The organism is Acidithiobacillus ferrivorans (assembly GCF_016250455.1).
Taxonomy (GTDB): Bacteria; Pseudomonadota; Gammaproteobacteria; order Acidithiobacillales; family Acidithiobacillaceae; genus Acidithiobacillus; species Acidithiobacillus ferrivorans.
This window is the reverse complement of the sequence record NZ_CP059488.1, coordinates 2722900-2780570: the sequence shown is the minus strand read 5'-3', so window position 1 is coordinate 2780570 and position 57671 is coordinate 2722900. Positions and strand designations below refer to the sequence as shown.

Genomic DNA, 57671 nt, shown 5'->3' with positions numbered 1-57671 from the left:
GGGGCGCGTCTCCGGCATCTATGGTTTGCGCGGTATGGTAAAGGTTTTTTCTTTTACCGAAGAGCGCGACACCATTCTCGACTACTCGCCCTGGTATCTCGGCCCGGATCGGCGTCTTTGGGTGCTGGAGGACGGGCGTATGCAGGGCGAGGGTGTGGTGGCCAAGCTTAAGCAGGTGGATGACCGTGAGCAGGCGCGTGCCCTTATCGGGCAGGAGATTGCCGTGCTCAGAGCCGAATTGCCTGATCTGGGGGCTGGTGAATTTTACTGGAGCATGCTGATCGGGTTGCGGGTACTGAACCGTGAGGGCGTCGCTTTGGGCACCGTGGCTGCCTTCCTGGAGACCGGAGCGAATGACGTGATGGTGGTCGACGACGGCAAGGGCGGTGAGCTGCTCGTTCCATGGTCGGCCGAAGCCTCTGCGGGTGTGGATCTGACCGCCGGGCAAGTGATCGTGGATTGGCAAGCCGACTGGTGATGCGTTTCGATGTTATCACCATTTTTCCGGGGCTGATCCATGGTTATTTGCAGGAGGGCATTGTCGGACGCGCGCTGACCCGCGGGCTGATTGAGGTGCATACCTGGAACCTGCGGGATTTCAGTGACAACGCCTACCGGCGGGTGGATGACCGCCCTTTCGGGGGGGGGCCGGGAATGCTGATAATGGCGCCGCCTTTGCTGGCGGCCATTGCGGCAGCGCGGCAGGCCAACCCCGGGGCGCCGGTGATTTACTTGTCGCCCCAGGGGCAGCGCTTGCAGCAGCAGGCCGTGCAGAATTTTGCAGCGGTGCCTGGTCTGATTTTGCTGGCTGGCCGCTATGAAGGCATTGATGAGCGGGTGCTGGCGGCGGTGGATGCGGAATGGTCCATCGGTGACTACGTGCTGGCGGGTGGTGAGTTGCCGGCGCTGGTGCTGATGGAGGCAGTGGCGCGCCAGTTGCCGGGCCTGCTGGGGCATGCGGATTCAGCAGTGGAGGACAGTTTTGCGGCATCTGGTTTGTTGGACTGCCCGCATTATACCCGGCCCGAAGTGGTTGCCGGGGAAAGTGTTCCGGAGGTGCTGTTATCTGGAGACCATGGGCGTATCCGCCGCTGGCGTTTGCAACAGTCGCTTGGCCGCACCGCCGAGCGACGCCCGGATTTGCTGGCGCAAAGAGGCTTGCAGGCGGGTGAAAAAGAATTATTGGAAGAGTATCGCCGTCAGGGCGGCGAAACGCAGTAATACTAGGCTAAGGAGTTGGGTATGAACATCATTGACGAAATCAATCAGGAACAAATGAAGTCGGTACTGCCGACTTTTGGTGCGGGCGACACAGTAGCCGTTCACGTAAAGGTGAAGGAAGGCGACCGCGAGCGTATCCAGATTTTTGAGGGCATTTGCATTGCACGCCGTAATCGTGGCCTGCACTCTGCTTTCACGGTCCGCAAAATCTCTAACGGTGAAGGGGTGGAGCGCGTGTTTCCCTCCTATTCGCCGCTGGTGACCAAAGTCGAAGTGAAGCGTCGTGGTGATGTGCGCCGCGCCAAGCTCTACTACCTGCGTGATCTTTCTGGTAAGGCCGCACGCATCAAGGAAAAGCTGGGCTGATGCAATCTGACGCGGCACTCGGCCATGGCCGGGTTCGGGTTGGATGAGAGCATGCTAACGCCGGGTTCGCGGGCGATCCTCGAACACTGGCGTTCTGCTTCCGTATCTGGGCGGGAAATCCTCTGGGCCGATTCCGCTCAGCGCTTGGCCTTGCGCGCTGCTTGGCAACAGAGTTTGTTGCCGCACTGGTGGGCCGCCGCCGCAGATGCGCAGGCCCTGCAGATTATGGCGGACACCCTGGCGCTCCTCGCTGAGGCGGAGTCTTTGCCCCCTGCACTGTTAGCGACTGCCTTGCAGGTGCAGGAGGCATCGCTGGTGCAGCCAGCAGCTATCCTGCCCGCTGCGCTGAGGTCTGAGGCCGCCAACCCCATGCCCTTGGACATGGAGGCGGACACCTTCGCCAAGGCTATTGAAGACGGTGATCTGGAGACGCTGGCGCCGCTGCTGTTCAGTATGGCGGAGGACGAGAACGCCCGGCGAATCGTCCTTACCCGGCTGGCCCAGCGCCTAGCCGATGACAATCATGCCCAAGGCTTGCGCACCATTCTCTATGGACAGTGGCATGATGCCGCCGCCGATCTCCCCGCTCAGCCCTTCTCACTGGGGGCGATGGCGCTTTTGCAGAGTCACTGGCAACTGCCTGCCGGGGTAGCGGTGGTGGTTCCTGAAGGGCGTGCCAGCCGCGCCCCGGCCACGGACAAACCCCTGCTCCATGCCCTGCGAGAACGCGATTTGCCCGCCTTCATGGGGCGTATCCGCGCCCTCGGCGACCAGCCTATGGACGCCATACGCCAGCTTTTCCTGACCGTTACCCTGATGATCATTGAGGGTGGTGGTGGCAAGGACCCTCTGCCACTGATCCGTCTCTATGTCTGGCTCGGCAGTTTGCTGGCCTTACCGCACCGCAGTTTGCGGCAGGCACGAAAAGTGTTGTTCAGCGCTGCAGCGACTACTTTTGGCTTTGCCGGATGGCAGCGTCAGGAAGACTGGCCGGATTTCTGCACGCTGGCCGCTTATCGTGAACGGGCAGCCACGGAGCCAGTACCTGCGCCATGGAGCTGGCAGAGTGCATTATATGCCGCCGCTGCCGATGCTGGCCCGCAGTGGTGGTTGCAGGTGGCAGAGCGTGGTGTGGCACAAGCTTGCCCGGTGGGTTTTTGGTCTTTGTGGCGCACTGCGCAGCGCGCCGGGTCCTTGACGGGAGGCCCATTGGCATGGATTCACCCTCTGGTAGTGATGCGTCTGTATCTGGCATAGACCAGTCAATGAGTACCGCATCTGCTGCCCTGCCAGTCGAACGCCAGCAGATTGATGCCTTTCTCGACGCGCTGTGGCTGGAAAAAAACCTCGGTGAAAATACCCTTGTCGCCTACCGGCAGGATCTTCTGCAGGTGGCCGTCGCGCTCGCGGCGCAGGGTCTGAGTCTGGGTACCGCCGATGAAGGGGCGCTGGCACGCCTGCTGGGGCAGAAGTTACAATCCGGGGCGGCCTTGCGCTCCGTGGCCCGGCTGCTTTCCAGCATGCGCCGCTTCTACGGTCACGCAGAGCGGGAGGGCTGGGTAATCCGTGATCCCAGCCGTAACCTGCAAAGTCCCCGCCTTGGTCGCGCGTTACCCCATGTCCTCAGTGAAACAGAAATAGAGGCATTGCTGCTGGCCCCCGATTGCACACGCCCTTTGGGACTGCGCGATGCAGCCATGCTGGAGTTGATGTACGCCTGCGGTTTGCGGGTGTCGGAGCTGGTGAATCTGGAGATGCGCCAGGTGGACCTCAGTGCCGATCTGGTGGTGGTTTTTGGCAAGGGTCGCAAGGAACGCCTGGTGCCCATGGGGGAAGTGGCCGCCGGACGCATGGCGCAGTATCTGCAAAGTGGTCGTCCGCAGATATTGGGCGAACGCATCAGTGCCGCCATTTTTGTGACGGGACGCGGGGCTGCCATGACGCGGCAGCGTTTCTGGCAAAACATTGAGCATTACGCGCAGTCCGCTGGAATTACTCAGACCGTGTCGCCGCATAGCTTGCGCCACGCCTTCGCTACCCATCTGCTGAATCATGGCGCGGATCTGCGCAGTGTGCAGTTGATGCTTGGCCACGCAAATCTCTCCACCACGGAGATTTATACCCATGTGGCGCAGGCGAGGCTCAAGGAATTACATCAGAAGCATCACCCGCGCGGGTGATGCTTCTGTAATTCCCAGAATCTGAGGTTCTGGGAGGCGGTGAGAGACTAGCCATGCTCCGATCACGAACAAAAAACACCCCGCGACCGATGGTGCGCCACGGGGTGTTTTTCTGCAAAACCAGACTTATTTTTTAGGTAAGGTCACCACCACATAGATGCTCGCCTTGCCCTGCCGCACCAGTAACGGGATGGGTTGGTTCGCAGGCAGACTGGCGACAATGTGCTCCAACTCGGTGGGACTGTTGACGTCTTGCTGATCCATCTGCTGGATGATCATGCCTGGCATAATCCCGGCTTCTGCTGCCGCCCCTTCACTGACCCCGACCACCACGACACCGTGATGCACGTTCAATTGCTTCTCAATGTTGGGGGTCAGAGACTGGACATGGATGCCCATACGGGAGACTTTGCCCACTTGGGCAGGCTGGGCAGGTTCCTGGCTGCCGGAAGGCCCTGCCATGTTTTTGGGTAGGGCAGTAACCAGGACATCTTTGGTTTCCGCCGCACCGCGGTGGAGGATACCGACCTTAGCCTGCGTGCCCGGCAGGGTATTGCCAACCATAGGCGGCAGTTGCCCGACATTGTACACCGGCTTGTTGTCATAAGTGACAATGACGTCACCGGGCTTGATGCCCGCCTTGGCGGCCGGGCTGCCCGGCATGACGGAGGCGACGAGTGCGCCCACCGGTTCCTTGAGATGCAGTGCTTGCGCCATGGGCGGCGTGACATCCTGCACTTCTACGCCCAGATAGCCGAACTGGATCGCTTTGTGGTCCTTGAAGTCCTGCACCACCCGCATCACGGTATTGATGGGAATCGAGAAAGACAGGCCCATGTAGCCGCCGCTGTTGGTATAGATCTGATCATTGATGCCGACCACCTGGCCCTTCATGTTGAAGAGCGGTCCGCCCGAGTTGCCGGGATTGATGGGCACGTCGCTCTGGATGAAGGGGATGTATTCGTCATCGGGCAGTGGGCGGTTCATGGCACTGACCACACCTTGGGTCACGGTGTTGTAAAAGCCGAAAGGCGCGCCGACGGCGAGTAGCCATTGGCCGACCTTCATGTCATCCGAATTGCCGAGGGGCACGGTGGGCAGGTCCTTGGCGTTAATTTTGAGCAGCGCCGTGTCATAACGTACTGAAAGACCGATCAGCTTGGCCGGATAGGCGTGGTGATTGGTGAGGGTGACGACGACATGGTTGGCGCCGCGTACGACGTGGCCGGCGGTGACGATATAGCCATCAGGACTGATGATGAAACCGGAGCCGAGCGATTGGATTTTTTCATGCTGCTGTGGACCTGAGCCGTTTTGTCCGGGAGCCATGAAGTGATGAAAAAACTGATAAAAAGGCGAATTGGGTGGAAAAGGGTTGGCCTGCTGGTGGATGACCTTATTCGTGGTGCTGCTGATATTCACTACCGCTGGGCCGTAGCGGTCGATAATCGGGGTGAAATCCGGCAGAGCGACCAGTGCTTGTTGGGGCGCTGTGTTTGTCGAGATAGACAAAGCTGGTGCCGTCGGCGCATCGGCTTGTGCCCACTCCGTTGCACCCAGGGCAAAACCAAAACACGCCGCTACCACGGCAGTAACTACTAGTTTACGGCGCTTTAACATGGAATTCGGGCGATCATTCGCCATATGATTCTCCTTCGGGTTTTTGTCTTGCAGCTTTCGGTATGACCCGGGTTGGACTCCGGGAGTAGGCCGGGAGTTCCAGCCAATCCACACAACATAACACATAACTCGCAATGGGAGACGATAGCTGGCAGCAATGTCCTCAGTGCAAAGCGCGGGACAGGCGGGTCCGGTAAAGCTCTACCAGTGGTCCCTGATTACCTTGCAACGCAAATATTTTAAGTACGGTTTTGCGGGCCAGGCCGTCCTGATAGTTTTTGTGGCGCTCGACCATCCCGATGAGCTGATCCAGGGCCGCTTCCTCTTGCCCCTGCAAGAGCAGAAGTAAGGATCGCTGATACATGGCCTGGGCACGGGAGTCGCCATTTGCGCTGGCGATGGTGGCTTCCAGTTCGGTCATGGGTGGTATGCTGCGGGCTGCCGCAGTGAATTCCAGCAGGGCTTTCAGGCCTTCGACCTCAGTTTCCATTTGAAAGGTGGGGGACATGGCGTCGATCTGGGCCTGGGCGTCGGCATGGCGGCCCTGCTGGATGGCTAAGTGCGCCAGTGCCAGGCGTGCCGAATCGTTCCTGGGGTTGAGGCTGATGGCCTGTTTCAGCAATGCTTCGGCCTCTGCGGCTTTGCCCTGGGCAATGGCGTCAAGGGCCTGCACGCGCAGGTCGTCACCTGGCAGCGGCAGGTTTTTCTTGATGAACTGACGCACGGCGGATTCGGGCAGCGCCCCGGTAAATTCATCGACGACTTTGCCATCCTTGAAGGCCTTGACGGCCGGGATGCCGCGTACCTGATACTGGCGCGACAGGTCGGCGTTTTCGTCAGAGTTGACCTTGGCGAGCACGAAGGCGCCGTCCATTTCTGCCGCCAGTTTTTCGAGGACCGGACCCAGGGTTCGGCAGGGTGCGCACCATGGTGCCCAGAAATCGACCAGTACCAGCACCTTCCGGGATAGCCCGACGACAGCTTCCTGAAAATTAACGAGATTCACTTCGAGAACGTGTTCACTGACTGCCATACGAAACTCCTGAGAAGAAGAGGATAGACTGTAACGCCTTTATTTATCGTTTCAGGTATGGTCAAAAAGGGGTCTTTTCAAGGTGCGGCCGATTTCCGGGGCGCTTACTGCTGTTCAGCTTTAGCCAGAGCGTCCAGCACGGACTGGAGCAGACTACGCCCGAGGGGTCCCATGCCGCGCTCCAGTTTAAGGCGGTCGTACTGGTTCCGGGAGAGGGGGCCAAGGGCCGCGCCCATGCGCGCCATATCGCCGCCGGCCCGCTGCATCTGACTGGCCATATCGCCCAGCCAGGCCAAGGCTCCCGGCTCACCGCGGCGGGCGGCGAGGATAACGCTGGCCAGACCGGGCGCGGCGAGGGTGGGATCAGCCGGGTCTCCGGCTTTGGGCAAGGTCTCTGGATTTTGCAGGCCCATGAGGATGGATTCGATAATGATGCCGTCTTCTTCGTCCAGTCCCTGCAGCAAACCCGGCTCCCGCCGTCCGGCCAGTATGTGGCGGATGACGGCAACCAGATCGCCCCAGCCATTGGCGGCGGCGACGCGCAGATTTTCTTCCAGCGGCGCCCGGAGATGGGTATTCTGGCAGGCGGCGACGACCTGCAGGATGATTGCTGCGTGGGCGCTACGGATCTGCTCTCGACGTTCGGGGAGGACGGACATGCGGTGAATTCCAGTTATATGGTTGCCGCTTATTTTGCGGCATTGGCTGCGGGCGTGCAAAAAAGCTCAACGATTGAGATGTCGCGCCAGATAATGCCCGGTATGGGACAGGGGATTGTGCGCCACCTCGTCCGGCGTGCCGGTAGCGATGATTTGGCCGCCACCGGACCCCCCCTCGGGGCCGAGGTCGATGAGCCAGTCCGCCGTCTTGATGACGTCCAGATTGTGTTCGATAACGACGATGGTGTTGCCCGCGTCGGCCAGCTTCTGCAGTACATCGAGGAGCAGGGCGATGTCATGGAAGTGCAGGCCGGTGGTGGGCTCGTCGAGGATGTAGAGGGTTCGCCCGGTATCGCGGCGGGACAGTTCGCGGGAGAGCTTGACGCGCTGTGCTTCGCCACCGGAGAGAGTCGTCGCCGACTGTCCCAGACGCAAATAACCGAGGCCCACATCCAGCAGGGTCTGCAGCTTGCGGGCGACGGAGGGGACGGGGTCAAAAAAGGTCCGCGCGTCCTCTACCGCCATCTCCAGGATATCATGGATACTTTTGCCCTTGTAGTGAACATCCAGGGTCTCGCGTTTGTAGCGCTTGCCGCCGCAGATATCGCAGGGGACATAAATGTCCGGCAGAAAGTGCATTTCCACCCGGATGACGCCGTCGCCTTCGCAGGCTTCGCAGCGCCCCCCCTTGACGTTGAAACTGAAGCGGCCGGGATTGTAACCGCGGGTGCGGGCCTCGCTGGTGGCGGCGAAGAGTTCGCGGATAGGAGTAAACAGCCCGGTATAGGTAGCCGGATTGCTGCGCGGGGTGCGGCCGATGGGGCTCTGGTCGATGGCGATGACCTTGTCCAGCTCCTCCAGTCCACGAATTTGCTTGTGCGGCGCCGGGCTCTGGCTGCTGCCCATGAGCACGCGGGCGCAAGCGGGGTAGAGGGTGTCATTGATGAGGGTGGATTTGCCGGAACCGCTGACCCCGGTGATACAGGTGAAGAGGCCGATGGGGATACGCGCATCCACCGACTTCAGGTTATTACCGGTGGCGCCTTGCACCTCCAGCCAGCGCTGGCTGGCATTGCTACGCCGCTGCTCGGGGACGGCGATGCAGAGGTCTCCGGTCAGATAGCGTCCGGTCAGCGAGTCCGGGTTGGCGCGGATTTCTTCCGGCGTGCCCTGGGCGATGACTTCACCGCCGTGGGTGCCAGCGCCCGGCCCCATGTCCACCACATAATCGGCGGCGCGGATGGCGTCTTCATCATGCTCGACGACGATGACGGTGTTGCCGAGATCGCGCAGATGCTTGAGCGTGCCAATGAGGCGGTCGTTGTCGCGTTGGTGCAGGCCGATGGAGGGCTCGTCGAGGACGTACATCACCCCCACCAGACCGGCGCCAATCTGCGAGGCGAGACGGATACGCTGCGCTTCCCCACCCGACAGGGTTTCGGCGGAGCGGTCGAGGCTGAGGTAGTCGAGGCCGACATCCACCAGAAACTTCAGACGACTGCCGATTTCCTTGAGGATGCGCTCGGCGATGAGGGCTGCCTGCCCTTCCAGTTGCAGATGGGTGAAGTGTTGCAATGACTCGCGGATGGACAGCACCGAGGCTTCCTGAATGGCCAGCGAGCCAACCCTGACCATGCGCGCTTCTTCACGCAGGCGGCTGCCATTGCAGGCCGGACAGCGCAGGCGGCCCATATAGCGCATGATTTCTTCGCGGACGAGGTTGGACTGGGTTTCACGCAGGCGCCGTTCCAGACCGGCAACGACGCCCTCGAAGTTCAGCTGGTGACTGTGCGTCCCTTGCTGGACGGTGATGCGTTCAGGACTGCCGTGGAGAATCTGCTCGCGAATATCGAAAGGCAGATCCCGCCATGGGGTATCCAGGGAAAAATGAAAGTGTGCGGCCAGCGCCGTGAGCAGGGGTGCGTAGTGCTCCTGATGGCGCTTGGTCCAGGTGGCGATGGCCCCATCACGCAGGCTCAGTTCCGGATTGGGGACGATCAGATCGGGGTCAAAAAAGGTGATCTCGCCGAGGCCGTCACAGCGCGGGCAGGCCCCGGCGGGATTGTTGAAGGAGAAGAGGCGCGGCTCCAAAGGCGGGAAGGAGCGCCCGCAACTGGGGCAGGCATGGTGCGCGGAAAATAGCCGCTCTTCCGCATGCTGTGGTCCCATGAGGACGGCGATGGCCTGATCCTCGGCGAGGCTGAGGGCGGTTTCCAGAGACTCGGCCAAGCGCGGCCCGCTGTCGGCGCGCAGTACCAGTCGGTCGATGACGGCCTCGATGCGATGCTTGCGCTTCTTGTCGAGTGCAGGGATTTCGTCCAGTTCGAGGAGTTGACCATCCACCCGGGCGCGAATCAGGCCGCGGGCACGCAGGCTGCCGATGATGTCCTCGTGACTGCCTTTGCGGTCACGCAGCACCGGTGCCAGGATCATGAGCTTTTCGCCTTCGGGCAGGGCCAGGAGCTGATCGACCATTTGGCTGATGGTCTGACTCTGAATGGGCGCGCCGCAGCACCATGGGGTGCCGGCACGGGCATAGAGCAGGCGCAAATAGTCGTGAATCTCGGTGATGGTGCCGACGGTGGAACGGGGATTGTGGGAGGTGGACTTCTGCTCTATGGCGATGGCCGGGGAGAGCCCTTCAATCGCGTCCACATCCGGCTTGCCCATGAGGGAAAGAAACTGGCGGGCATAGGCCGAGAGGCTTTCCACATAGCGGCGCTGACCTTCGGCGTAGAGGGTGTCGAAGGCCAGCGACGACTTGCCCGATCCGGACAGCCCGGTGATGACGATGAGGCGGTCGCGCGGTAAGGTAAGAGAAATATTCTTGAGGTTGTGGGTGCGGGCGCCCCGGATATGGATGTGTTCCATGCAGCCGACATGCTCTTTTTGGGGACAATGGGTTAGTATAAAGCTTTCGGGGACACCCGTCCCCTTGACCATAAGGAGATCAGACGATGGCGGGAGTGAATAAGGTCATATTGTTGGGGCATCTGGGACGGGACCCGGAGATGCGCTATCAGCCCAGTGGTGGCGCCATCGCGAACTTCAGCGTCGCGACTTCTGAGACCTTCAAGGACAAGGAAGGCAACAAGCAGGAGCGCACCGAATGGCATCGCGTCGTGCTCTTCGGACGCACCGCAGAAATCGCCGGCGAATACCTGCGCAAGGGTAGCATGGCTTATGTGGAAGGCCGCCTGCAGACGCGCAAGTGGACCGACAAGGAAGGGCAGGAGCGCTACACCACGGAGATCGTCGGCGATCGTCTGCAACTGGTGGGCGCGCGTGGGGGCGGCGGCGGTGCGGCGAGCTTTGATGAGGAAGATCAGTCCCGGCCGAGTGGCGGCAGCAGCAGTGCGGGGAGTTCGCGGAAGAGTGAGATGCCGCCCGCGCCGGCGGAGGATTTTGATGATGATATTCCGTTCTAGTTCCCACCTCCACAATCGGTTAGTTGGTGGAGTAGCGATGGCATACGTGTGGATGGTGACTGAAGCACGGGAGCGATGCCGGACAAACGTGGCCCCAGACCCAGACCGTGGGTGCGCGCGAGCATACAGCCCGTAACGAAAGTGAACCTGAACAAGCCTCGTAAATGTCAGCCATACAGTTATGCTGGGAGAGTATGGTGTAGGATGGTTCCGTCGAGCCTCTAGAATGGGGGCGAAGACCAGTGAGTCTGAGTGGATTACTAACCATGTAAAATTCAGACAGGAACTCGGGGTATTGAGGATGGGATGTATGTAAAGGATCGAGTGGAACAGTCGAGACCTCTACCCGCCGTGGATTAACCCCCGTAAATAGGGACAGACCAAGAGATAACTAACCATGCACTGGATCGCCCCCTCCGAAAAAGATACCGCCAGCGCCACGCTGGAGAAGCGCCTGTGGGATACCGCCGACCAGTTTCGCGCCAACTCGGGCCTGAAGGCGCAGGAATACTCCGGTCCCATCCTTGGCCTCATCTTCCTGCGTTTTGCCGAAGTGCGCTTTGCCCTCCAGCGCACCAGGCTTGAAGCCGCCGGCGCTTCTTCGCGGCGCGGCAGCCGCGTCGATGAGCCCGCCGCCTACCACGCCGAAGGCATCCTCTACCTGAGCCCCGAGGCACGCTTCGACACCCTGCTCACGCTTCCCGAGGCCGCAGACATCGGTGCCAAGTTGAACGCGGCGATGCGCGAGATTGAGAAGCACAACCCGCAGCTCGCCGGGGTTCTACCCAAAACCTACAACCTCTTCACCAGCACCTTGCTCAAGGAGCTGCTGAAGAAGGTTTCCGAAATTCCGGCGAGCGTCGATTACGACGCCTTCGGCCGCATCTACGAATACTTCCTCGGCGAGTTCGCCCGCACGGAGGGCCAGAAGGGCGGCGAGTTCTACACGCCAAGCGCCATCGTCAAGCTGCTCACCGAAGTCATCGAGCCCTTCCACGGCCGCATCCTCGACCCCGCCTGCGGCTCCGGTGGCATGTTCGTGCAATCGGCGCGCTTCGTCGCCGAGCACCAGAAGAATCCCGCTGCCGAGCTCGCCATCTGCGGCGTCGAAAAGACCGACGAAACCGGCCGCCTGTGCCGCCTCAACCTCGCCGTCCATGGTCTGGAAGGCGACATCCGCCACGGCGGCAACGTCAACAGCTACTACGACGACCCGCACAACGCCACCGGCCAGTTCGACTTCGTCCTCGCCAATCCGCCCTTCAACGTCAATGCGGTGGACAAGGAACGGCTCAAGGACATGGTCGGCACCGGCCGACGTTTCCCGTTTGGCTTGCCGCGCACGGACAACGCCAACTATTTGTGGATTCAGCTTTTCTACTCGTCGCTCAATGCCAAGGGCCGCGCCGGATTCGTTATGGCCAACTCGGCCTCCGACGCGCGTTCGTCTGAGCAGGAAATCCGCCAAAAGCTGATCGAAGCGCGGGCGGTAGATGTCATGGTCGCCGTTGGCCCCAATATGTTCTACACCGTCACTCTGCCCTGCACCCTGTGGTTCTTCGACAAGGGCAAGGCCAAGACAAAACGCGCCGAAACCGTTCTCTTCATTGACGCCCGCCACATCTACCGCCAGATGGATCGCGCCCACCGCGACTGGACGCCCGCACAGATCGGCTTCATCGCCAATCTCGTCCGCCTCTATCGCAGCGAGGCGCTTGACCTCACACTCGGCGGCAGTGACGCCGAAGCCAAGCTCAAGGAAGTTTTCGGCAAGAAGCCCGCCTATGCCGACGTGCCCGGCCTGTGCAAAGCGGCGACGCTGGCCGAGATCGAAGCCCAGGGCTGGTCGCTCAACCCCGGCCGCTATGTCGGCGTCGCGCCGGGCGAAGCCGTCAGCGACGAGGACTTCAAGGAACAACTCGAAACGCTGAACGAGGAACTGGAATCGCTGAACGCGCAGGCACGGGAACTGGAACAGACCATCGCGGCCAACGTATCTGAGCTCCTCGAATAATGGGCTATGAAAAGGTTAAGGTTGGTGAGGTCGCCAGCATTCGCGGGGGGAAAAGGCTGCCGGCAGGTAAAGCTTTCACCACGTCAGTGACCGCCCATCCGTATATCAGAGCTCGCGACATCGGTGGTGGAAAGGTGGTAATTGTTGACCCCATTTTTATTGACGAAGTCACCGCGCAAAAGCTGGCCCGATATACGGTAAAAAATGGCGACGTATGTCTAACGATTGTTGGCGCAAATGTTGGCGCAATGGGCGCTGTGCCGCCAGACCTCGATGGTGCAAACCTTACGGAGAATGCCGTCAAAATAGTTAGCAACGGTAGGGTTGACCAAGCATTTCTGAAATATGCTCTTCTAAGCGAAGATGCTATGGCTCAAATGAAGGTGCTTGCTGGTGGCGCTGCTCAACCGAAACTCGGAATCTATAAAGTTGAGACCATTGAGTTTCCTCTTCCCCCGCTCCCCATCCAGCAACGCATCGCGGGCATCCTGTCGGCCTACGACGAACTTATCGAGAACAGCCAGCGGCGCATCAAGATTCTGGAGTCGATGGCCCGCGCCCTCTATCGCGAGTGGTTCGTCCACTTCCGCTTCCCCGGCCATAAAAACCACCCCCGCGTCGCTTCTCCCCTCGGCGAGATTCCGCAGGGGTGGGAGGTGAAAAGGCTGGAAGTAATTATTGCGGCGCACATAGGCGGCGGTTGGGGCAAAGAGACGCCAGATGATGACTACACCGAGCCTGCCTGGGTCATTCGCGGCACCGACATTCCAGAGACACGCTATTCGCAAGTCGCGAGTGTCCCGTACCGTTTTCATTCGGCGTCAAATCTGAGGTCGCGCAGGTTGGTCGCGGGCGACATCGTGTTTGAAGTTTCCGGCGGCAGCAAAGGCCAGCCGGTCGGCCGCACCTTGCTTGTTACTCCTGAACTCCTAGCCAGTCTTGGCGGCGACGTTATTTGCGCAAGCTTCTGTAAACGCATCCAGCCAGATGTCGCCGGTTATGGTTCGGAGTTACTCTACCTTTCGTTCCTTGAGGGCTACGAATCCGGCGAGATTGAGCAGTACCAAGTTCAGTCCACCGGCATCTCCAATTTCAAGTGGACGGAATACATCGCCAACACTGATCGCGTCGTCCCACCAGAAGCCCTTCGGGAACAGTTTCGCGGACATGTCGCATCGCTATTCACACAAGTCGCAACCCTTGGCCGGAAAATCCAAAACCTCCGCCGCACCCGCGACCTACTGTTGCCACGCCTGCTCTCCGGCCAGATCGCCGTCGAGACCCTTCCAGAAGGAGTCGCCGCATGACGGAAGCCGAACTGAACGCCCTGCTGGATGTGCGCTCGGAGAACGAGCACATCGAGTTCAAGGAGGCCAAGAGCAACTTCCACTTTGAAAAGCTGGTGGACTATTGCGTCGCGCTGGCGAACGAGGGTGGCGGCCGCATCGTGTTCGGCGTGACCGACAAGCCGCCGCGTCGGGTGGTCGGTACGGCGGCCTTCGAGATGCCGGAAAAGACGGTGGCCGGCATTTACGAACGGATTCATCTCAAGGTGTTGTGGCAGGAAATTCAACACCCTGACGGTCGCGTGCTGGTTTTCGAGGTGCCGCCGCGCCCGGTCGGTCATCCGCTACACTACGACGGGCGCTACTGGATGCGCGCCGGCGAGGAACTGGTGCCGATGACGCCCGATCAGTTGAAGCGCATCATCGACGAGGGCAAGCCCGATTTCATTGACCAGCCCGCGTGCAGCGGTTGCACCGAAGAAGATGTCGTTTCGCTGCTGGATGTGCAGGGCTACTTCGACCTGCGCAAGCGGCCCCTGCCCTCGACGCGCGCCGAGGTGCTCGAGACCTTGGCGGGGAAAGGGTTCGTCCGTCGCGAAGACGGCACTTTCACGATCACCAACCTGGGCGCCTTGCTGCTCGCCAAGCGTCTGACCGACTTCGAGTCCGTGGCGCGCAAGGGGGTGCGGCTAATCGCCTATGACGGGGTATCGAAGCAGAAGGTACGCGACGGCAAGGACATCACGGACCAGAAAGGCTACGCGGTCGGCTTCGAGGGGCTGGTCAACACCGTCTTCGATCAACTGCCGGCGAGCGAGGAAATCGCTGCCGCGCTGCGCACCACGACGCACGCCTATCCGCTCAAGGCGATCCGTGAGTTGATCGGCAACGCCATCGTCCATCAGGATCTGACCGAGCAGGGTACCGGCATCACGGTGGAAATCTACGGCGACCGGATCGAGGTGACCAATCCCGGTCTGCCGATTCTGCCGCTGGACCGCTTCATCGACGAGAACCAGTCGCGCAACGAGCGCTTTGCCGATGTGCTGCGGCAACTGGGCATCTGTGAGGAGCGCGGGCACGGCATGGATGCCGTGGTGGCACAGATCGAGCTGCACCAGTTGCCGCCGTACCGCTGCCGCCTGGGAACGCGCCATACGACCGTCGTGCTGTCACGCTACAAGCCCCTCAAGGATTTGTCGCCCGAGGAACGGGTGAATGCGGTCTATCAGCACTGCGTTTTGCGTTTTGTGACCAACCAGCTCACCAACAACGAGTCGATCCGCGAGCGATTCAAGATCGACAAGAAAAATTCGGCCATCGCGTCGCGCCTTTTGGGTGAAGCCGTCACCGCGAATGTGATTCGTGCGTCGGACCCCGATGCGGCGAACAAGCTGATGCGTTATGTTCCCTATTGGGCCTAGGGGGATTTGCTTGATGGCTTGCTTTGGGATGTCGCCGGAAAGCGAGCAATCGCATGATGTTGAAGGGGAGTTTTGTTTGATGGGTGCTTGATGGGGTACTCTGCATCGCCCGGAAATTGTTTGATCCGGCAAGAGGGTGGGGGCGCCGCCAAGGAAGTAATTCATTAATAAACAAATACTTATTTATTTGATGGGTCTTTGATAGAAGTTCTGCAACTACATCCATGAGCGCTCACGCCTACTCCGAAGACCAGCTTGTCGAACAGCCCGCCATCGGGCTGTTTGCGCGTTGGGCTGGCAGCTGGTGTCGGCGATGGAGGAAACCTTCGGCGCGGGCGGCACGCTGGGGCGCGAGACCAAGGGCGAGGCGGTGCTGGTGGAGCGCCTGCGCGCCGCGCTGTGCAAATTCAACCCCACGCTGCCGCCGGAGGCGATCAGCAACGCCGTCGATGAGCTGACCCGCGACCGCTCGGCGATGAGCCTGGAGGCGGCCAACCGCGAGGTCTATGGGATGCTCAAGGAGGGCATCACGGTGTCCGTGCCCGACCGCGATGCCCTCTCCCCCGGCCCCTCTCCTAGAGGGCGAGGGGGGCAAACCACTGAGCGCCTGCGCGTGGTGGATTGGGAACACCCCGAAAACAACGATTTCCTGCTGGTCAGCCAGTTCAGCGTGACCGGCGCGCTCTACACCTGCCGGCCTGACCTGGTCGGCTTCGTCAATGGCCTGCCCTGGGTGGTGATCGAGCTCAAGAAACCCGGCGTGCCGGCGCGTGCCGCCTTCGATGAGAACCTCACCCACTACAAGCAGCAGGTTCCGGCGCTGTTCTGGAGCAACGCGTTCCTTATAGCCTCCAACGGTACCGACAGCCGCGTCGGTTCGCTCACCGCCGACTGGGAGCGCTGGGTGGAGTGGAAACGGATCGAGCGCGAGGACGAACCCCGCCGCGTGTCGCTGGAAGTGGTGCTGCGCGGCACCTGCGACCGCGCCCGCCTGCTCGATCTGGTCGAGAACTTCACGCTGTTTTCCGAGCACAAGGCCGGGCTGGTCAAGATTCTCGGCCAGAACCACCAGTTTCTCGGCGTGAACAATGCTATCGCCTCGATGCTTGAAGCGCGCAAGATGGGCCACGGGCGCGGCGGCGTATTCTGGCAGACGCAGGGCAGCGGCAAGAGCTTCTCGATGGTGTTTTTCGCGCAGAAGGTGTTGAGGAAGCTCACCGGCAACTGGACCTTTGTGGTGGTCACCGACCGGGTGGAGCTGGACGAGCAGATCGCCAAGACGTTCAAGACCGCCGGTGCAGTGAGCGAGGCCGAAGGCGACGCATGCCACGCTGCCAGCGGCACTCACTTGCGCGAGCTTTTGCGCGGCAACCACCGCTACGTCTTTACCCTGGTGCACAAGTTTCAGACGCCCGAGCTGCTGTGCGACCGTTCCGACGTGATCGTGCTGACCGACGAGGCGCACCGCAGCCAGTACGACACGCTGGCGCTCAACATGCGCGCCGCGTTGCCCAAGGCGATGTTCCTCGCCTTTACCGGCACGCCGCTGATCGCCAGCGAGGAGCGCACCAAGGAGGTATTTGGCGACTACGTCTCGATCTACGACTTCCAGCAGTCCATCGAGGACGGCGCCACCGTGCCGCTGTTTTACGAGAACCGCACACCGGAATTGCAGCTCATTAACCCGGACTTGAACGAGGAGATCTACGAGCTGATCGAGAACGCCGACCTCAATGCAGATCAAGAGGCCAAGCTGGAAAAGGTGCTGGGGCGGCAATACCACCTGATTACCCGCGACGACCGGCTGGAAACCGTGGCACAGGACATCGTGCGGCACTTCCTGGGCCGGGGCTTCGTCGGCAAGGCGATGGTCGTGTCCATCGACAAGGCCACTGCGCTGCGCATGCACGACAAGGTGAAGGCGCACTGGGCGGCGGAAACCGAACGGGTGCAAAAGGATCTGGCCGAGCTGGCCTATCTGCCGCGCCGCAGGGGGATGACAGCCGAACAGGCCCGCCGCGACCTGCGGATGGCTGAGCTCAAGCAGCGGTTGTCGGTGCTGACCACCACCGACATGGCGGTGATCGTTTCGCCGGGGCAGAACGAGATCCAGCAGATGCAGAAGCTGGGGCTCGACATCGAGCCGCACCGCAAGCGCATGAACGAGTCACAGCCGGGGCTCGACGAGAAGTTCAAGGACACCGACGACCCGCTGCGCCTGGTGTTTGTCTGTGCCATGTGGCTGACCGGATTCGACGCGCCGAGCTGCTCGACGGTCTATCTCGACAAGCCGATGCGCAATCACACGCTGATGCAGACCATCGCGCGCGCAAATCGGGTCTTCCCCGGCAAGCACAGCGGCGTCATCGTCGATTACGCCAACGTCTTCGCCTCGTTGGAAAAGGCACTGGCCATCTACGGGGCCGGCAAGGACGGCAAGAGCCCGGTCAAGGACAAACAGCAACTGGTCGAGGAGTTGCGCAAGGCGATTATTGATGCGACTGCCTTCTGTACCCGTCATGGCGTGATGCTGGATGAGATTGAGGCACTGGGCGCGGGCAGTTTGGATCGCTTGCAGAAGATTGAAGACGCGATCAATGCGTTGATTTCCCCCGATCCGCTGCGGCGTGAGTTTTTCGGCTACGAACGGCTGGTGAGTACCCTTTATCGTGCGGTTAAACCTGACCCGACGGCACTGGAGTTTGCCAGTCGGGTGGCTGGCCTGACCACACTGGCCGAGGTCATTCGCGTCAAGCTGAACCCGAACCCGCCGGACATCACGCAGGTGATGAGCGAGATTAACGGCCTGCTTGACGAGTCCATCACCGGACACGCCATTCGTGAGCAGGGGCCTCCGGCGCTGGATCTCTCCAAGATTAACTTCGAGGCGCTGGTGCAGCGATTCAAACAGTCCAAGCACAAAAACACCGATATCGAAGTGCTCAAAGCCGCCATACGCGCCCAACTGGAAAGAATGATCCAGTTAAATCGCACCCGAGCCAACTTTGCCGAGAAGTTCGAAGCACTGATCGAAAGCTACAACGCGGGCAGCCGCAGTATCGAGGAACTGTTCGAGGAGCTGGTCAAGCTGTCGAACAGCCTGAATGATGAGCAGGAACGGCATGTCCGCGAGCACATGAGCGAAGAAGAATTGGTCATCTTCGACATCCTGACCCGTCCGGCCCCAGCGCTCACGACCGAAGAGCGCGCCGAAGTGAAGAAGGCTGCCCGTGAATTGTTGGCGCGCCTGAAGGTGCTGCTCGTCCTGAACTGGCGGCAAAAATCCACGGCGCGCTCGCAGTTGAAGCTGACCATTGAGGACACCCTCGACAGTGCATTGCCCCGCGCCTATACGCCCGAACTGTACAACCAGAAATGCTCGGCGGTGTTTGAGCATGTGTACGAAAGCTACCCTGAACGGAATGTTGGGGTCTATGCATGATCTTGGCGGGGTTACAGGCCGCTGTGAGGCGGGAGGTGTAAGCATGGCAACGGCACGACAGCTTGGGCAAGCCATAACGAATCTTTAACGAGGTCGACTTCCTCGCTTGGACGGAGTGCGCGCAACGAACTGAAAAGCCGATTGCGAGCGCTCCTCATTGAGTCTTCTCAGGATCTTACCTCCCCAACGCCCTTTCGATCTTCTTGTCCGTCTTGTACTGACTCAGCGCATACACCGCCCAGATGGCCGCGGGCACCCAGCCGATCAGCGTGATCTGCAAAATCAGGCAAACAATCCCTGCAATCGGGCGGCCAATAGTGAAAAATACCACAAATGGCAGAAAAATAGCTAAAAACAGGCGCATGTGCTCCCCCTATAGGCCTTCTCTTGTCGCCTGTCCATACTACGACCGGCGCTGTCAGCGCTTCAAGCCCTTGCCGCACTTTTACCGGGCAAGCACTGCCTTCTGCTAAACTCCGGGCCAGACACCCCGGGGATGCGCCCGTGCCCGCCCTCACCTACAGGAGCTATAGTGACCGCCGCCAAACCAGATCGGACTCAAAGACTACGTGTGCTGCGCCGCTGGGCGCTGGGTTTGTTGCTGGGGGCGCTGGCGCTGTTTCTGGTGGCGGCGGCACATGACTTTGCCGGGCCCTGGGCCTGGGTGGGGGCCTTTGCGGAGGCGGCCATGGTGGGTGCTTTGGCGGACTGGTTTGCGGTGGTCGCACTCTTCCGGCATCCCTTGGGATTGCCCATTCCGCACACGGCGATCCTGCCGCGGAACAAGGCGCGTCTGGCGCGCCGTCTGGCGGAGTTTGTCCGCGAACACTTTCTGGAGGCCGAGGCCATTGTGCGCCTGTTGCGACGCGCCGATCCGGCCACCTGGCTGGCGCAGTGGCTGAGTGATGCCGGGAACAGCGCGATGTTGGCCCGGCAGGTGGCCGTTCTGCTCCAGAAGGCTCTGGCGCTCAGTGATGACGACGAATTGCGCACGGCCTTGCGGGCGGTTCTGGGGCGGCAATTGCAGGGCATCGACGGGGCACGCTGGGTAGGCAGTATTCTGGCACTGTTGACGGAAGATCATCGGCACCAGACCCTGCTCGACGATGGCATTCAGCGCTTGCGCCGATGGCTGGATGGTGAAGATACGCAGCACCTGCTGGCAGATCAGATCGGGACGATTCTCAAGCGCGCCTATCCGACGCTTTTTGCATGGATGGGGGCGGTCATGGACCCCGCCACGCTGAGTGAGAATCTGGCTCGCAATCTGGTGAGAGCGGCACATCAGTTGTTGCAGGAAATTGCGAACGACCCGGAGCACCCCCGCCGCCTGGCTTTCGATCTCTGGATGCAGGATGCCATCCTGCGTTTGCAGACGGATGCGGTCTTTCAGGCACGGGTACAGCGTTGGCAGAGCGGTTTGATCGCCCATCCGGCGGTGCAGACCTACATGGATGGCCTGCTTCGTGATCTGCGGGCCTGGCTGGAAAGCGACTTACAGCGCCCGGATTCCCGCTTGCAGGGGCAGGTGCAGCACCTGTCGCAGCAACTGGGCCTTTTCCTGGGCGAGCAGCAGGCATTGCGCGACGCGCTCAATGGCTACCTGGAGGACAGCGCCCGCCGTCTGGCGCCTGCCCTGCGCGATGGCCTGGCCCAGCACATCGAAGCGACGATACATGCCTGGCCGGATAAGGACATGGTCCGCCTCCTGGAGGAAGGGGTGGGTACGGACCTGCAGTATATTCGTGTTAATGGAACGCTGGTGGGCGGGATGCTCGGCATTGCCATTCACGCCCTGGCTCTGGCGGTGCCGTTGCTGATATAGCCTCCCTATCGGCCAGCAGAACCGGGATCGGAACACGCCCTGGCGTGCGGCAAATCTGGTTGCGTATCCACGCTGACTCCGCTTGCGGCCAAAAGCTGGCGAGCCAGACGGCTTTTTACGCCGTTGTCGGCGGTGAAGTGCAGGGATATCCGGGCATGACGAGGTAGTGGCGGCGCTGTGCCCGTCCCGATGGGGACACCCAGCCGACGACATAGTTGACGGGCAACTCCGTCATTCCCATCGACGACGGCAATGTCCCCGCCCAAGGTGTCGTTTATCAGGTCGTTGATCCAGCAGTAATGGGTACAGCCCAGGACGACCACGCCAATGTCCGCAGTGTGCGCGGGCTGGACCCTCAGCTGCAGATAGTGGCGGGCACGGGCTCTCCAGTCCGTATCCTGCGTCTCGATGATCTCGGCGAGACCGGAGCAGGCCAAAGGGCGGACACGTTCCTGCCCGTTTTCCAGCCGGTCCAGAAGGTCCCGCAGTTTTCCGCCACTGACGGTGATGCTGGTGGCGAGCAGGAGAATCCCGCCCTGGGGGTGGTCTGTCAGCGCCTTCCTGATGGCGGGTTCGATGCCGATAATGGGTACGTCGGCGCGCTCCCGCAAAGGCGCGACGGCGGCGCTGGTGGCGGTATTGCAGGCGAGGACTACCGCATCTACGCCAGCGGTGATGAACCAGGCATAGGCTTCCTCTGTCCACTGCCGCACCTGCGCGGGACTTTTGTCGCCGTAGGGAGCGTGGGCGTTATCGCCATAGAAAAGATAATGCGCGTCCGGCAGGTGGCGCAGGCAGGCCAGCAGGGTGCTGAGGCCGCCGATGCCCGAGTCGAAGATACCGATACGCATCAGTCGTGCAAAAACGCCTGATCAGCGAGCAGCGCGGCACCGCGCATACCGGCGAGGTCATCATCATTGCCGCGCTTCACTTCGACATTGCCGCGCAAGGCCGGAATCAGATCCGCATCGAGGCGCTGCAGCATGGCCGGGGCGAAACTCTCCCAGGCGGCGCTCATACCACCGCCAACTCGCACTACGCCGACATCGCTTACCTTGAGGATATGGGCCAGTGCCTGTCCCAGACAGGCGCCAGCCGTCTGGAAAGTACTGACGGCTTCAGCGTGACCAGCGCTGGCCATTTGGGCGATGACAGCGGTATCTGGCGCGGTGCCTGTCAACTCCACATAGCTGGATTGTACGCCCCGCGCCGAGGCGTATTGCTCCAGGCAACCCTGATTGCCGCAGCCGCAGCGCCGCCCCCCCGGTACCACGATAATATGGCCGATTTCCATGGCGCTGCCGTGATCGCCGCGCCAGGGACGGCTCTGCTGTATCCAGCCACCCCCGACCCCTGTACCGAGACCGACATAGAGCAGATTTTGCAGTTCGGGCTGCTCCTGACGTTCCTCCCAGAATTCGCCATAACCCGCTGCGTTGGCGTCATTTTCGACCAGGACGGGGAGTTGGCAGGCGGTGCGCACGGCCGTTTGCAGGTCGAGCTGGATCAGTTGCGGGATGTTGGGGGATTGCAGCAATATGCCGTCATCGTTGATAAAGCCGGGAAAAGCAATGCCCACCCGGGCGATGCTGGGATGATGCCGACGCAGGTCGGCAATGCCTTCAGTCAGGAGCGTGGTGACCAGCGTGGCGGCGCTTTCCGGGTCCGGAGCCTGGCCGCATTTTTCGCGCAAATCCACCTCACTGCGCGTGGAGTCCAGAAAATCGTTACCCCGAAAGACGCCAAAGCGCAGGTTGGTGCCGCCCACATCAATGCCGATGGTCAGGCCCTCAGCCATGGGTAATGACCTCTGCCTGTATCATTATGGTATGGGCTTTGCCCGCCTGGACTGACCATTCCAGATCCAGGCGCAACGCCTGCATGATTTTCTCAAAGCCAGCTTCCGATTGCGAGACGGTTAGATGTGGTGCGCTCTGCCAGCGGACCGGCGGGTTGAAATGCAGGATGATTTTGCCGCCCATAACCGCATCCTCCAGGACGATTTCCCGGGTCGCTGCACCCTGAACGGGGCTGCCAAAGCCACCCTGTGACTGGCCATTGGCAAAGAACTGCCCTGCCGGGCCATCGCAACTCGGCATGGCCAGAAAGAGCCGGGTGCTGAAACGATGTGCTTCCGCCCCTTTGTGTGCTGACTCAATGTGGTAGTCCACTGTGAGGCGGTTTTCCGACAGGGTGTAGCGCTTGCTGGTTGCCCATTCGTCCGCAACGCCGCCGGAAAAGTGTGGGCTATTCTGCAAACGGCTTTCGCTGTAAGTGATGGCGCTCCCGTCGATCCATTCCTGAAAGCTGTGGCAGGGTGTGGCGTCCGGCGTAAGGTCCTCAGCGCTGATGTCGGTTTTGAAGCTGACGCGGTCGTGGGCGGAGGCAATGCCTTCGCTGGGGGCTTCGGGCGCAATGGCACCGTGACGAATCTTATCGTAATACGCCTCATCACGGCGGGCCAGAGTGTCGCCGAGGTTGTGTCGTAGCGCATAGCAGTCCCATTCCACCACGGCAGCGCTGGGGGCTGGGCGGATGATCAACTGGAGGGTGTGATTGTGATAGAGTAGTTCGTCAACCCCATCCATATCTAAATCACTGCTTTCCAGAGCGGGACGCGCGGTAATCTTGTCCAGTTGTGCCTCCAGGCGGACGATGGCGTTGAAGACGGCGCGCCGCAGGTGCGGTAGATATATGCCACCAAATAGTCCGTGCCAGTAGGCGTCATTGGCTTGCGCTTCGTGCAGGTCCGCGCGCATGGTTTTGCTCTGTTGGCGCTTGGGCAAGGCGTGAAAGCGCTGCGATAGCCGGAGCATGCGTTTGTGCATCCAGTTGGATTCCGGGTAGCGGGTCAGGAAGTTTTTCCAGATGCCGCCGCGGATCAGGGCTTTACGCTGTTCCAGCCGACCAGCCGTTTTTTCCTGCTCCAGGAAGGCGGCGTAGCCGCGCGCCGCATCAGGGGCTAGCGTCCATTCGTTCATCTCGCTGTAGGATACCGTCGGCAAATAGATGATACCCTGGGGGCGATTCTGAGCCAGATAATCCCGAAAACGCATGGGCTGAATGTATGGCGAGTCGAGCACGCCACGCAGGAATTGCTCCAGCCAGCCCTTCTCGTACACCCAGCTATAGGTCTCCGGCCAGACGCCAAATTTCTCGATATCGTCGAAATAAATGCCGGCACTGCCTGGATGCTGCTCGGAGAGGCCCTCAATGTACGATACTGCGGCGTCCGCTTCAGAGAATGGCAGGCGGTAGCGTAGCGCCTCAGAAATAGGAAAAACGTCAATGCTCTGGCCATTTTCTTCGGTGCGGTGGAAGTTGCCGAGCTGATCTGCCGCAGCGCCCGCACAGAGAAAGTGATAGTCGTCCACCATAACGTAGCGCACGCCGGCCTCGTTGAGGGCGGGCACCACACTGGGGTCCCAGACCCGCTCCGTGAGCCAGGCCCCGACGGGCCGCTGTCCGAAGCGTTTCTCCAGACGGTTGGCCATAGCCTCAATTTGGGCGATACGGTCGGCGTGAGGAATCGCGGCGAGCACCGGCTCCGTATCGCCGGCGCCCACCAACTCCGCCTGGTTGCGGGCTACCATCTTTTGCAGCAAGGTGATGGTTTTGGGGTGCTGGTCAATCATATAAGCCAGCAGCCAGCCGCTGATGTGGATGGCGAAAGGAAACCCAGGAAAGCGATACATCGCCTCTAAAAATGGGTGATAACAGCGGCGGACGGCATCGTCGATGACGTGGGGGAAGTTGCCGACCGGCTGATGGGCATGGACGCCCAGGAGAAGGGGGGTGCTGTGGGTCATTCAGTGTCCTTCCGTGTGGCTGCGGCGCATGGAACCACCGGCCTCTGCCGCACCGCCGCCATGGCTGATGGGGTTGCTGAGGGCATCGGGGGCGGGGAGTTGCATCAGGGAATAGAGCTTGCGGAGGTTGAGGCGATACAGATGGTCGAAATCACGGACGGAGTCCGATGGGTTGTAGTCGCCGAACCACCAGAACCAGTCAGAACCTTCACAACGACCGAGTTGTTCAAGAATCTTGGCCTGCTGCTCCGCAGAGAATTGCCCGCGATGCTGATCCACGTCCTGTTTGGCGGTGCAGAGCAAATCCCATGCGCGGTTTTTAGCGGCGTCGCCAATCCAGGTGCTGAAGCTGCCGTAGACCCAACTCCCTGCGGCCAGCCGGGGTATGGCCTTCACGTCGTCTGGATGGCTGTTGATGAAATCGCTGAAGGTACACATCCGGATGTGGGGGTGATTAGCCAGGGATTTATAGAGTTCCGAGAGAAAGTAATAGCCATTGTAGGGATAGTATTCCCAGGCATTTTCGCCATCGAGAACAATACTGACGACCGGGTTTGCCTCGTGCTCCGTCTGCCGCCAGATGGTCTCCAGTTTGTGGATGAAGTCCGTGACGGCATCATGTCCGGACCAGGTTTTGTAGTCGAAGCCGATGGTGTCGGAGAGCGCATCATCGCGGAAGAAGAGTACGGGTCCTGTCCCCTGCAATTGATAGGGACGGTACAAGTATTCCACCCGGCCGCGGGGGCCGCTGTCATCGTCGCTGAGCAGCAGGCTATGGGTCAGTACGCCTTCACCGGAAGCGGTCCAGCGCACCCCGGCGTTGCCGAGCATTTCGACAAAGGCGGCAGAGACGCCCCCTTCGGCAGGCCACATACCTTGCGCCGGCACTCCGAAATGCTGGAGATAACTCTGCTGTGCCTGGTCGATGTGCCAGCGCGCGCGCTCAGCCCCGCCGGGATAGCCCAGGCAGTCGGGTAACTGGGCGTCCGTTACCGCTTCGCGCGCGGCGTGGAAGTCGAGCAGCAACGGCCCGATGGGATGGTAATAGGGGGTGGTGGAAATCTCAATGCGCCCCGCTTCCGCCAGGGCGCGATAGCGGGGAATCAGTCCGCCAATCAGTTCTCCGAGAAAGTGGACGAGTTGCTGGCGGTCTTCCTGGCTGAAACCGTGTCCCTTGGCAAAAAGTGATTGCAGGAAAGGGCTGCTGCGGCGCACGGTCTCCCCGGTCCAGGCTAGGTGATACCAGACCAGAAGATCCGCGAGGTATTGTATGGAGAGGTAATCCGATATCTCCTTAACGTCCTCCAGCATTAACTGGTAAATGTCATACAGGCGACGATAATCCGGGAAGGGGTTGAGCATGTGCTCCGGGTCGAGGCGGAAACATTGCTCCAGCAGGAAATGCCGCTGTTCATTAGGCAGTGCTTTGAGATTTTCCATGGCAAGTGCAATGAGCAGCGGATCGCGGAACTGTCCGCTCTGAAACTGCGCGGTGTAGTCCTCTAATTGCTCGACCAGAATCGGCACACAATTAAACACCCCGCGGGCGAGGGGATTCTCCTCATAGTGGGCGATCATGTCCGAATAGTCTTTGCAGGCGTGCAGATAGGTCCACGGCAAGACGTAGACGCCGTCGGCATTGCGGTAATCGGGTTGGTGCATGTGCCAACAGAAAATGACATGAAGCGCGCGCGCCGGGGGCATGGGATTACCTCACAAAATGTAGTTGCTGGCCAAGTAACTCCGGGGTAATCAGGGTCACGCCGTTGGGCGTGCGATAGAAACGACGGGCGTCTTCGACCGGATCTTCACCGACCACAAGCCCGTGCGGGATAATCGTACCTTTGTCCACTACCACCTTGCGCAGGCGGGCACCTTCGCCCATGCGCACGTTGGGCAGGATGACCGAGTCTTCAATCAGCGTGTGTCCGTCATTGATCCGCACGTTGGAGAAGAGCAGTGAGCGGCGGACGGTGGCGCCGCTGATGATGCAGCCGCCGGAAACAATGCTGTCCAGCGCCATGCCGCGCCTACCTTCATCGTCGAACACGAATTTGGCCGGCGGTAATTGTTCCTGATAGGTCCAGATCGGCCAGCGACTGTCATAAAGATCAAGATCGGGAGTGACATGTACGAGGTCGATATTAGCGGCCCAGTAGGCATCCACTGTGCCCACATCCCGCCAGTAACAGCGGCTGTTGCCTCCGTCGGAACTGGAAATACAGCTGTTACGGAAACGATGCGCGATTACCCGATAGCGCGACACCATATAGGGAATGAGGTCGTTACCGAAATCATGGGTAGAGTCGTGGCTGTCGGAATCGCGGATGAGCTGTTCATAGAGAAAGTCGGTATTGAACACGTAGACGCCCATGCTTGCCAGGGCGCGATCGGGATTGCCAGGAATGGGGACCGGATCCTGGGGTTTTTCGGCAAAGGCGCTGACACGATCCTCGCTGTTGACGGACATCACGCCGAAGGACTTGGCTTCTCCCAGCGGCACCTCAATGCAGGCGACACTCATGTCGGCCTGGCTTTGGACGTGCTCGGCAAGCATCTGTCCGTAATCCATTTTATAAATGTGATCACCCGCCAGGATAATCACATAGCGCGGCCGATGGGCGCGGAGAATGTCGATGTTCTGGAAAATGGCATCGGCGGTGCCCTTGTACCAGCCGGTGTTCATGCGCTGCTGAGCGGGAAGAATTTCGGTGAACTCGCTGAACTCGCCGCGGAGAAAGCCCCAGCCGTGCTGGATATGACGGATGAGACTATGGGATTTGTACTGGGTGAGGACACCAATGCGACGAATGCCGGAGTTAAGACAATTAGAGAGGCAGAAATCGATGATGCGGAATTTGCCGCCGAAGGGGACGGCGGGTTTGGCGCGCCAGTCGGTCAACGGACCGAGGCGGCTGCCGCGCCCGCCGGCGAGCACCAGAGCCAGGGTATTCTTGGTGAGGTTACTGACGAAGCGGGGTGAATTGGCTACTCCGAGACTGCCTTCTTCCGACATTACCCTCTCCTTGATTTTGGCATGGAACAAACCTTCCTGCAGTATAGGTGAGATTGTCGAGGTACCGACTTTTAAGGTACTGAACTTCAGCGGTGGCAGCAAGGACTCTGTGCAGGAAAAATTGCGCGTCGGGTGGAGCAGCGCTGCTCTGCAGATGTGTTATGCTCAAAAAGGGCGTAAGTATGGCGGCGACACAGCGAGAACAGGTTCACCCCGGATGGCGGGCAGAGGAGGGTGCAGTGACGGCAATGCTGAAGCATGACAGTACAGCGATCGATCTGTCCGGCGAAAGCGCAGACTGTTTGGCGATCTGTGCGGCGCGCCATCCGGATCCCTTCGCCTGGCTGGGCCAGCACGTGGCTGGTCAACAGTCCGTGCGGCGGGCCTTTCTACCTGGCGCGTTCCGCGTTGAGATCCAGACCCCGAAGGGATGGAGAGCCATGGAGCCGATCCATAGCGACGGCGTCTTCATACACCAGGGTGAGGCACTGCCCCTGCCCTACCGCTTGCGCTGGGAGGACCGGCACGGGCTTCACGAACATTATGATCCCTATGTCTTTGGCCCGGTGCTGGGGGATTTGGAGGTTTATCTCTTCGGCGAGGGGCGCCTCTACGAAGCCTATCACCATCTCGGCGCGCACCGTCGCCAGCACGAGGGGGTGGATGGGGTATCATTTGCCGTCTGGGCGCCTAACGCCGAGCGGGTCAGCGTTGTTGGCGATTTTAATGATTGGGACGGGCGCTTCCATCCCATGCGCGCGCGCGGCCTGAGTGGTCTCTGGGAATTGTTTGTCCCCGACTTGGCGGTTGGTGAAATCTACAAATTCGAGATGCGTCACCGCGATTCCGGGGTGGTGTTTGTCAAGACCGACCCCTACGCCAATGCCTTTGAACTGCGGCCGAGTACGGCGGCGCGGGTGGTGGAAGATGACCATGTCTGGACCGATCAGGACTGGATGGCGGCGCGCGCTGGCCACGACTGGCAGCATGCCCCCATGAACATCTACGAGGTGCATCTCGGTTCCTGGCAGCGCGATGCGGCGGGCCATTTCCTCAGTTATGAGACGCTGGCGGAGCGCCTGGTAACTTACTGTAAAGACATGGGCTATACCCACATTGAGCTGATGCCAGTGATGGAGCACCCGCTGGATGAATCCTGGGGCTATCAGGTGAGCGGCTATTTTGCGCCTACCAGTCGTTTTGGTACCCCCGATGGCTTCCGTGCCTTTGTGGATCACTTTCATCAGGCAGGTATCGGCGTGCTCCTGGACTGGGTGCCGGGGCATTTCCCCAAGGATGACTGGGGGTTGGCGCGTTTTGATGGCACCGCGCTGTATGAACATGCCGACCCGCGCGAGGGGGAGCACAGCGATTGGGGCACTTACATTTTCAACTTCGGGCGTAATGAGGTGCGCGGTTTCCTGCTGGCCAACGCCTGTTACTGGGCGGACAGTTTCCACATTGATGGATTGCGCGTGGATGCGGTGGCGTCCCTGCTCTACCGCGATTATTCGCGCCAGGAAGGCGAGTGGATTCCCAACCAGTACGGTGGCCGGGAGAATCTGGAGGCCATTGATTTTCTGCGCGAGATGAATGTGGTCCTCAATGCGCGCCATCCGGGTATCCTCACCATTGCCGAAGAATCCACGTCCTGGCCCATGGTCTCCCGCCCCACCTATGTCGGCGGTCTGGGTTTTTCCATGAAGTGGAATATGGGCTGGATGAATGACACCCTCGCTTATCTGGAGCAGGACCCGATCTACCGCCGCTTTCACCAGAACGATCTGACCTTCAGCCAGCTTTACGCCTATACGGAAAACTTCGTGTTACCCCTGTCCCACGACGAAGTGGTGCACGGCAAGCGCTCGCTCCTGGACAAAATGCCCGGGGATGCCTGGCAGCGTTTTGCCAACCTGCGTTTGCTCTTCAGTTACCAGTTTGCGCATCCTGGCAAAAAACTGAATTTTATGGGCAACGAGTTCGGCCAGGGGCAGGAGTGGGATTGTGGGCGGGCCCTGGACTGGGACCTGCTGCATTGGGACTGGCATCAGGGTATTCAGCATTTGAGTCGGGATCTGGCGCATCTGTACCGGGATATCCCGGCTTTGTATGTGCAGGATTTTCAGAGCGAGGGTTTTTCCTGGGTGGATTGCCATGACGCCGATCAGTCGGTGCTGAGTTTTCTGCGCTGGGACCGGGATGGCGGCTTCGTGTTGGCCGTGTTCAATTTTACGCCGGTGCCACGATACAATTATCGCCTGGGGGTGCCAGCGGCGGGCCAGTATCACGAGATCTTCAACAGTGATGCGGGCGCTTATCACGGCGGCAATGTTGGCAACTTGCCGCAGCAGGCGCAGGCCCAGGCCTGGATGGGGCTGTCTCATTCGCTGGAACTGGTGCTGCCGCCTCTCGGGGCGCTTTATTTACAGTTGACTAGGACAACATGACCCTGGGGGTGACGATGTTTATGGTCTATGTCGTCATTGCTTTTGTCGCCGGGCTGGCGGAGCTTTTTACGGGTACGTTTTACCTGGCTGCGGTGGCGCTGGCGGCCTTGTTTACGGCGATCACCGGGCTGCTTTTGCCGGGCACGGTGCTGCACTGGGTTTTTCTCGGATTTTGTCTGGTCCTGCTGCCCACCGGACTGTGGCTACGTCATCGTTTGGCCGCCAAAACCAAAGATCTCGGCGATTTTGATCTGGGGCAGGGCGTGGATGTGGTCAGCGGGCCGGACAGCAATCAGCAATACAGTGTGCGTTATCGCGGTGCCGAGTGGCTGGCGGTCGTCGACGATGGTCCTTCCCCTTGCCCGGGCGACCGGGCCGTCATCATCGCCAAGACGGATAACTTGCTACATTTAGGCGTGCTACCCCGACAAAATTCTGGCAAGGAGCCATTATGTCCTCCCTCATCGTTATCCTGATTGTTGTTGTTGCTGCCTTCTTCATTCTGCGGACCACCATCCGGGTCGTGCCGCAACAGCGCGCCTGGGTCGTCGAGCGCCTGGGTAAATATCATGCAGTATTGCAGCCGGGACTGAATTTTATCATCCCTTTTCTGGACCGCATTGCTTTCCGTTTTGACATGCGCGAGGTGCCCATGGAGGTGCCCGCACAAGTCTGCATCTCCTTCGACAACACCACTATGACCGTGGATGGGGTACTCTATCTGCAGATTACCGATTCTGTAAAAGCGGCTTACGGCTCCAGTAACCCTTTCACGGCGGTGATTCAGTTGGCGCAGACCACCATGCGTTCAGAGATCGGTAAATTGCATCTGGATGCGGCGCTTTCGTCCCGGCAGTTGCTGAATACGGCCGTTGCTTCATCGGTGGACGAGGCGGCGATCAACTGGGGCGTTAAGGTGCTGCGCTATGAAATCAAGGATATTACTCCGCCCCAGGAGATCATTCGCGCGATGGAGCTGCAGATTACTGCCGAGCGGGAAAAACGGGCGTTGATCGCCAAGTCCGAGGGGCAACGGCAGCAGCAGATCAACACCTCCGAGGGACAACGTCAGCAGGACATCAACGTCGCGGATGGTCGCAAACAGGCGGAAGTGTTGCGCGCCCAGGGTGAGGCCGCAGCCATCCAGTTGGTTGCCGAAGCCACCGCCGCCGCCATCCGCGTCATCGGCGACGCGGCGCGGGCGCCGGGTGGTATTGAGGCCTTGCAGATGCAGCTCGCCAAGGACTATATCGACAAATGGGGCAACCTCGCCAAGGCGAGCACCAGTCTGGTGATCCCGGCGGATCTGGGCAATATCGGTGCACTGGTGGGTACGGCGCTATCCATGGTCAAGCAGCAGGGCGGGGCAGCGTAAGCTTGAACACCGTCTGAGGCGCCCGCGAAACCCGGATTCACGGGGGCAAAATGAGGAGGGATGTTGCTATGGGGCCTGGGTCAAATGGCCCCAGGTACTGCCTCTGGCCAGGCTGCATTGTCCAGCCAGACATCGGCTGCTGTGCCTACCAGTGCGGCGGGAATGGATTCGCCCCGTAGCCAGGCCGCGAGTGCCACCCGCTTGCCGCTGCCCGTGGTGAGAAAAAACATCTCCCGCGTGTACTGTAATCGCCAGCCGCTCAGGCTCACCCTTTGGGGCGGCGCCTTGGCGGCATCGTGGATGGCGAGGGTGGCGGGGCTGCTCTTTTCCAGGCCCCAGTCGTGACCGGGAAAAAGGCTGGCCGTATGGCCATCCTCACCCATTCCCAGCAGGACCAGATCGAAGGCATGCGGCGGAAGAACTGCGGCGTAGTCGCGGGCGGCCACTTCGGCGCCCCGCTCGGCCGGGATGTGATGAATCTGCCGCGCCGGAATGGGTACCTGGGACAGCCAGACGGTGTCCAGCATCAGGCTGTTACGCTCCGGGTCCTGAGGCGGCAGACAGCGCTCATCCCCATGATAGAGGTGCCAGCACTGCCAGTCCCGGCCCAATTGCGGAAGCATGGCATAGGCCGCGCGGGGGGTGTTGCCGCCGGCGACCACCAGATGGAAGGCGCCGCGCGCGGCGATAGCCTCTTGGGCCATACGCGCGATGGCTGCTGCCAATCTCTGGGCGAGGGCTGCGGTATCCGGATGTATATGCCAGGTGTTGCGGTTCCGGGCTGCTTCCATGTTGATGCACTCCTGTGTGTTCCGGATGATGATCTGCAGGCGTGGTATTTCCCCCGGATCTTTTGCCGGAAAGGATAGCCGCACTTTGTGGCTTGGGTCTATGATGCTGATTATTGAAATTGCCCTAAAGGAGGCAGAGATGGGTGGTCTGGAGGACTGGATAGGCAATACCCCCCTATGTGAACTTCGGCGCTTGTCGCCGCATGCGGGTGTGCGGATTTTCGGGAAGCTGGAAGGTAACAATCCCGCGGGTTCCGTCAAAGATCGCCCCGCCGTGAATATGATTCGCCGGGCGTTGGAGCGTGGCACCATCACTTCTGCTACGCGCCTGATCGAACCCACCAGTGGGAACACGGGTATAGCCCTGGCCATGGCGGCCGCGGTGCGGGGTTTGTCCATCACCCTGATTATGCCGGAGAACATGAGTATCGAAAGGCGGCAGGTGATGCGTGCCTACGGTGCTGAAGTGATTCTCACGCCAGCCGCTCGGAGTATTGAGGGGTCCATTGATCTCGCGCGCCAGATGGTGGCAGCGGGAGAGGGCTTCATGCTCGATCAGTTCTCCAACCCCGATAACCCCGAGGCGCATTATCTCAGTACTGGGCCGGAGATCTGGCGCGACACCCGCGGAACCGTGACCCATTTCGTCTCATCCATGGGGACGACGGGGACCATCATGGGCACCTCCCGCTATTTGCGGGAAGTGTCGCCCCGTATTCAGATTATCGGCGTACAACCGACGGAGGGGGCCAAAATTCCTGGTATCCGGCGTTGGCCGAAAGCCTATTTGCCGCGCATCTATCACCCCGAGTCTGTTGATCAAATTATCGACATGAGCCAGGAAGAAGCCGAGGAAATGACCCGTCGTCTAGCACGGGAAGAAGGGGTGCTGGCGGGCATTTCTTCTGGTGGCGCGGTGGCTGCGGCTATCAGAGTGGCGCAAAAGCTGGACCATGGTGTGGTGGTTGCCATTATTTGTGATCGGGGTGACCGTTACCTCTCTACGGGTGTTTTCCCGGCTTGAGAGAATGATGCACGGGCGCAGCAGAGCTTTGCCGATAGCCGTCCGCTTGTCTATGGCGCTGTGCCTGGGGCTCGCTATCAGTAGTATGATGGCCGGGGCACAAACTCTGGAAATCAGCGCCGCACAGGTAAGCGGAGCGGGCTGGACGGCGCAGCGCTTGCGCGCGACGCTGACCACGTCGGCGCAGGGCGACCAGCTCAGTCTGGCGGCGGGCGTCGTGCAAGCGGGCAAACGCAAGCTCTGGCAGCGTGCCCGACTGCGATGTAAGCTCGATACGGCGCAGGGTTGGGCGTGTCGTCAGGGGTTTCTGGCGGTGGAGGGCAGTCCGTGGGGCGCGCTGCATGGCGACGGGCACGTACAGTTGCGGCAGGTGGGCGGCAGCGCGCAGGCCATGCTGGCGTTGCGCGCTGCGCAATTCGGCAGCGCCCGCGTGCAGGTGCAGAGTACCGCCGCCGGACAATGGCGTTTGACCGGTGCGGGTAGCTTGCCGGTTGCCGGTCTGGTGCATGCATTCACTCTGCTGCCGGCCACCTGGCAGACCTCGGGGCAGGCCCGGTGGCAGGTTCGGGCGCGGGGCGCAAGCTGGGCAAAGGCGCGGCAGATAGTCTTTGCATTGCAGGGCGGCCAGCTCCAGTTCAGTAGCCCGGACGGTTTGCAGGCCGCCCAGGGCGTCGCATTGCAGCTCCAAGGGGACGGTGTATATACCGGACAATGGCACGGCACCGCCCGGATGCGTTGGACCCAAGGGGGTATCCTCTGGAGTCCATGGTACTGGACAGCCCCCGCCGCACCGGTGCGGGTACAAACCCGCTGGCAACAGACGGCCAAGTCCTGGCAACTGGACCGGGGAAGCATCCGCTGGCCCGGCCTCGGGCAGGGCGGTTTTGCGTTGAACTGGCCAACGCAGGGCGGGGTGCTGCGCTGGCGGATCCGGGATATGGATGTAGCGATGGCGCCCCTGTATGCGAACTGGATTAAACCGCTGGCTCCCCCCGGCGGCCTCGCGGCCCAGTTGCAGGCCGCGGGGCAGGTGCATTTTTCCGTGGCGGGAGAGGGTGGTCTGAGTGCGCTGAAATGGGATCTGCGCAACGCGGCTATTTCCAGCCCCGGGGGGCAGCTTGCGGTGACGGGCGTGCATAGCCGGGGCGCCTGGAGTCGTACCGGGAAGACCTCTGACGCGATGCTTCGCTGGCAGTCTGCGGAACTCTATCATATTCCTGTGGGTCCGCTGCGTGCGGAGCTGGTCCTCAATCCCCAGGGCTTTCAGTTGCAACAGCCTTTCACCCTGGCCCTGCTGGGGGGCGAGCTGCATTTTCGGCATCTGGCGGCACGTTGGGCAGGGCCCCGGTCGGGTTTTAGCATGCGCGGCGACTTGCGGGGGGGCAGCATGGCCCAGTTGACTAGGATCATGCATTGGCCGCCATTTATCGGGACGGCATCGGCCACCATCCCGGAACTGCAGTATCACGCGGGAGACATCACCACCAGCGGCGTACTTGCCGCCCAGGTGTTCGGAGGCGAGGTGCGGGTGGGCGATCTGCATATTGAGAATTTCTTCGGTGCTTTACCGCTGCTGCGGGCTAACATCGGGATTGCCGGGTTGCGACTGAAGCCCTTGACTGATGCCTTCCACTTTGGCTACATCAGCGGAGTGCTCAATGGTGATGTAAAAAATCTCACCCTGCTGAACTGGTCGCCGGAGGCTTTTCAGGCGCAGTTTCATACGGTTCCCGTTCATGGCGTGTCTCAGAAAATCAGCTATGCGGCGGTCCAGAGCCTTACCAGGCTGGGCGGTGGTAACGGCATCAGCGGATTTTTTCAGGGCATGTTTCTGCGGATGTTTAAGACCTTTGCATATGCGCATCTGGGGATGGGTGTGCATCTCAAGGGTGGTGTCGCTGAATTGTCCGGAGTGGCGACAGAGGATTCAGGTTTTGTGATCCTTCAGGGGCAAGGGCTGCCCAGGGTGGATATAGTGGGGTACAATCGCCGGGTGGACTGGGACGAGTTGCTGGCGCGTCTGAAGACCGCCATGCATAGTGGTGCCCAAGTCGGTACAGGAGAGTGAGTAAATGACAAAGCAGGGTTGGCTGAAAACGCAGGGCTGGCGCAGTGTGCTGGCCATAGGATTGCTTATGGTGCTGTCCGCTTGCGTGACCGTCAATATTTACTTTCCGGCTGCGGCGGCCCAGAAACTGGCGGATCAAGTGGTCGGTGAGGTGTATAAGGCCGCTGCCAAGGGTGCCTTGCCGGCCCCGGTTGCTCCGGCAGTATCGGCGCCGACGGCGCCGGCACGATCCGCCGCCCCGGCTACGGATTCCCTGAGCATGACATCTCCCTACCATGCGGCCAGCTACCTGTTGGCCATGGGCTTCTCGGCTATCAGCGGCACGGCGGAGGCCGCCGCGAACCTCGATGCTTCCAGTCCCGGGGTGCAATCGGCGCGGGCGCAGGTGGAGGCACTGGCGACGCAAATGCATCCTTACTTTGTCAGCGGCGCGGTGGGTTACACGGCCAATGGTCAGGTGACGATCCATGATGCGGCAGCCGTGTCGCTGCCGCAACGGGCTCCGCTCAATGGGCTGGTGGGCAGCTATAACCAGGCGCTCAGCAATCTCTATCAGCAAATCGCTGATGCCAATGGCCATCCCGAGTGGGCGGGGCAAATTCAGCAGACTTTTGCCCAGGCCTGGATCAGTAAAGCACCCGCGGGATACTGGTATCAGTCGCCCAGTGGTCAGTGGCAGAAGAAATAGTCACCATTTTGCAGAATATTCTGGTTTTTGACATCGAGACAGTGCCCGACGTTGTTGGCGGGCGGCGGGTGCATGGCATTGCGTTGGGGGATGACGCGGGCGTGGCGGAATTGCTGCAGCACCAGCGTCGCATCGAAACCCAGGGCGCCACGGAGTTTCTGCGCCCTTATTTGCATCGGGTCGTTGCTATCTCTGCCCTCTGGTGGCAGGGCGAGCAGGTCAAGCTCAACAGTTTCGGCAAGGCGGACGATGACGAAGCCACTCTCGTCGCGGCCTTCTTTCAGTTCATCCAGCGCCATGCCCCGCAACTGGTTTCCTGGAATGGCGCGGCCTTTGACCTCCCGGTACTGCATTACCGCGCCCTGCTTCACGGTATCCCTGCGACCCGCTACTGGGAGCAGGGACAGACCGATCAGAGTTATCGCTGGAATAATTACACCAGCCGTTACCACGAGCGCCATCTCGACCTCATGGATATCCTCTCTGCCTATCAGATGCGCAATGTCGCCCGCCTTCAGGACATGGCGTTGTTGTTGGGACTGCCTGGTAAGCTGGGGATGAGCGGCGCGGAGGTCTGGACCCATTATCAGGCCGGGGAACTGGCGGGCATCCGCCACTACTGCGAAGTCGATGTGCTGAACACCGCCCTGGTCCATCTGCGTTTTGAACTGACCCGCGGGCATCTCGACAAATCGACTTATGATGTCTGCCAGACGCAATTGCGGTCTTACTTACAAAGCCGGGACGAGGCCCACGTCCAGGAATTTCTCACCCAGTGGCCAGAGAATCTGCATGTCGCGTCCCAAGCCCATTCATAACGCTCAGCCTGAGCAGGTGTTTATCGAAAGTCTGGATGCCGAAGGACGCGGGATTGCCCGTGTGGAGGGCAAGGTGCTTTTTGTCGATGGGGCGCTGCCTGGCGAGCGGGTCTGGGCACGGCGTACCCAGAACCACAAGAGCTTTGATCGTGCCGAGTTGCTGCAGGTGGTCAAGGCATCCTCCCTGCGGGTGTCGCCGCCCTGTCCGCACTTTGGCATCTGCGGGGGTTGCAGCCTGCAGCATCTGGAGCCAGCGGCGCAGGTGGCTATCAAGCAAAGACAACTGGAAGATAATCTCTGGCGCATCGGCAAGGTCCGCCCAGGACGCGTCCTGCCCCCCATTCATGGCCCGAGCCTGGGCTATCGAAGCAAGGCACGACTCTCGGTGCGGACGCCAAAAACCCGGGGCGCACTGGTCGGTTTCCGCGAACGCAACAGTAGTTATGTCGTGGATATGGGGCAATGTCTGACCCTTGATCCGCGCATCGGGCAACGCATTCTGCCTCTGCGGGCGCTGATCGGGCAGATGCAATCGCCCCAGGATTTTCCGCAGATTGAAGTGGCCGCTACGCCGGATGCGGTTGCTCTGGTGTTTCGCCACATGCGGCCGCTGGCGGAAAGCGATCTGCAGCACTTGCGTGCTTTTGGTGTGCAACACGACCTGCAGATATGGTTGCAGCCGCGCGGGCCGGAGACCCTGCATCCTTTATGGCCGGAGCAGCCGGAACCCCTTCATTATGACCTGCCGGATTATCAGTTGCGCCTGCGTTTTGATCCGCTGGTCTTCACTCAGGTCAACCAGGCGGCAAATCAGGTGATGGTGCGCCGCGCCATGGCGCTGCTGCAGCCGCAACCGGGGGAGCAGATCCTGGATCTGTTCTGCGGACTCGGAAATTTTACCCTGCCTATTGCCCGATTGGGAGCGCAGGTGCTTGGCATTGAAGGGGACGTCCGGCTGGTCGCGCTGGCCACCGAGAATGCTGTCGCCAATGGCCTGGCGGATAAAGCCCAATATGCTGTAGCCGATCTCACGCAGGCGCAGATGGAAGATTTTGCTCCAGTGGGCGCCATCGACAAAATGCTCATCGATCCGCCCCGCAGTGGCGCTATTGAAGTGCTGCGCAGTCTGACCCCCGATGTCCGCCGCCTGGTGTATGTCTCCTGCAATCCGGCGACCCTGGCCCGTGATGCGGCGTATCTGGTACACGAACGCGGTTATCATCTGCAAGCGGCTGGCGTCGTCAACATGTTTCCCCATACCGCCCATGTCGAATCCATCGCCCTCTTCGAGCGCTGAGATGCCCGCGCACTGGCTTTGGGTGGATGTCTCCACCCAACGATTGCGCGAGATGAACGGTGTTGAACGGCGCTCGGAGTATGTCGTATCTACGGCTCGTAATGGGCTCGGTGAACAACGTGACAGCGGTTGCACGCCGCGCGGATGGCATGTAGTGCGCGCGCACATCGGTGAAGGCTTGCCCACGACAGCAATCCTGCGCGGCAGGCGCTGGACCGGTGCCTGTTACAGCGCGGAGTGGGCGGCGGGCCAGCCGCGGCAAGACTGGATTCTCGGCCGCATTCTTTGGCTCTCCGGCAGCGAAAACGGTTTTAACCGTGGTGGCCGCCAGGATACCTTCCGCCGTTATATCTATATCCACGGTACTGCCGATGTGGATCGTCTCGGTCAGCCGGTATCGGCAGGCTGCGTGCGGATGGCGCCGGATGCGGTGTGCATGCTCTTTGCGGCATGTCCGGTAAATACCCCTGTTTTTATTGGCCTGCAGCCACCGCTGCGTTCCCCCGCTAGGAGGTACTGAATGGCCTGGATCCGCTTACCCCGTTTTCGTCGTGCCGTAAACGTTTTCAATCCCAAACTCTTCGAGAACCTTTCGCTCGCGGCCTTTCTGGCCTGGGTCGGTCTGGGTTCCGATGCCCTGTCTTCCTCCGCCTATGGTCCTCCGGAAATCTACAATGCCCTGAAGGGGCATGAGTATCTGGCCGTTTTTCTGGCCATCGGCATCCCGCTCTCGGTGTTTATCATCTCGGCAGGTTACAAACAGGTCATTGCTCTTTTCCCCGATGGCGGGGGCGGTTATCACACTGCATCTACCCTGTTAGGGCCGATAGCGGGCTTGGTGAGTGGCGCCGCTTTGGTCGTTGATTATATTTTAACGGCAGCGATCTCCGTGGCATCGGGTACCGAGGCGTTGCTGAGTACCATGCCTTCCTCCTGGTACAGCGAGCGCATTCTCTTGGATGCCGCCGTGTTGCTGTTTCTGATCTTCATCAATTTGCGCGGCATGAAAGAATCCATCAAAATTTTGTTGCCGATCTTTATGGCTTTCGTCTTCACCCACGTCATACTGCTCGGCTGGGGACTGCTGGCGCACGTGGGAGATGTGCCAGCCATCGCCCGCAATACGGTCGTCGGTGTTCAACATGACAGTATGCAGTACGGCTGGATCTTCATTGTGGCGCTGATATTGCGGGCCTTCAGCCTGGGTGGTGGTACCTATACGGGTTTGGAAGCGGTGGCCAATGGTGTGCATATTATGCGTGAGCCGCGTGTGCAGACAGGACAGCGGACGATGACCCTGCTGGCGACGTCCCTGTCTCTGATCGCGGGCAGTCTGATTTTTTTGTATCTGATGTATCGTGTGCATGGCCAGCAGGGGCAAACGCTGAATGCCGTGCTCTACGGCGCGATTACCCAGGGATGGACCGTGGACGGTGTATACTTCGGTCCGGCGGCGGCACTGCTTACCCTGATTAGCGAGGGCCTGCTTCTCTTCATCGCCGCCAACACGGGTATTATCACGGCGCCTATCGTCATGGCGAATATGGCCGTCGATCGTTGGTTGCCAGAGCGTTTTTCTTATCTATCAGATCGTTTCGTGTCACGTAATGGCGTGTTGCTCATTGGTTTTTCGGCTGTTGCCATCCTCCTCGCGACGGGCGGACATGTCAGCATTCTGGTGGTTCTGTACAGCATCAATGTATTCATCACCTTTACCCTGACCATGGCAGGATTGAGCCGACACTGGTTTGCCCAGCGGCATCAGGAGTCACGCTGGCGGGGCCGATTTGCCGTCAGTGTCTTGGGCTTTATGGTCACGGCATCTATTCTCGCCATCACCATTTTCGAGAAATTCGATGCGGGTGGCTGGTTCACTTTGCTGGTCACCGCGATTGTGGTGGGTCTCGGATATTTGATCTATCGCCATTACAAAAGTATCAGTAAAATCACCGCCGAACTGGACGAAACCATGCTGGATGTGGTGCCTGACCATCTGGAGTCCGGCCCTAACCTGCCTCTGGATCCGCGTGGCGCCACGGCCGTATTTTTTGTCAGCCGTTTTGACGGTCTGGGACTGCATACCTTGCTGACTGCACACCGTATGGTCAGTGGCTTCGTCAAGAACTATGTTTTCCTGCTGGCGGGTATTGTAGGTCAGGGTGAATTTAAGGGTATCAAGGCACTGGAAGACCTGAAGGTGTATGTAGAGACTGAGGCTAACCAGTATATGGCCTTTTGCCGCAACGAGGGGATGGCGGCAACCTGGTTCGCCACCTACTCCACCGACCGTATCCTCGCGATGGAGGAGTTAGCCAATGTCGCTATCCGTTATTTTCCGCAGAGCATCTTCTTTGCCGGGCGAGTGATTGATACCTCTGTGCAGGGACCCTTCCACGGCTTGCTGCATGATGAGGTCAGCTTTATCGTGCAGGATCGCCTGCAGCATGACGGTTTCAGTATGATGATCGTACCCGTACACGTGCATGGTATTCCCAGCCAGCCGCCGCGGATCGCGCTGCCTATTTCCATGCCGCCGGATATGCAGCTGGTGCAGAATGAAGAAGTGGACAAGGAAGAAGCCAAGGCTCGCGCCGCAGCCAAGGCGCAGGCCAGTACGCAGGAGTCCGTCCCCCATGCCGCTACAGACTGATCTGCAGCGCCCCGCACGGGGCCCGCTGATGGTGGATATTGCCGGGCTGCAGCCCACTGCCGCTGAATGCGCGATGCTGCGTCAGTCGGCAGTGGGTGGTGTCATCCTTTTTGCCCGCAACTGCGTCGATGCCGAACAGGTGCGTGCCTTGTGCGACGAATTACATGCGCTGCGTTCCCCGCCGCTGCTCATCGGCATTGATCAGGAAGGAGGGCGGGTGCAGCGTTTGCGCGCCGGAGTGACGCGCTTCCCGCCCATGGCGACTTTGGGTCGGCTGGCGGACCGTGACGGCTTGGAAAAGGCGCAGACGGCAGCGCGGGACTGGGGACTTCTGCTCGGTACGGAGCTCCGGGCGCTTGGCCTGGATATGGACTTTACCCCTTGTGTGGATCTGGATCGCGGCGTTTCTGCGGTGATTGGCGACCGCGCCATCCATCGCGATCCCGAATGGGTGGGGGGTATCGCGGTAGCGTTCTGGGCGGGCATGGTGCGGACCGGCTTGCAGGGGGTCGCCAAGCATTTTCCCGGTCACGGTGCGGTAGCCGCCGACTCTCATCTCGACTTGCCTCTCGATAAGCGCCCGCTCAGCGCCATTCAGGAAGACCTTCAGCCCTTCGCTGCCCTGATTGCTGCGGGGATTCCGGCGATTATGCCCGCGCACTGCCTCTATCCCCAGGTGGATCCTGAACGGCCTGCCGGTTTCTCGCCGCGCTGGCTACAGGATATCCTCCGCAAAGATATGGGCTTCACCGGTGTGGTGGTCAGTGACGACCTCAGCATGGCAGGTGCGCATGGTGTCGGCGATATGGCCGCGCGGGTGGATGCGGCACTGGCGGCAGGCGCGGACTTGCTGCTAATCTGTAACGATCCAGAGGGCGCGCAAACGGCAGTCGTCCATTTACAGTCCAAGGATAAGTTCCCGACGGGCAATCGCTTGGAGAGACTCGCCGGCAACGCTGCAACAGCACCTTTGTCTGCTGCAGACCGGGCGCGCTGTTTGCAGCAGATCGAGCAATTGCGGGCCCTGACCCCAGGATTCGCTGGCTGATGTGCAGACAAAAAGGTTAACCCCTTGTTTTTCCCACGGCGCGTATTAGAATACGCCCTCACCTTTTACTCCTTGTTCGGGCGATAGGCGCCCGGACTCCGCAGTGAACCATAAGGAGCAACTTTTGCGTCATTATGAAATTGTGTTTCTGGTCCATCCTGACCAAAGTGAGCAGGTCCCCCAGATGATTGAGCGCTATCGCGGCATGATAGAGGGCGATGGCGGGCATTTTCATCGTCTGGAAGACTGGGGTCGCCGACAACTGGCCTACCCCATCAAGAAGGCCCACAAGGCTCATTATGTTCTGATGAATGTAGAATGCAGTGCTGCTGCCCTGGCTGAGTTGGAAGATGCGTTCCGCTTCAACGATGCGGTTTTGCGTCACCTGATTCTGGCCCGCGCTGAAGCTGTCACCATCCCTTCCTTTCTGGCCCGCGATGAGAGCGATCGGCGTGACCGCAGTGAAGATACTGCCGAAGACGAAAGCGTGCCGGACCACAGCGATAACGAAACCGTAGCGACGGTTTAAGGAAGGAGAATTCAAATGGCATTTAATCGGGACAGAGATCGGGATAGTGATGGCGACAAGCGTGGCGGCGGCAGCAGTAACTTTACCCGTCGCCGTAAGTTCTGTCGTTTCAAGGCGGAAGGCGTCAAAGAAATTGACTACAAGGATCTGAAAACCTTGCAGGCCTATGTGGGTGAGACGGGTAAAATCGTCCCCAGCCGGATTACCGGAACCAGCAATCTGTATCAGCGACAATTGACTACAGCGATCAAGCGTGCCCGTTTTCTGGCGTTATTGCCCTACGTCGTGCGTTAAGGCTCCGGCGTTTCGGTGGCGGCGCAGACAGAAGGTGGGGTCTTGCGCTGGTTTCTCAGCGGACGCTGGCAAGCCGGCATTAGTATTGCTGTACTCTTTAGTGCGGCGGGACTGGTTCCCTTTCTTGCTGCGCCGTTACTGCTCAACTGCGTCGCTTTGGTGGCGCTGGTTACCCTGCAGGCCGGGCGCAAAGAGAGTTTTGAAGTCCTCCTGATTGCCGGGGTTGCTGCCGCACTGTTTACGCTGAACCCGTGGTATGGCGTCGCCTTTGCTCTGGTGGCCTGGCTGCCGGGGCGGCTGCTGGGGGAAGGTTTGCAGTGGGACGTGCAGTGGGGCGGGGTGGTTTGGGTGGTTATTGGTCTGTCGCTCTTGGCGCTCGCGCTCTCGCTTTGGGTCATACCGCGAGGCGTGGGTCCTGCCTTCTGGCAAACACAGATGGAACATTTGCTGGCGCCAGCGCGTAAAGAGTTAAGTACGACGCAGCGCCAGGTCTTGGGTGATATGACCCGCTTGATGCCAGGGATTCTAGCCGCCGGCATGGCACTGCTCTGGACACTGGCGGCCTTGATGGCTAGTCGTTGGCGCGAACGTTTCCAGGGCGTTCTGGTGCCACAACGGGTGTTTCGGGACTGGGTGCTGCCGGATCAGTTAATCTGGTTACTCGTCGCGACATTGTTGGGCATTAGCCTGCTGCATGGCAATGCGCTATGGCCAGTACAGAACCTTGCCATTTTGGTCGGTGGGCTGTATCTGCTGCAAGGCTTGAGTTTTATGCACCTGTGGTTTGCGTCAAGGGGTTGGCCCCTGTTCGTGCTGACAGCTTTTTATATCGGACTGATCCTGCTTTCACAGCTCTTGCTGGTAATTGCTGTGCTGGGCATCGTGGATCGTGTTTTTCATCTGCGTCAACGACTTGCCAGCTCGCGGTCCTGATGGCGCTTTTGCAGGGAATTTTTTGGAGGAATTGGAAATGAAAGTGATTTTGCTGGAACGTATCAACAAGTTGGGGCGTCTTGGTGATGTGGTCGAAGTGCGGCCGGGCTATGGGCGCAATTTTCTGGTGCCGCAGGGGAAAGCCATAATGGCCAACCAGCGCAATCTGGAAGACTTTGCCGAGCGTAAAGCGGCTTTGGAGCATGTCGAGTCAGAGCGTCTGCAGGCAGCTCAGCAGCGCGCTGCCATACTGGCGGAAGCCGTGGTCAAAATCGCCCTGCAAGCAGGTGAAGATGGTCGTTTGTTTGGCTCGGTGGGCTTGCATGATATCAGCGCGGCTCTGGCGGTTCTGGGTCATGAAGTGGCCCATTCGGAAATCCGCCTGGCGGATGGCCCGATCAAGCGGATAGGTGAATTTCCAGTGCGGTTGCATCTGCATCCGGAAGTGGAGCTGGACGTGATGGTGTTCGTCGAGCGCGCCTGACCCTGGCACTGGCGGGGACGGCGGAGTGTTCGAGTCGGCGGACTATGGCGGCGGCGGGGTCAAGGCCCCGCCGCACTCTATTGAGGCAGAGCAATCGGTCATCGGTGCCCTGCTGATTGATCCCGATACAGCAGATCAAGTAACCGAGGCGGTGACGGCCGAAGCTTTTTATGAGCGCCGTCATCGCCAGATTTTTCAAGCGATCACTGCCATGCTGGGTGCCGGACGGGCAGTAGACGCCGTCACGGTCTCCGAGTGGTTGCAAGATCACGAGCAGCTTGCCGATGTGGGCGGGGTGCAATATCTTCTCATGCTCGCCAACGAGACACCCTCGGCGGCCAATGTGCTCGCCTATGCGAGCATCGTGCGGGAGCGGGCCACTCTGCGTGATCTTATCCGGGTTGGCCGGGAAATTGCTGAGCTGGCCTATCGTCCGGAAGGGCGAGAAGCGCAGGCCCTGTTGGACGAGGCGGAAAGCCGGGTTTTTCAGCTCGCCGAAGGACAGCAGCGGGCCGGAGAGGGCTTCCGGCAACTCAAGGATGCACTTCCGGCGGTCATCGACCGGATCGAGACCATCGCCCGCGAGAAAAAAGGCGTCACCGGCCTGTCCACAGGCTTTGCCGATCTGGACGAGAAAACCTCCGGTCTGCATCCGGGTCAGCTCATCATCGTTGCTGGTCGTCCTAGTATGGGCAAAACCTCTTTCGCCATGAATATAGCTGAGCATGTCGCCTGTAACGAAGGCAAGCCGGTGGCGGTTTTCAGCATGGAAATGCCGATAGACGAAATCGTCTTGCGCGCACTCTCGTCGCGAGGACGGGTGGACCAGCACCGGCTGCGCAATGGCAGCCTGGGTAATGATGACTGGCCGCGCATCGCGCATGCCATTGGCGAACTTGGCAATGCGCCGTTGTTTGCCGATGATTCGGCAGCGCTGACGCCGACGGATTTGCGTTCGCGGGCGCGTCGGCTGAAGCGAGAGCATGGCTTGGCGCTGGTTGTGGTCGACTATCTGCAACTCATGCAGGTGCCGGGGCGGGGTGACAATCGGGTCGCTGAGATTTCCGAGATCAGCCGTTCGCTCAAGGCCTTGGCCAAAGAGCTGTCCATCCCGGTGATTGCCCTCTCGCAGCTCAATCGTAGCCTGGAAAACCGGACCGAAAAGCGTCCGCAGATGTCGGATCTGCGTGAATCCGGTGCTATTGAACAGGACGCCGATCTGATTCTGTTCCTGTACCGCGATGAGGTGTATTACAAGGACAAGGAAGAGGTGAAAGGCATTGCCGAGGTGATTATCGGCAAGCAGCGTAACGGACCCATCGGGACCGTGCGGATGAGTTTCTTCGGTGAATATACCCGCTTTGAGAATTATGCGCCGTCCGGGGATGGTTTCGGGCATTAGTTTTTCACCCGAAGCGGATTTCTGCCAGGGGATTTTTCTGCGCTTTGCGGTATCATGCGTTCATGACGCGCCCTATTGTTGCCAATATTTCTACTGCTGCTCTGCGCCATAATGTGTCCGTGGTACGCCAGCACGCGCCCCACGCGCACATTATGGCGGCGGTCAAGGCCAATGCCTATGGGCATGATGTCGCACTCTGCGCCCCGGTGCTGGCGGAGGCAGGTGTCGATGCCTTTGCCGTGGCTACTCTGGAAGAGGCGGAAACCCTTCATGATCTGCGCCTGGAGCGACCTGTTTGTCTGCTCGGGGGGCTTTTCGACGCGAAGGAGGTCGCTGTTGCGGCTGCGCGCGGTTATCTACTGGTTATCCATGAACAACGGCAGCTGCTCTGGCTGGCGATGCATGCCGCTGACGCGCCTCTGCGGTTGTTTATTAAAGTAGATACGGGTATGCACCGCCTGGGCTTTGCACCCGACCAACTGTCGGCATTGTTCGCTGGATTGCAACGCTATCCCCACTGGCAAGTGCTGGGGCTGATGAGTCATCTCGCCCGCTCCGATACGCCGGAAGACCCTTTCAACCGCCAGCAGGCAGGCGTTTTCGCTGCGGCTGTTGCGCGCTTTGGTCATTGCACGGCAGGTCAGCATACCCTGGCCAATTCGGGGGGGGTGCTGGCACTGCCTTTTACCCATCACCACTGGATTCGTCCTGGGCTCATGTTGTACGGCCTTTCGCCTTTCGCCGGGCGTAATGGTGCCGAGATCGGTTTGCAACCCGTTCTGTCCTGGCGCAGCGAAGTGGTGGCCATCCGCGCACTCGCCCCTGGTGACTGGCTGGGCTATGGGGCTACCTGGCAGGCTCCTGCGCACTGCCGGGTGGGGGTCGTGGCGGCTGGCTACGGTGATGGTTATCCGCGTCACCTGGGTTCGGGTGCGCCGGTCACGGTGGCCGGACAGACTACCCGGACTTTGGCACGCGTGAGTATGGATATGCTTTTTGTCGACTTGACGGCCGTGTCGGCGGAAATCGGGGCTTCTGTCGTGCTTATGGGGGCTGGCGGACCAGCCCTCGAATCCCTGGCGGCGAGACTCGATACGATCTCCTATGAGTTGGGCTGTCGTATGCAGATGCGTGTTCCGCGCCAGTTGGTCTCATGAGCCGCGACAAAACCCTCTTTGTCTGTCAGGAATGCGGTAGTACCGGCAACAAATGGCTGGGACGCTGCCCAGATTGCGGTGCCTGGAACAGCTTTGTCGAGCAGCACGTGGAGAGGACTGGGGTCAAATCGCACACCACCTATGCCACGGCCAGTCCACCGCAATTTCTGCATGCAGTACCGATTGCGGATGTGGGGCGCAGCACGACGGGTCTGGCGGAACTGGACCGGGTGCTGGGCGGCGGGCAGGTGCAGGGAGCCGCTATTCTCCTGGGTGGGGAACCGGGTATTGGCAAATCCACCCTGCTGCTCCAGACCGCCCATCATTTGGCTCAAGCCAGTAAGGTGCTTTATGTCACCGGGGAGGAGTCCGCAGCACAAGTCGCCTTGCGCGCGCAGCGCTTGGGCTTGGGACAGAGCTCCGTACGGGTAGTCGCCGAAAACCACCTCGAAGCGATTGAAGGATTGCTCCAGACAGAGCAACCGGCGCTGGTGCTGGTCGATTCCATTCAGACCGTCTATACCGACACGCTGCAATCGGCTCCGGGCTCGGTAGCACAAGTGCGGGAGTGTGCGGCCCGCCTGGTGCGCTTTGCAAAGGCCACGGGCACCACGGTCTGGCTGGTGGGCCACGTGACCAAAGAGGGGGCCATCGCCGGTCCGCGCGTACTTGAACATATGGTGGACACTGTTCTCTATTTTGAAGGGGAGGCGGGTAGCCCTTATCGGATTGTGCGCGCTATCAAGAATCGCTTCGGTGCAGCCAATGAACTAGGTGTTTTTCAGATGCATGAAGAGGGGTTAAGCGAGGTTGCCAACCCTTCACAGCTCTTCCTGTCGCAGCATGACCGACCTGTAGCAGGGAGTGTGGTGATGGCGACGCAGGAAGGGACCCGACCACTTCTGGTAGAAGTGCAGGCGCTGGTGACACCGAGTCCGCTGGCTAATCCCCGCAGAGTCGCCATTGGCCTGGACCCTAATCGCCTTTCTCTCCTGCTGGCTATCCTGCATCGTCACGGTGGCAGTGTATTTTTTGATCAGGACGTTTTTGTGAATATCGCAGGTGGAATCAAAGTCAACGAACCAGCTGCCGATCTTGCGGTGGCCTTGGCCCTGCTCAGCAGCTTCCGCAATAAACCTTTGGAGGGTCGCCGGGTCGTTTTCGGCGAGCTGGGTCTGGCGGGAGAGGTGCGTCCGGTGGCGGGTACTGAAGCGCGGGTGCGGGAGGCGATCAAATTGGGCTTCAAGGGCGCGATTCTTCCGCGTGGCGACAAAATTTCGAGTACCGCTACTTTCAAGTTGTGTCCAGTTGCCCGTCTTGGCGATGCCATAACAGCGGCCTTCGACGGGGGATAAGCCCCTACGCGTTCGCCGCAATGCATTTGTCGACCGGATACGTGTTTGTAGCTTGCAATCTCTTTTCGGAGCGGTTAGGGTGGCTTGAGAGTGCGCATAAGAAATCGCATAATTTACTGATATATGAAGCTATTCCTGAATTTTTTCCGATGGCCTGAGAGGGGAGTTATTATGCAACAGCCTGCCATTTACTCTGCTGCACAGAGTGTGTTTCACTCATCCAAACGTGGATTTGTAGGGTCTGCTCTGTTCGCTTTTGGCCTGCTTGGTCTGGGAACCAGCGTGGCCTTCGCGTCCAGCATGGAGATGTCGGCGCCAGGATTGGTGCGCACCGCGATGACTGCGGGTGCCGTGGCAAGCCCTGCGGAGATAAAGAATTTTGCAGCCGCGGTTCGGGGGATCAAGCCACTCAACGAACAGGTCCACAGTGCCCTGAGTCAGAAGGGTATCACTGCCACCAAGCGGGAAGAGTTGAAAAAATCCTACATGGCCAGGGTAAACAGTATTCTTGCCAGTAATCATCTGACGGCGGAGCAGTACACCAGCATGCTCAAGCAAACGCAGGACGATCCGGCATTTGCCAAGCAGGTTGAAGGGGCCATGCAGTAAAGTCTCATGCTACCTGTGCCCCGGTTTTGTTTTTGGAATGGACGGCGTATTGTTCCGCACGTTAACGGCATTTTTTAACCCTACTTGAATGGGGGCCGGGATTGAGGCGGATTTCCGCTCTCTCTGCGGTTTGTGTGATAATTGGGCACTCAGGAGGTTCTCCCATGCCCAAACTCAATTTGCCCCGCCCCGATTATCCTGCTCGCCGCCGTCATCTGATGCAAAAAATGCACGCCGCCAGTGTCGCGATTATACCCACCGCCATACCCAAGAGCCGCAACAGCGACGTGCAGTATCCCTTTCGTGGCGACAGCGACTTCTTGTACCTGACCGGCTTCGTGGAGCCTGAAGCCGTGCTGGTATTGGTTCCAGGGCACGGTGATGGAGAGCAGATCCTGTTCTGTCGTCCGCGTGATCCGGAGCGGGAAACCTGGGAGGGGCGTCGTGCTGGGCTGGAAGGTGCTCTTGAGCAATGCCGGGTCGACCGTTGCCTCTCTATTCATGATCTGAATGATATCCTTCCACAACTGCTGGAAAACCGGGAATTATTGTTTTATCCCATGGGTCAGTCCACCGATTTCGACGCACGGGTAATGCACTGGCGTAATGTCGCCAAGAGCAAAATTCGCCAGGGTGTGCGCTACCCGCTCGAAGTGGTCGATGTTGCTGATCTGATCCATGAGATGCGGCTGTTTAAGGATTCTGCAGAGGTCGAAATCCTACGGGCGGCGGTGGGTATCAGTGGCGCCGGTCACCGCCATGCCATGCGTCAGTGTCAGCCGGGTATGCTGGAGTATGAACTGGCCGCCGAGATTGAGCACGTTTTTCATCGCCTCGGATCGCCCAGTGTGGCTTATCCCAGTATCGTCGGTGGCGGGGTCAACGGCTGTATTCTGCACTACACCGAAAATGATGCGGAGTTGCATGATGGCGATCTGGTACTGATCGATGCAGGTGCAGAGGTGGGCGCCTATGCTGGCGATATCACCCGGACCTTGCCGGTCAATGGCGTTTTCAGTCCCGCACAACGGGAAATTTACGGAGTCGTTCTGGCCAGTCAGGAAGCGGGGATCGCGGCCATACAGGTGGGGCGCTCCGTTGCCGATTATCATGACGAGGCCGTCCGGGTGCTTGTGGATGGTCTGTTGGATCTGAAAATACTTTCCGGAAAGCGTGATGCAGTTATTGAGCAGGGCAGTTATAAGGCCTTCTATATGCACAGGACAGGACATTGGCTGGGCATGGATGTCCACGACGTCGGCCATTATCGCAGCGCAGATCAGTCCTGGCGGAAGCTGGCGGCGGGGATGGTGCTGACGGTAGAACCAGGGCTGTATTTCTCCCCGGATAATCCATCGGTACCGGAGCGTTGGCGTGGTATTGGGATTCGTATTGAGGACGACGTGCTGGTGACTGCCAATGGGCCGGATATTCTTTCAGGCGACGTGCCCAAGGGCTTGGCCGATGTGGAGGCGATGATGGCGGCTGGACCCGGCAGTGGGCGATAATCGTTTGCCAAGGGAGAAGACCTCATGTTGGTTCAGAGGCCGTTGGTCGATGGTGTCGGCGCGTGTATAAAACGTAATTTTGCCTGCTTTACCCCAAAGTCCATAGCGCGCTGAACACTACTCATAAGAATGTCGGCAGCCATGTGATAACGGGAATTCATAGTATCCCAGACAATACCATCTATCACCCGCCCAGAACGTAACACGATGTTGATGCGCTCACCACAGCGGTTACCGCCATTCTTCAGGAAAAATAGGTCCTGTGACAGTGCAATCTGGTTGGGCCGGTTGGCGCCGCAGGCAGCGATATCCGGGTTTCCACTGGTTTGGTCGGGAAGCGCATTATAAGCGGTAACTCGCTGAAGGTAAAACATCTTATGCCGCATGAGTAGGGCGCCATCACTACGAGCAGACCCATCTCCGGAAGCTGATTGTGTGTCCGTAGTTTTTTCCATCTGCCCGCCTATCCACTGAAGGCTTTTTGCGCTTCTTGATAGTTTGTTGAGTAGCGGAGCTGGCAAGTCTGGTGAATTGAGCGCCAAAGCGTTGGGTAGTAATAGTGCAAACAGAGCAATACTCAGCCCGACAGATAATCGTTGTATCAAGTCTATCTCCTTATCTGAGCTGGCCTATGGTGGCCTATCCCAGTTTCAACGCATCTGGGATTTTTCTCAAAATATGAAACGGAACAATATATTACAAAAAATGTGGAAAAAATCAAGGAGATAAATTTATTGTATTGCAAACAATGAGTTGGTTTGCAACCCTGGGGTGTTGGTTATGTGTGGGAGAGTCGCTCCAATGCGGCCAGATGGTTTGAAGAGGCTTCGCATTTTTGCTGAGTGCCTGGTATCTGTGGACTAAACGGCGGCCTGGGGGTGTTCGCAGATGCTCAGTGTGCTAGATTATGACTATCGTCGAAAAAGTACGACTAAAGGCTGGCGTATTGTTGTTTTTTTAGCTATGCTTTGCCTGCTTGTTATTCAACCCAACAAAGGAGACTGCTATGAGCAAGTTCACCACCGCCTTGAAAGTAACCGCGCTGATTTTGCCCTTGGGCTTGGCCGGTTGTGCGACCACCTCTGACCTCGGCAAAGTTGCTGCCAAGGCTGACGCCGCACAGTCCACCGCCAACGAGGCTTTGGCCAAGGCCAATTCCGCGCAGAGCACCGCGACAGATGCGCTGAGCAAGGCTAACGCTGCGCAGAGTACTGCTGATCAGGCGATGAGCACAGCCAACGCTGCCAATCAGAAGGCTGATGAGGCCAATGTGAAGGTAGAGCGGATGTTCAAGAAGGCGATGATGAAGTAATTCTCGCGCCTGTTGTGTGTGATGGGGCCCTGTCGATTCTTTGGTGGGGCCCTTTCGCATTTGAGGGTTGGATAGGATCGGAGACAATTTCGTTCGTGTTCGATGCGGCCACGGTGTTCCCTAAAACGGCCACTTCCAATCCTGAATATCCTGTCGATCCACCCCAAATTCGTAGGCATGGTTCTTACAGGCGAACTGTTGATCAAGCAGTGTTTCTCGCACACCGGACCCAATGTCGCAGAGGCGGGGTATCCGGTCAATGGCGTCAATGGCCAGGCTAAAACGATCCGTCTGATTCAGGATCGCGAGTTCCAGAGGCGTGCTGATATTGCCCTTCTCTTTGTAACCACGCACATGAATATGATGCTGTCCGGGTCGCCGGTAGGTTAATCGGTGGATGAGCCACGGGTAAGAATGGAAATTGAAGATCACCGGCTTGCTGGAAGTGAACAGCGCTGCGAACTCACGATCCGTCATCCCGTGTGCGTGTTCGGTATGTGGTACCAATTTGAACAAGTCCACCACATTCACAAATCGAACCTTGATGTCGGGCACGTGTTGACGCAGTAAGGTGGTGGCAGCCAGAGACTCCAGAGTCGGCACGTCACCACAACTCACCATGACCACATCAGGTTCAACCCCCTGGTCATTGCTCGCCCAGCTCCAGATGCCGGCGCCCCTTGTGCAGTGTGCCACCGCCGCCTCCATGTCCAGGTACTGCAGATTCTTTTGCTTATCCGCGACAATCACATTGACATAATTAACGCTTTTCAGGCAGTGATCGGCGACGGAAAGCAGGCAGTTGGCATCCGGCGGAAGATAGATGCGTACCACGCTGGGGCTTTTGTTAGCCACCACGTCGAGAAAACCGGGATCCTGATGCGTGAAACCATTGTGGTCCTGCCGCCAGACCAGTCCGGTCATCAGCAGGTTGAGTGACGCCACATCGGCCCGCCAGGGTAGTGCGTTACATTTTTCCAGCCACTTGGCGTGCTGGTTGAACATGGAGTCAATGATGTGGACGAACGGCTCGTAGCTATTGATGAAGCCGTGCCGCCCGCTCAGCAGATAACCTTCCAGCCAGCCTTCTATCGTATGCTCGCTGAGCATTTCCATGACCCGTCCCTGCAAGGCCAGTTCGCCGCCGTCGGCATCTTCCGGGAAATATTCCCCGAGCCAGACTTTTTGGGTGACCTCATAAAGGGCTGTGAGTTTGTTGGATTGGGTCTCGTCCGGGCCGAAGACGCGGAAGTTCTGCATATTCAGCCGCATGACCTCCCGAAGAAAATTGCCAAGAGTGGGTACATTGCCAGTCTGGGTTCCTCCGGCTTTTTCGATCTCCACGGAGAACGTGCGGAAGTCAGGCATATCCAGAGGGCGGCGCAGCAGACCCCCATTGGCCACGGGGTTGGCACTCATGCGCCGCCGCCCCTTGGGCGCCAAAGCTTGCAATTCAGGGATCAGTCGCCCTTGCGCATCAAAGTGTTTTTCCGGTTGGTAGCTGCGCATCCATGATTCCAACAGGGTCAGATGGGCCGGGTTGGCGGCAACGTCCGGGAGGGGGATTTGGTGGGCTCGCCAGAAACCTTCCAGATAATGCCCGTCCACCTTCCGGGGGGCCGTCCAGCCTTTGGGACTTCGAAGAATGATCATCGGCCAGCGGGGGCGGTAAGCTGCGCCGGTCTGCCGGGCCTTTTCCTGGAACTTGCGAATCTCCAGGACACAGTGTTCCATGGTGGCAGCCATCGCTTGATGCATGCTCTCTGGATCGCTGCCTTCCACGAAGTAAGGGGTATATCCATAACCGACGAATAGCGCCTCCAATTCCACATGGCTAATGCGCGCCAGAATGGTGGGGTTGTTGATTTTATAGCCGTTGAGATGGAGCACCGGCAGGACCGCCCCATCGGTGATCGGGTTGAGGAACTTGTTGCTATGCCAACTTGTGGCCAAGGGTCCGGTCTCCGCTTCGCCATCGCCGACCATCACCAGGGCGATCAGGTCGGGGTTATCGTAGACGGTTCCAAATGCGTGAGAAACACTGTAGCCGAGTTCGCCGCCCTCATGAATGCTACCGGGTGTTTCCGGAGTCGCGTGGCTACCGATGCCCCCGGGGAAGGAGAACTGCTTGAAGAAGCGCTGCATGCCCACCAGATCTTCACGGATGTCGGGATAAATCTCGGAGTAGGTTCCTTCGAGATATGCCTGAGATAGTACCGCCGGTGCCCCGTGACCGGGGCCGGAGATGTAGATCGCGTTCAGATCGTACTTGTTGATCAGCCGGTTAAAATGAATATAGGTGAAGCACTGGCCAGCGTCCGATCCCCAGTGGCCCAGCAAGCGTGGTTTTATGTGTTCCAGTCGCAGCGGTTCCCGGAGCAATGGATTGCTCCTGAGGTACAACATTCCCAGGCACAGATAGAGACTGGCTTGCCAGTAGGCGTCGGTTTTGCGCAACTCATCCAGAGCAAGCGGAGTTCCTTGGATGGTTGTGCGAGCCGGTCCATAGGCGCTGAGGCTCTCGTCTTCGTACACCGTCGTCGGTGCCGTGGCGGAAGTGATCATGATGGGATGTCCTCCGTAGTCTAAAAACCTTGGAACTGAGGTTGGGTGTGAGGTGGATGGAAAAACCGGTTTTAGTCATCCGCCTGCCGCCCTCACCTGTTCAATCGGGGAGGAATGGTGAATTTGCTGCTGCTACCGTCGCTGCCAATGGCCCCGGCCCCAGAACCAATGTCCGTCCCTGTGCCACCAACGGTCGGGTGCCCAGTGGGCGTAGGGATGGGGTGGATAGGTCCAGCGTCCCGGCCCCCATATCCATTGCCCCCGCCAAAACCAAGCCCCTGGTATCCATACCATGCCCATTGCCGGAGGTGGCGGAACCACTAGCACAGGCAGAGGGGGCGGCGGCCCAGGCACGACGATTGCCCCAGAACTTGGCCCCTCCACATAGGCGGGTCCAGGTGCCACCACACAACCACTCAGGACTGTGAGCCATCCCACCACCAATGCTACCCGCCACCTCCTATGCGCGCTCATTTTCCTAGATCGCCGCGCTTTTCAAGGTATTCATCACGCTCGATCTCGCCGCGCGCATAGCGCTCATCCAGGAGTTTGAGGGCTACACCATTTTCGTTATCGGCCATGCTGCTCTTGCAGCCATGGCGATGCTTGCATGCAAAGGCCCCGCGGATCAGGAACACAATGCCGCCCACGATTCCCACGAGAGCCAACAGGCACAGCAATCCCCAAAACAGTCCGAAAGCGCCCATCATGCCAAAACCCCAACCACCCATCATGTTCGGACCGGGATAGAACTCTACCGCCGTGTCTGGCGCGGTGGCGGTAGCTGTCTGTGCCAAAGCCAAAACAGGCGCCATCATCACCACCAGAAAGCCCGCTATGGTGGCTGTCCGGATTCCCTTTCTTCGCTGTGATGCATCCATGCTGTTCATCAATCGATCTCCCGCCGTGGAATGTCGGAATGCCATCCCCTGATGCAAGTATAGTCCGGCTTTGCTGCCACGGCTGTGGCGTGCGCCAGGGTTCGCCAATAGAAACTTCTCAAACATCGCATTACTGCCAGGAACCCCATCAGGTCGGCCTTCCCCGATACAAGGTAGAGCTCACTATCGAGAACCATGGAGCACACCCATGGGTATCCCTACCGTGATTCCCGTTAGATTCGGTCATGGCTCAGAGTTTTTCGAACCGCCCCTATAATAAAGCCATCTAAACTCCAGCATTTGTACTATCATCACTATGATTACTGATGGTGTGTTCTAGAGGGTGGAATCGATATGTCATACAGTCAGATTTGCGGGGCAGATGCCGTCGTTGTGAGCCGACCACTACTGTATTTTGGCGCCAGGCTCACCATAGAGCCATGGGCGGAGCGACTGTGTAGCGAAGATTGGCAGCTGCGATATGCGGAAAATATTAATGAACTACAAAAACTCTCGTCTGCAGCAGAATTCAAGGTGGGTATAGTCGCGCCGGATCACCGGGACATTATCAATAATTGCCGGTGCGTGGAGTCCACCATTGCCCGGGCAGAGCATATTCGTTGGATCGTCTTACTCCCCAAGGATGCCCTCGACCTCCCCCCCCTGCGTGAGCTGGTTAGCGCCACGTTTTACGACTACCACACCCTGCCTGTGGATTCCGACCGTCTCCTGCTTACCTTGGGCCATGCCTTGGGGATGGCAGAGATTGCCGCCGATGCGCCGCTGCCCGAAAAAGGGGAGGTGCGCAGTAACGGCGAAAGCGAAATGGTCGGCGCCAGCCCACAGATGCAAAAAGTCTTCAAGGAAATCCGCAAGGTCGCCGGTGTAGATGCACCCGTGCTGATTACCGGCGAAAGCGGCACGGGCAAGGAACTGGCCGCGCAGGCTATCCACGAACGCTCCTCGCGGGGCCATGGGTCATTCATTGCCGTAAACTGTGGGGCATTACCCACCAACCTCATCCAGTCCGAACTCTTCGGCCATGAAAAGGGCTCATTCACTGGCGCCCATCAGCGAAAAATCGGCCGCATTGAGGTCGCCTCCGGTGGCAGCCTCTTTCTCGACGAGATTGGCGATCTCCCCATGGAGCTCCAGACTAACCTTCTGCGCTTCCTACAGGAAAAAACCATACAGCGGGTCGGTGGCCGCGAAGACATCACCGTGGATGTGCGGGTGATCGCTGCCACCCATGTCGACTTGGAAAAGGCCGTTCGCGAGGGTCGATTCCGCGAGGATCTTTACTATCGTCTCAACGTTCTTCAGATCAGGATGCCTGCCCTGCGCGAGCGCGTCGGCGACGTGCCCCTGTTAGCCCAATATATCTTCCACCGCTTTGTCGAAGAAAAAGGACGGAAGATAAAAGGATTCAGCAAAGACGCTCTGCATACCATGAACAACTTCGACTGGCCGGGCAATGTTCGCGAGCTGATCAATCGGGTGCGCCGGGCCATGGTCATGTGCGACAACTTCCTGATTTCCCCATCCGATCTTGGACTGGAGCAGAGAAACAACTCCCGGTGGGTACTTACTTTGGGCGAAGCGCGGGACAGGGTAGAAAGCGATACCATCCGCGCCGCTCTCGCCCAAAACCAGGGCAGCGTTTTGCTGGCATCGAAACAGCTTGGCGTTTCCCGCGTCACGCTATATCGGCTCATGGAGAAGCATGCACTCAGCACCAACTAAATACTAATACTTTTTGGCTAAAACACCGTTAGCTATTATCCACCAGGAGGAACCTTGAGTTATGAAACAACAAGGCTTGATGCAAGCAACAATCTACGCATCCGCAATACTGGCAGGCACCTTATGGTGTGCCAGCCCCGCCTGGGCCGACGCCGCCTCTTCGAGCGCGGCTCCGCCAAGCAAGCCGGTAGGCCAAGCCCCGGCTGAACAAAGCCGTCCGCCAGCTATCGAAACCCTCATCAGCACCACTGGAGTGCTTACGCCAGCAGGCAAGTTCGTCATTGAGCCCTTTATCCAATATACTCATTCATCATCCAGTATCGCCGCCGTGCAGGGTTTCGTGCTTGCACAGGTACTAGCCATTGGCAACATAAATATCCAGCAATACACCAACGACACCGCCTATGCCGGTGTCACCTTCCGCTATGGGGTGAGCAACCGTCTGGAAATGGATCTCAGGGTGCCTTTCGTCTATGCGCAACAAAACACCGCCGTCTCAAACCTTACCAACAACGGTGTCCAGCAGGCATTCAACAGTACCGGTTCTGGTCTGGGAGACATTGAGCTCTCCATGCATTATCAGATCAATAAGGGTGGTAATGGCTCGCCCTATTACATTGCCAATTTGCAAGTAAAAAGCATGACCGGCAGTAGCCCCTTCAGCATGCCCATCTATCAGAGTTATCCGGCCGGAATTCTTGAACAGCAGCCGACGGGTACAGGCTTCTGGGGTGTCCAGCCTAGTCTCACGGTACTCTATCCCTCTGACCCGGCCGTTTTTTACGGGAATGTGAGCTACCTCTGGAACATTGGCCATAATGCCGCCGGCACTTACATTAGCCCCGGCAACGCCATCGGCTTCGGCTTTGGTGCGGGCCTATCTCTAAACGACCGCGCGTCGATTAGTCTCGGCTACAACCAAAATATCGTCAGCGCGCCTAAAGTAGGCGGCATTACTCCGCCCTTGGCGACAACCCTGGAGGTAGGATCTTTTCTGGTGGGCTGGTCTTACACCCTCAATAAGAGCACATCCATCAATCTGAATCTGGCCGTAGGCGCTACCCGTCAGGCACCGGACGTGCAACTCACACTCCGGGTCCCTTACACCCTCTAGAGGGGCATTCGGGGACATATTGCGTCATGGATATGTACATGGGGGCCCACAGCGGGGGCTCCCTGTTTTTCTGCTACTTTTCCAAGACGATAGTTATAGCGTCTTGGCGAAGGAAAAACCTCCGTACCCGGTATTGGGCAGGCCACTGGTGTAATTGACCCCACCTTGAGAAATAATCCAAATGAACTATTCACTTTATTATCATATGGATGCGCTTTGTGCGCGTGTGCGGGGAGTATTTTATTTGTATTCATGC

The 57671-nt window shown here is 59.3% G+C and carries 49 protein-coding genes (1 of these 49 running past the window's edge); 34 read left to right on the top strand and 15 right to left on the bottom strand.

Annotated elements, in window-relative coordinates; genetic code table 11:
* The 5 genes in view from rimM to xerD are tightly spaced (at most 51 nt apart) and all read left to right on the top strand, a layout consistent with a single transcriptional unit that may run on beyond the window.
* On the top strand, positions 1-478 hold the 3' portion of the coding sequence (gene rimM, locus H2515_RS13860) for a ribosome maturation factor RimM (protein ID WP_065412626.1). Its footprint begins 38 nt before the window's first position; only the last 478 of its 516 coding nucleotides appear in the window; its start codon lies beyond the left edge, outside the window; it ends in the stop codon at positions 476-478.
* Positions 478-1221 (top strand): tRNA (guanosine(37)-N1)-methyltransferase TrmD, encoded by a 744-nt coding sequence (gene trmD / locus H2515_RS13855; protein WP_198660417.1) that lies wholly within the window; start codon positions 478-480, stop codon positions 1219-1221. The genes rimM and trmD overlap by 1 nt, the downstream gene beginning before the upstream one ends.
* 21 nt (positions 1222-1242) lie before the next feature.
* A complete protein-coding gene (gene rplS, locus H2515_RS13850; RefSeq protein WP_014027793.1) occupies positions 1243-1587 on the top strand; it encodes a 50S ribosomal protein L19 in 345 nt (114 codons plus the stop codon).
* Between the two features lie 51 nt (positions 1588-1638).
* Complete coding sequence (locus H2515_RS13845) at positions 1639-2844, top strand: hypothetical protein (protein ID WP_232821414.1); 1206 nt, start codon at positions 1639-1641, stop codon at positions 2842-2844.
* 8 nt (positions 2845-2852) lie between these two features.
* Complete coding sequence (gene xerD / locus H2515_RS13840; protein ID WP_198660415.1) at positions 2853-3767, top strand: site-specific tyrosine recombinase XerD; 915 nt, start codon at positions 2853-2855, stop codon at positions 3765-3767.
* A gap of 126 nt (positions 3768-3893) precedes the next feature.
* Here xerD and H2515_RS13835 read toward each other — a convergent pair whose 3' ends face one another.
* From H2515_RS13835 to uvrA, 4 genes are all read right to left on the bottom strand, one after another.
* On the bottom strand, positions 3894-5411 hold the full coding sequence (locus H2515_RS13835; RefSeq protein WP_035190968.1) for a Do family serine endopeptidase: 1518 nt from the start codon (positions 5409-5411) through the stop codon (positions 3894-3896).
* A 139-nt stretch (positions 5412-5550) separates the two neighbouring features.
* Positions 5551-6420, bottom strand: a complete 870-nt coding sequence (trxA, locus tag H2515_RS13830) for a thioredoxin (protein WP_065412537.1) — start codon at positions 6418-6420, stop codon at positions 5551-5553.
* Between the two features lie 104 nt (positions 6421-6524).
* Positions 6525-7079: a hypothetical protein gene (locus H2515_RS13825; RefSeq protein WP_065412536.1), complete on the bottom strand. Its 555-nt coding sequence runs from the start codon at positions 7077-7079 to the stop codon at positions 6525-6527.
* 66 nt (positions 7080-7145) lie between these two features.
* Positions 7146-9950: an excinuclease ABC subunit UvrA gene (gene uvrA, locus H2515_RS13820; protein ID WP_198660414.1), complete on the bottom strand. Its 2805-nt coding sequence runs from the start codon at positions 9948-9950 to the stop codon at positions 7146-7148.
* Between the two features lie 86 nt (positions 9951-10036).
* Here uvrA and H2515_RS13815 point away from each other — a divergent pair, with 86 nt between their 5' ends.
* From H2515_RS13815 to H2515_RS13795, 5 genes are all read left to right on the top strand, one after another.
* Positions 10037-10507: a single-stranded DNA-binding protein gene (locus H2515_RS13815; protein WP_198660413.1), complete on the top strand. Its 471-nt coding sequence runs from the start codon at positions 10037-10039 to the stop codon at positions 10505-10507.
* Between the two features lie 397 nt (positions 10508-10904).
* Positions 10905-12521 (top strand): class I SAM-dependent DNA methyltransferase, encoded by a 1617-nt coding sequence (locus H2515_RS13810; RefSeq protein ID WP_198660412.1) that lies wholly within the window; start codon positions 10905-10907, stop codon positions 12519-12521.
* Positions 12521-13828: a restriction endonuclease subunit S gene (locus tag H2515_RS13805; protein WP_198660411.1), complete on the top strand. Its 1308-nt coding sequence runs from the start codon at positions 12521-12523 to the stop codon at positions 13826-13828. The genes H2515_RS13810 and H2515_RS13805 overlap by 1 nt, the downstream gene beginning before the upstream one ends.
* Positions 13825-15231 carry an ATP-binding protein gene (locus H2515_RS13800; protein WP_198660410.1) on the top strand — a complete coding sequence of 469 codons (1407 nt, stop codon included), beginning with the start codon at positions 13825-13827 and terminating at the stop codon, positions 15229-15231. The genes H2515_RS13805 and H2515_RS13800 overlap by 4 nt, the downstream gene beginning before the upstream one ends.
* Before the next feature lie 313 nt (positions 15232-15544).
* Complete coding sequence (locus H2515_RS13795) at positions 15545-18673, top strand: type I restriction endonuclease subunit R (protein ID WP_198660409.1); 3129 nt, start codon at positions 15545-15547, stop codon at positions 18671-18673.
* Between the two features lie 175 nt (positions 18674-18848).
* Here H2515_RS13795 and H2515_RS13790 read toward each other — a convergent pair whose 3' ends face one another.
* On the bottom strand, positions 18849-19037 hold the full coding sequence (locus H2515_RS13790; protein ID WP_014027807.1) for a YqaE/Pmp3 family membrane protein: 189 nt from the start codon (positions 19035-19037) through the stop codon (positions 18849-18851).
* Positions 19038-19205: 168 nt separating this feature from the next.
* Between H2515_RS13790 and H2515_RS13785 the strand changes: the two genes are divergently transcribed.
* Positions 19206-20498, top strand: a complete 1293-nt coding sequence (locus H2515_RS13785; protein ID WP_065412920.1) for a DUF445 domain-containing protein — start codon at positions 19206-19208, stop codon at positions 20496-20498.
* 5 nt (positions 20499-20503) lie between these two features.
* On the opposite strand, the gene murI is transcribed toward H2515_RS13785, so the two are convergent.
* From murI to glgC, 5 genes are read right to left on the bottom strand one after another with little or no spacing between them, the layout of a single operon-like run.
* Positions 20504-21349, bottom strand: coding sequence for a glutamate racemase (gene murI / locus H2515_RS13780; RefSeq protein ID WP_065412919.1), 846 nt, complete (start codon positions 21347-21349; stop codon positions 20504-20506).
* A complete protein-coding gene (locus H2515_RS13775) occupies positions 21349-22296 on the bottom strand; it encodes an ROK family protein (RefSeq protein ID WP_198660408.1) in 948 nt (315 codons plus the stop codon). Before H2515_RS13775 ends, murI begins: the two co-directional genes overlap by 1 nt.
* Positions 22289-24307 (bottom strand): alpha-amylase/4-alpha-glucanotransferase domain-containing protein, encoded by a 2019-nt coding sequence (locus tag H2515_RS13770; RefSeq protein ID WP_198660407.1) that lies wholly within the window; start codon positions 24305-24307, stop codon positions 22289-22291. Before H2515_RS13770 ends, H2515_RS13775 begins: the two co-directional genes overlap by 8 nt.
* A complete protein-coding gene (locus H2515_RS13765) occupies positions 24308-26011 on the bottom strand; it encodes a glycoside hydrolase family 57 protein (RefSeq protein ID WP_198660406.1) in 1704 nt (567 codons plus the stop codon).
* Between the two features lie 4 nt (positions 26012-26015).
* On the bottom strand, positions 26016-27323 hold the full coding sequence (gene glgC, locus H2515_RS13760; protein ID WP_065412915.1) for a glucose-1-phosphate adenylyltransferase: 1308 nt from the start codon (positions 27321-27323) through the stop codon (positions 26016-26018).
* Between the two features lie 182 nt (positions 27324-27505).
* Here glgC and glgB point away from each other — a divergent pair, with 182 nt between their 5' ends.
* From glgB to H2515_RS13745, 3 genes are read left to right on the top strand one after another with little or no spacing between them, the layout of a single operon-like run.
* Positions 27506-29770, top strand: coding sequence for a 1,4-alpha-glucan branching protein GlgB (glgB, locus tag H2515_RS13755; RefSeq protein ID WP_408626791.1), 2265 nt, complete (start codon positions 27506-27508; stop codon positions 29768-29770).
* A gap of 14 nt (positions 29771-29784) precedes the next feature.
* Positions 29785-30246, top strand: coding sequence for an NfeD family protein (locus H2515_RS13750; RefSeq protein WP_035190993.1), 462 nt, complete (start codon positions 29785-29787; stop codon positions 30244-30246).
* Complete coding sequence (locus H2515_RS13745; protein ID WP_035190995.1) at positions 30222-31145, top strand: SPFH domain-containing protein; 924 nt, start codon at positions 30222-30224, stop codon at positions 31143-31145. Before H2515_RS13750 ends, H2515_RS13745 begins: the two co-directional genes overlap by 25 nt.
* A gap of 80 nt (positions 31146-31225) precedes the next feature.
* Here the strand turns inward: H2515_RS13745 and pgl are convergent, their stop codons facing one another.
* Entirely contained in the window at positions 31226-31936 is a 711-nt protein-coding gene (gene pgl / locus H2515_RS13740; RefSeq protein ID WP_035190997.1) for a 6-phosphogluconolactonase, read from the bottom strand.
* Positions 31937-32036: 100 nt separating this feature from the next.
* On the opposite strand from pgl, the gene cysM reads away from it, so the two are divergent.
* The 17 genes from cysM (at position 32037) to pepP (ending at position 49800) form a co-directional block, all read left to right on the top strand.
* The gene (gene cysM, locus H2515_RS13735; protein ID WP_232821413.1) at positions 32037-32960 is read left to right on the top strand and encodes a cysteine synthase CysM; all 924 of its coding nucleotides are present in this window, start codon (positions 32037-32039) and stop codon (positions 32958-32960) included.
* Positions 32902-35028: a hypothetical protein gene (locus H2515_RS13730; protein ID WP_232821412.1), complete on the top strand. Its 2127-nt coding sequence runs from the start codon at positions 32902-32904 to the stop codon at positions 35026-35028. The genes cysM and H2515_RS13730 overlap by 59 nt, the downstream gene beginning before the upstream one ends.
* 4 nt (positions 35029-35032) lie before the next feature.
* Entirely contained in the window at positions 35033-35716 is a 684-nt protein-coding gene (locus H2515_RS13725) for a DUF1318 domain-containing protein (RefSeq protein ID WP_083091427.1), read from the top strand.
* Positions 35701-36534 carry a 3'-5' exonuclease gene (locus tag H2515_RS13720; RefSeq protein WP_035191001.1) on the top strand — a complete coding sequence of 278 codons (834 nt, stop codon included), beginning with the start codon at positions 35701-35703 and terminating at the stop codon, positions 36532-36534. The genes H2515_RS13725 and H2515_RS13720 overlap by 16 nt, the downstream gene beginning before the upstream one ends.
* On the top strand, positions 36509-37831 hold the full coding sequence (gene rlmD / locus H2515_RS13715; protein WP_198660405.1) for a 23S rRNA (uracil(1939)-C(5))-methyltransferase RlmD: 1323 nt from the start codon (positions 36509-36511) through the stop codon (positions 37829-37831). The genes H2515_RS13720 and rlmD overlap by 26 nt, the downstream gene beginning before the upstream one ends.
* 1 nt (position 37832) lies before the next feature.
* A complete protein-coding gene (locus tag H2515_RS13710) occupies positions 37833-38351 on the top strand; it encodes a L,D-transpeptidase (protein ID WP_231551011.1) in 519 nt (172 codons plus the stop codon).
* The gene (locus H2515_RS13705; protein WP_065412912.1) at positions 38352-40481 is read left to right on the top strand and encodes an APC family permease; all 2130 of its coding nucleotides are present in this window, start codon (positions 38352-38354) and stop codon (positions 40479-40481) included.
* A complete protein-coding gene (gene nagZ / locus H2515_RS13700; RefSeq protein ID WP_198660404.1) occupies positions 40465-41529 on the top strand; it encodes a beta-N-acetylhexosaminidase in 1065 nt (354 codons plus the stop codon). The genes H2515_RS13705 and nagZ overlap by 17 nt, the downstream gene beginning before the upstream one ends.
* 124 nt (positions 41530-41653) lie before the next feature.
* Positions 41654-42058: a 30S ribosomal protein S6 gene (gene rpsF, locus H2515_RS13695; RefSeq protein WP_065412910.1), complete on the top strand. Its 405-nt coding sequence runs from the start codon at positions 41654-41656 to the stop codon at positions 42056-42058.
* Positions 42059-42073: 15 nt separating this feature from the next.
* Positions 42074-42352 carry a 30S ribosomal protein S18 gene (rpsR, locus tag H2515_RS13690; protein ID WP_014027827.1) on the top strand — a complete coding sequence of 93 codons (279 nt, stop codon included), beginning with the start codon at positions 42074-42076 and terminating at the stop codon, positions 42350-42352.
* 15 nt (positions 42353-42367) lie between these two features.
* Positions 42368-43285 (top strand): DUF2232 domain-containing protein, encoded by a 918-nt coding sequence (locus tag H2515_RS13685; protein ID WP_198660403.1) that lies wholly within the window; start codon positions 42368-42370, stop codon positions 43283-43285.
* Positions 43286-43322: 37 nt separating this feature from the next.
* Positions 43323-43769, top strand: coding sequence for a 50S ribosomal protein L9 (rplI, locus tag H2515_RS13680; RefSeq protein WP_065414415.1), 447 nt, complete (start codon positions 43323-43325; stop codon positions 43767-43769).
* A 25-nt stretch (positions 43770-43794) separates the two neighbouring features.
* Positions 43795-45171, top strand: coding sequence for a replicative DNA helicase (dnaB, locus tag H2515_RS13675; RefSeq protein WP_035191711.1), 1377 nt, complete (start codon positions 43795-43797; stop codon positions 45169-45171).
* 62 nt (positions 45172-45233) lie between these two features.
* Positions 45234-46328, top strand: a complete 1095-nt coding sequence (alr, locus tag H2515_RS13670; RefSeq protein WP_065413205.1) for an alanine racemase — start codon at positions 45234-45236, stop codon at positions 46326-46328.
* The gene (radA, locus tag H2515_RS13665; RefSeq protein ID WP_065413204.1) at positions 46325-47683 is read left to right on the top strand and encodes a DNA repair protein RadA; all 1359 of its coding nucleotides are present in this window, start codon (positions 46325-46327) and stop codon (positions 47681-47683) included. Before alr ends, radA begins: the two co-directional genes overlap by 4 nt.
* Before the next feature lie 171 nt (positions 47684-47854).
* A complete protein-coding gene (locus tag H2515_RS13660; protein WP_035191709.1) occupies positions 47855-48292 on the top strand; it encodes a DUF4168 domain-containing protein in 438 nt (145 codons plus the stop codon).
* A 164-nt stretch (positions 48293-48456) separates the two neighbouring features.
* The gene (gene pepP, locus H2515_RS13655) at positions 48457-49800 is read left to right on the top strand and encodes a Xaa-Pro aminopeptidase (protein ID WP_065413203.1); all 1344 of its coding nucleotides are present in this window, start codon (positions 48457-48459) and stop codon (positions 49798-49800) included.
* Between the two features lie 32 nt (positions 49801-49832).
* On the opposite strand, the gene H2515_RS13650 is transcribed toward pepP, so the two are convergent.
* The gene (locus H2515_RS13650) at positions 49833-50405 is read right to left on the bottom strand and encodes an RlpA-like double-psi beta-barrel domain-containing protein (RefSeq protein ID WP_198660402.1); all 573 of its coding nucleotides are present in this window, start codon (positions 50403-50405) and stop codon (positions 49833-49835) included.
* 401 nt (positions 50406-50806) lie between these two features.
* Between H2515_RS13650 and H2515_RS13645 the strand changes: the two genes are divergently transcribed.
* Complete coding sequence (locus tag H2515_RS13645; RefSeq protein WP_065413201.1) at positions 50807-51112, top strand: Lpp/OprI family alanine-zipper lipoprotein; 306 nt, start codon at positions 50807-50809, stop codon at positions 51110-51112.
* Between the two features lie 120 nt (positions 51113-51232).
* On the opposite strand, the gene H2515_RS13640 is transcribed toward H2515_RS13645, so the two are convergent.
* The 3 genes from H2515_RS13640 to H2515_RS13630 form a co-directional block, all read right to left on the bottom strand.
* Entirely contained in the window at positions 51233-53677 is a 2445-nt protein-coding gene (locus H2515_RS13640) for a phosphoketolase family protein (protein WP_198660401.1), read from the bottom strand.
* A 100-nt stretch (positions 53678-53777) separates the two neighbouring features.
* On the bottom strand, positions 53778-54110 hold the full coding sequence (locus H2515_RS13635) for a hypothetical protein (protein ID WP_083091454.1): 333 nt from the start codon (positions 54108-54110) through the stop codon (positions 53778-53780).
* Positions 54111-54147: 37 nt separating this feature from the next.
* Positions 54148-54567, bottom strand: a complete 420-nt coding sequence (locus tag H2515_RS13630) for an SHOCT domain-containing protein (RefSeq protein ID WP_198660400.1) — start codon at positions 54565-54567, stop codon at positions 54148-54150.
* 345 nt (positions 54568-54912) lie between these two features.
* Between H2515_RS13630 and H2515_RS13625 the strand changes: the two genes are divergently transcribed.
* Positions 54913-56301, top strand: a complete 1389-nt coding sequence (locus H2515_RS13625) for a sigma-54 dependent transcriptional regulator (protein ID WP_198660399.1) — start codon at positions 54913-54915, stop codon at positions 56299-56301.
* A gap of 61 nt (positions 56302-56362) precedes the next feature.
* Positions 56363-57415 (top strand): hypothetical protein, encoded by a 1053-nt coding sequence (locus tag H2515_RS13620; RefSeq protein ID WP_083091451.1) that lies wholly within the window; start codon positions 56363-56365, stop codon positions 57413-57415.
* Positions 57416-57671: the final 256 nt, after the last annotated feature.

Coding starts and splice junctions, on each gene's coding strand:
- H2515_RS13710 (WP_231551011.1), top strand. CDS start 37,833: ATGCCCGCGCACTGGCTTTGGGTGGATGTCTCCACCCAACGATTGCGC.
- trmD (WP_198660417.1), top strand. CDS start 478: ATGCGTTTCGATGTTATCACCATTTTTCCGGGGCTGATCCATGGTTAT.
- H2515_RS13815 (WP_198660413.1), top strand. CDS start 10,037: ATGGCGGGAGTGAATAAGGTCATATTGTTGGGGCATCTGGGACGGGAC.
- rlmD (WP_198660405.1), top strand. CDS start 36,509: ATGTCGCGTCCCAAGCCCATTCATAACGCTCAGCCTGAGCAGGTGTTT.
- cysM (WP_232821413.1), top strand. CDS start 32,037: ATGATGCTGATTATTGAAATTGCCCTAAAGGAGGCAGAGATGGGTGGT.
- H2515_RS13835 (WP_035190968.1), bottom strand. CDS start 5,411: ATGGCGAATGATCGCCCGAATTCCATGTTAAAGCGCCGTAAACTAGTA.
- H2515_RS13725 (WP_083091427.1), top strand. CDS start 35,033: ATGACAAAGCAGGGTTGGCTGAAAACGCAGGGCTGGCGCAGTGTGCTG.
- H2515_RS13625 (WP_198660399.1), top strand. CDS start 54,913: ATGTCATACAGTCAGATTTGCGGGGCAGATGCCGTCGTTGTGAGCCGA.
- nagZ (WP_198660404.1), top strand. CDS start 40,465: ATGCCGCTACAGACTGATCTGCAGCGCCCCGCACGGGGCCCGCTGATG.
- H2515_RS13635 (WP_083091454.1), bottom strand. CDS start 54,110: ATGGCTCACAGTCCTGAGTGGTTGTGTGGTGGCACCTGGACCCGCCTA.
- pepP (WP_065413203.1), top strand. CDS start 48,457: ATGCCCAAACTCAATTTGCCCCGCCCCGATTATCCTGCTCGCCGCCGT.
- H2515_RS13845 (WP_232821414.1), top strand. CDS start 1,639: ATGCTAACGCCGGGTTCGCGGGCGATCCTCGAACACTGGCGTTCTGCT.
- H2515_RS13640 (WP_198660401.1), bottom strand. CDS start 53,677: ATGATCACTTCCGCCACGGCACCGACGACGGTGTACGAAGACGAGAGC.
- trxA (WP_065412537.1), bottom strand. CDS start 6,420: ATGGCAGTCAGTGAACACGTTCTCGAAGTGAATCTCGTTAATTTTCAG.
- rplS (WP_014027793.1), top strand. CDS start 1,243: ATGAACATCATTGACGAAATCAATCAGGAACAAATGAAGTCGGTACTG.
- H2515_RS13645 (WP_065413201.1), top strand. CDS start 50,807: ATGAGCAAGTTCACCACCGCCTTGAAAGTAACCGCGCTGATTTTGCCC.
- pgl (WP_035190997.1), bottom strand. CDS start 31,936: ATGGAAGCAGCCCGGAACCGCAACACCTGGCATATACATCCGGATACC.
- H2515_RS13765 (WP_198660406.1), bottom strand. CDS start 26,011: ATGCCCCCGGCGCGCGCGCTTCATGTCATTTTCTGTTGGCACATGCAC.
- murI (WP_065412919.1), bottom strand. CDS start 21,349: ATGCGTATCGGTATCTTCGACTCGGGCATCGGCGGCCTCAGCACCCTG.
- H2515_RS13800 (WP_198660410.1), top strand. CDS start 13,825: ATGACGGAAGCCGAACTGAACGCCCTGCTGGATGTGCGCTCGGAGAAC.
- uvrA (WP_198660414.1), bottom strand. CDS start 9,950: ATGGAACACATCCATATCCGGGGCGCCCGCACCCACAACCTCAAGAAT.
- alr (WP_065413205.1), top strand. CDS start 45,234: ATGACGCGCCCTATTGTTGCCAATATTTCTACTGCTGCTCTGCGCCAT.
- H2515_RS13630 (WP_198660400.1), bottom strand. CDS start 54,567: ATGAACAGCATGGATGCATCACAGCGAAGAAAGGGAATCCGGACAGCC.
- glgB (WP_408626791.1), top strand. CDS start 27,506: ATGGCGGCGACACAGCGAGAACAGGTTCACCCCGGATGGCGGGCAGAG.
- H2515_RS13810 (WP_198660412.1), top strand. CDS start 10,905: ATGCACTGGATCGCCCCCTCCGAAAAAGATACCGCCAGCGCCACGCTG.
- H2515_RS13745 (WP_035190995.1), top strand. CDS start 30,222: ATGTCCTCCCTCATCGTTATCCTGATTGTTGTTGTTGCTGCCTTCTTC.
- H2515_RS13825 (WP_065412536.1), bottom strand. CDS start 7,079: ATGTCCGTCCTCCCCGAACGTCGAGAGCAGATCCGTAGCGCCCACGCA.
- H2515_RS13775 (WP_198660408.1), bottom strand. CDS start 22,296: ATGGCTGAGGGCCTGACCATCGGCATTGATGTGGGCGGCACCAACCTG.
- radA (WP_065413204.1), top strand. CDS start 46,325: ATGAGCCGCGACAAAACCCTCTTTGTCTGTCAGGAATGCGGTAGTACC.
- rplI (WP_065414415.1), top strand. CDS start 43,323: ATGAAAGTGATTTTGCTGGAACGTATCAACAAGTTGGGGCGTCTTGGT.
- H2515_RS13660 (WP_035191709.1), top strand. CDS start 47,855: ATGCAACAGCCTGCCATTTACTCTGCTGCACAGAGTGTGTTTCACTCA.
- H2515_RS13805 (WP_198660411.1), top strand. CDS start 12,521: ATGGGCTATGAAAAGGTTAAGGTTGGTGAGGTCGCCAGCATTCGCGGG.
- H2515_RS13620 (WP_083091451.1), top strand. CDS start 56,363: ATGAAACAACAAGGCTTGATGCAAGCAACAATCTACGCATCCGCAATA.
- H2515_RS13705 (WP_065412912.1), top strand. CDS start 38,352: ATGGCCTGGATCCGCTTACCCCGTTTTCGTCGTGCCGTAAACGTTTTC.
- H2515_RS13750 (WP_035190993.1), top strand. CDS start 29,785: ATGTTTATGGTCTATGTCGTCATTGCTTTTGTCGCCGGGCTGGCGGAG.
- H2515_RS13770 (WP_198660407.1), bottom strand. CDS start 24,307: ATGACCCACAGCACCCCCCTTCTCCTGGGCGTCCATGCCCATCAGCCG.
- xerD (WP_198660415.1), top strand. CDS start 2,853: ATGAGTACCGCATCTGCTGCCCTGCCAGTCGAACGCCAGCAGATTGAT.
- H2515_RS13790 (WP_014027807.1), bottom strand. CDS start 19,037: ATGCGCCTGTTTTTAGCTATTTTTCTGCCATTTGTGGTATTTTTCACT.
- glgC (WP_065412915.1), bottom strand. CDS start 27,323: ATGTCGGAAGAAGGCAGTCTCGGAGTAGCCAATTCACCCCGCTTCGTC.
- H2515_RS13795 (WP_198660409.1), top strand. CDS start 15,545: ATGGAGGAAACCTTCGGCGCGGGCGGCACGCTGGGGCGCGAGACCAAG.
- rpsR (WP_014027827.1), top strand. CDS start 42,074: ATGGCATTTAATCGGGACAGAGATCGGGATAGTGATGGCGACAAGCGT.